The following is a 55085-nucleotide window of genomic DNA, read 5'->3' on the forward strand; positions in this document are numbered from 1 at the left end:
CAGCGACACCGCATGGCCAAGGATGGAGATATCGCCGGTCGGCGCGATCGACGGGAAGGGCGAGGCCTCGGCGCTGAAGAACTGCTTGACGGATTCCTTGATGCCGATGGCCAGCGCCATGGTCGCGATCGCCAGCGGCAGCACGCCGTGGCGCATCATCGGATCGACCAGCAGCAGCTTGAAGGCGAGACCGAGCAAGATCATCGAGAGCAGGATGCCGAGGATGATCGCGAGCCAGAACGGGGCGCCGGCATGCATCGCCGCCAGCATCAGGAACGCCGGCAGCATCACGAACTCGCCCTGGGCGAAATTGATGGTCTGCGAAGTCTGCCACAGCAGCGTGAAGCCGACCGCGACCAGCGCATAGATCGCGCCGGTGGCAAGTCCCGCGACCAGAAGATCGAACAGACTGGACATTTTCCCCTCTCGCCGTTCTGCCTTCCCGTTCGTCACGTTTGCGGGCAGAGGCGTAGGCGGCCTACGGCCGCCGTTCTTAAGAACGCCGATGCGAAGCATCGGCTACGGTGAGGGCGAGCCTTCGCGAGGGCGGTAATAGTTGGACCCGCGGAAGCTCCCCCTCACCCGGAATTTGCTGCGCAAATTCCGGTCTCTCCCCGCAAGCGGAGAGAGACGAACCTCACTTCACTTTCGGCAGCACCTGCTTCACGACCTGCTTGCCTTCGACCACCTCGACCAGGAAGCTCTGACGGTCGATGTCTCCGGTGTCGCTGAAGGTGACGTCCATCAAAATGCCCGGCTCGTCGGCGGCCTTGATGGTCAGGCCATGCAGCGTGTCGGCAAACTTCTTCGAGTCGACCTTGCCCATCTTCTCGGTGGTGGCCTTGACCATGTAGACGGCGAGATAGCCCTTCAGGCCGTTATGATCAGGCACGTAATTGTACTTCTTGGAAAATTTCTCGCGGAACGCCTTGATCAGATCGACCGGGGCATCGGTGGTGAGGCCGACATGGCCGCGCGCGCCCTTGGCGGCATCGCCAGCGAGCTCGATCACCTTCTGGCCGATCAGCGTGGTCTCGCCCATCAGCGGTGCGGTGACGCCCTGCCGCTTCAGTTCTTTCAGGATGCGCGCGCTCTCTTCCTCATTGAGATAAACGAACACGGCATCGGGATTGGCAGCCTTGATCTTGCCGACGTCGGCGGCGAAATCGGCCTGGCCCGCTTCGGTGGAGAGATCGGCAACCACCTTGGAGCCGAGCCGGTCGAGCTCCTTGACGACGACGTCGCGGCCGCCGCGGCCGAAGTCGTTGTTGACCCAGACCACCGCAACCGTCTTCGCCTTCATCTCGTCGTGGATGTATTTGGCGACCTTCGGCATCGAGGATTGCTGGCCGAACGAGGTGCGGAACAGGAACTTGTTGCCCGCCTGCGTCAGCTCTGCGGCTTCGCCGCCCATGATCTGCGCGATACCGGCTTCGGCCGCGAGCGGCGCGGTGACCTTCACCGAGCCGGAATAGCCGGGACCGAGCAGCACATAGGGCTCGGCGTCGAGCGCCTTCTGCACCTGGGCGCGGGCGACGCCGGGGTTGGACTGCGAGTCGGCGTGGGTGACCTCCAGCTTGCGGCCGAGCACGCCGCCCTTGGCGTTGATCTCCTCGATCGCGAGGTCGATGCCGTTCTTCCAGTTGGTGCCGACGGTGGCGCCGCCGCCGGAGAGCTCGGCGACGTCGGCGAGCTTGATCGCCTGGCCAAGGGCGCTCGTTGCCGTCATGGCGGTGAGCAGCGCGCCCACCAATAGCGTTGATTTCATCGTCCTCTCCTCCCGTTTCAAATCTTGCAAGCGGCCTTGTGCCCGGCCGCTTCGTCTCAAGCTGCCTGATAGGCGGCGGTGCGCGCAGCCATCACGGCATCAAAAGCCTCTCCCATGATCTCGGTCGATGGAGCAAGGCCGGTGAACAGTTCAAAGGCGTCGGCGGCCTGATAGATCGCAAGCTCCCGCCCGGTCATGATCAGAGCGCCTTTCTGTCGCGCTGCGGCAAGCAGCGGCGTGATCAGCGGCGAATAGACGGCATCGGCGACCCACAGGTCTGCCCTGAGCAGCGCCGCCGGCACCGGGGTGTCTCGGTTCGGCAGCATGCCGACCGGCGTGCCATTGACGAGACCGGTTGCACCATCGAGTGCGTCCTCGACGTTTCCGGCCACCCTCGCGCGGCCCTGCCTGGCAAGCAGCGAGGCGAGTTTCTCGGCGCGCGCCGGCTCGCTGTCGAAGATGCGGATATCGGTCACCTCCAGGCCCGCCAGCGCAAACGCGATCGCCTTGCCGACGCCGCCTGCGCCGATCACGGCAACGGAGTTGGCTGATGGCGCCAGCAGCGGGGCCACCGCACGCGCAAAGCCTGTAGTGTCGGTGTTGTGGCCGGTCAGCTGGCCGTCCCTGACGACGACGGTGTTGACCGCGCCCATGGCGGCAGCGTCCGGCGCCAGCGCATCGAGCAGTGGGACCACCGCTTCCTTATAAGGATAGGTCACATTGACGCCGGCAAAGCCGAGCCGGCGCACGCCTTCGAGCATCATGCGGAGCCCGGCCGCATCGGCACCGGCCACTTCGATGAGCTGGTAGTGGCCGCGCAGGCCGAGCGCCTCGGCGGCGCGCTCATGCATGGCGGGGGACGCGGAATGCGCGATCGGCGCGCCGATCAGGCCGGTGAGAAGCTTCCTGCTGGCGGCGTGTTCGCGCTTCGACATGGTTCGCTATCGTCTCGTTGGGAGCGTCCGGGCCCGGCCATTAGCGGGGAAATCCGCGCAATTCCAGCCGCGACGATAGCCTTTCCCCTGCCTAACACAATTACCCTTTTATCCGGTAAACCTAACATAATGTTATTTCTTCCGCCCGCGTGCCGAAACGGCCTTGCCGTTGCCGCGGGACGGCTCGACCGCGCGCATCTCGGCGCGCAGGGCATCGATGAAATACTCGGCATGGAGCGACAGCGGCGCGCCGCGCTTCACCGCGATATAGGTGTCGAACCGCGTCGGCTCGGTGATCTTCAAGAGCTCGATTCCGGGATAGCCGCCATGGGCCACCGTGAACTGGTCGATGATGGCGATGCCGAGCCCCGCCTTGACCAGGGCGCAGACCGTGGTGCCGAAGCGCGCGCGGATGGTGATGTTGTAGTCGAGCCGGTTGCGCGCAAAGATCTCGGCCATGATCCGTCCGTAAGGGTCGTTCGGATCGATCCCGATCAGCGGATAGCGGGTGATCTCGGCGGCAGAGACCTGCTTGCGGCCGGCGAGCTCATGTCCCGGCGGCACGATGCAATAGAGCTCGCCCGAGGCGAGCGGCATGAGGTCGAGCCCTGAATGTTCCAGTCGGTAGCTCATCGCCACGCACTCGCCGCGGCCGAGCATCAGATAATCGATGGCTTCCTCGAGCTTGAGGATGTTGATGTCGATGCCGAGGTCCGGATAGCGGCGGCGGACGCGCTCGATCGCGCGCGGCACCATCACCTGCGAGATGCTCGGCACCGAGCCGATGCGCAGCTCCGACAATCCGCCGCGGCCGATCTTGGAGATGATCTCGGAGAGGTCGTCGACCTTCTTGTAGACGCCGTTGATCTGCTCGAAGATGTTCTCGGCTTCCGGCGTCGGGAAATAGCGCCCGTTCTGGCGCTGGAAGAAGCGGATGCCGAGCGAGCGCTCGGTGTATTTGACGAGGCGGCTGATCCCCGGTGCCGAGACGTTGAGCAGCTTCGCCGCGCCGCCGATGGTGCCCGTCACCATCACGGCACGTATCACTTCAACCTGGCGCAGCGTCATCATGTCCGGGCGTCCGAAGGATGATCGTGATCTCGATCATCTCACGAGAGCCGAGATGTCATCCAGCGGCAAGTGTCTGTCAACATGGGCGGAGGAGGCAAGTTGCTCTCGGGTCCTTAGGCTTCCCGCTCGGGAGGGGAGACGGCAACAGTCGGATCGTTTCGACGGAAATCAGCGCGTTCAAATGGAAGCGGGGCGCGTGAAGCTGCAACTGCGTTGGCTAACCCGCCGGGCCCTCGGGCAAGAGGCTGTTCGCCAGCTCGGCGCGCTCGCTTTGCAGCACCTCGCGCGCGAACTCGATGATCTTTTGCTTGTTTGCCGTTTGGCGGACGGCGAAAAACACGCGGTTCAATTCCAGGCCGAGCACGCTGTTGAGAGCGATGTCCTCGTCTTCCATCGTGGTTTTCCCGCTTCGTACGCTTCAGGTGTATCGTGACGTCATTTCTGCCACAAGTAGATTAAGTCTTCGGAGCGGATGAGCACCGGTAAACTACGGCCACGGCGACCTGAGGCAGCTCCCCAATGCGTGCTATACGGCGGGGTGAGAGTCAGGAAACGCACTGATGTCCGCCGTAGACTATGGTCGGGAGGCGCTCGACTTCATCGAAGGCTTGGAAGCCTATACCAAAGTTCCGGACGCCATGGACGCGCTTGCGACCGCGTTCAGCCGATACGGTTTCGAACATATCATCGTAACGGGCTTGCCGAATCCCGATCAGCGCTTTTCCCAGATGGTGCTCGCCAAGAAATGGCCGGCGGAGTGGTTCAACCTCTATGTCCAAAAGAGTTACGACCGTGTCGACCCCGTGATCCGCAAATGCCGGCAGACGGTGAATCCTTTCGAGTGGTCTGAGGCGCCGTATGATCCGGAGCTGGAGCCGGGTGCGGTGGAGGTGATGCGGCGCGCCGCCGATTTCCGCATGTCGCGCGGCTTCGTCGTGCCGATCCACGGCTTGACCGGCTATGAGGCCGGCGTCTCGCTCGGTGGCGTCCACCTCGATCTCAATGCGCGCAGCAAGCCGGCGCTGCACCTGATCGGGATGTACGGCTTCGATCACATTCGCCGTCTGCTCGATCCGGCGCCGCATCCGTCGATGCGCCTGACCCCGCGCGAGCGCGAGGTGATTGCCTGGGCGTCGCAAGGCAAGTCCGCCTGGGAGATCGGCGAGATCCTGCACATCACGCAACGCACTGCGGAAGAGCATCTTGCAACTGCCGCGCGCAAGCTCGGCGCCGTCAACCGGACGCATGCGGTCGCGATCGCGATCCGCCACAGAATCATCAATCCCTGAAATCCTCGCCTACTGGGAAATTTCCCAATAGTCGACTTTGCCTTTTTCGCTGAGGCTCCCTTCATTTCGAGCCAGGGGGAGTGCATGATTCATGTGATTTCTGCCGCCAATCGGCACCTCAACGAGGACGTTCTCGAACAGTATTTTCGGGTCCGTCACGAGATTTTTGTCGAGGAGCGGAAATGGGAGTCGCTACGCAAGCCCGACGGCCGCGAGATCGATAGCTACGACAATGACGATGCGGTCTACCTGCTGGCTCTCGAAAACCGCCGGGTGCTCGGCAGCTTCCGCCTGTATCCCACCGCCAGACCGACAATGATGAGCGAAGTCTTCCCGCATCTCGCGGCCGTGCGCGGATGCCCGTCGGACCCGCTGGTCTGGGAGTGGTCGCGCTTCTTCGTGTCACGGGAGCGCCGCGACGGCGCCTTCAATCTGCAATTGATGGCGGCTGCGCAGGAGTTCTGTCTCGATCAGGGCATCGAGCGTCTCTGTCTCGTCATGGAGACGTGGTGGTTGCCGCGCTTCAACGACATCGGATTCATCGTGACACCGCTGGGATTGCCGGCGCGGATGGAAAATTCCTGGACCATGGCTGCAACGATCGAGGTCAGTCAGGGGTCGCTCGATATCGTGCGCGACCGTATCGGAATGACGAGCATCGTCCAGCAGGACGGTCCGCGGATCGACTGTATTGCCCGTGCTAACCTCCGCGGCGTCGCTGCCGCGCAACGAAAGAGCGCTTGAGATGTCGAACATGATGCGGGACAGCCAGATCATGGCGCAGATCGAGGACGAGAATCTCGGTTACATGTCCGACATGGCGCTCGAGCTCGCGCAGATGGCGGACGATGCCGGACTGACGACGCTGGCCTATCTGTTCAGGATGGCAGCGCTGGAGGCCTCGACGGTGAATAGCGTGCTCGCTGAACCGGACGACCTTCCCCACCAGATGACGTCGCACTAGACGCATCTCTCGCTAAAGCTTCAACGACATTCCACCCTCCCTCGGCTTGCCTGGGGGAGGGTGACCGTTTGGGTGCGGCAGGTTGCCCCATACCGCGCGGCAATCTTCTTGCATTGCAAAGCAGGTGTCGGCCGCGTGGCGCCGGGATGCAACAAAGTGCATGTTTGGTGTCAAATCGCACTTGCCTCGGAACGATACTGCCATTACCCATTTTTCGGCCTTGAACAGGCAGGGGGAGCTCTTTCACTGATGGCGACCGTGTTCGAACATCGGCGTGACACTGCGTGCGCCTGAAAGAGTCTTGATGCTGCTCGTCGTCGAACAGTTCTTGAACGGATTGCAGTTCGGCCTGCTGCTGTTCCTGCTCGCCGCCGGCCTGACGCTGGTGTTCGGGATCATGGATCTCGTCAACCTCGCGCACGGCTCGCTCTACATGATGGGCGCCTATTTCGCCGCGACCTTCGCCGCGTGGACCGGCAGCTTCCTGCTCGGTGCGCTGATGGCGCTTGGCGCAACCCTCGTGCTCGGCATCGTGCTCGAGATGACTGCGCTGCGGCATCTCTACGGGCGAGACCATCTCGACCACGTGCTCGCGACCTTCGGCCTGATTCTGTTCTTCAACGAAGCCGTGCGGCTGATCTGGGGCCCGGCCGGCCTGGCGTTGCCGCTGCCGGCCTGGCTCACCGTGCCGGTCCCGATCCTGCCCGGCATTCATTATCCCGCCTATCGCCTCGCCATCATCGCGGTCGCGCTGCTGGTCGCGCTTTTGCTCTATCTCGGCGTGATGCGCACCCGCATCGGCATGCTGATCCGGGCCGGGGCCTCCAACCGCGAGATGATCGGCGCGCTCGGCATCAACATCAAGCTGCTCTACACGCTGGTTTTTGGCTTAGGTGCCGCGCTCGCAGGCCTTGCCGGTCTGATGCAGGCGCCGATCCTCACCGTGCAGATCGGCATGGGCGAGAACATCCTGATCCTCGCCTTCGTCATCATCGTGATCGGCGGCATTGGCTCGATCCGCGGCGCGTTCCTGGCCGCAATCTTCGTCGGCATGATCGACACGCTCGGCCGCGCTTTCCTGCCGAACCTGCTCCGGCAGGTGCTGAGCGGCGCCGCGGCCTCCACTGCCGCGCCCGCGCTGTCGTCCATGCTGATCTATCTCCTAATGGCGATCGTGCTGGTGGTGCGGCCGGAGGGGCTGTTTCCGGCCAATCGTCGATGAAGGCTTTCAGTGTGAGCAAAGCCGTGACGGCCCTGATGCTGGCGGGCCTCGTGCTGCTGCCGCTCTATTCGCACCTGACCGGCAACATCTTCATCCTGACGCTGTTCACCCGTATCATCATCTTGGCGCTGGCGGCGGCGAGCCTCAATCTCATCATGGGCTTCGGCGGCATGATGAGTTTTGGTCACGCTGCCTATCTCGGCATCGGCGGCTACGCAGTCGGGATGCTCGCGCAGGAGGGCGTCGGAAGCGGCTTCATCCAGTTTCCCGTCGCGCTTGCGGCCTCCGCGACTTACGCGCTGGTGATCGGCGCGCTCTCTTTGCGCACGCGCGGCGTCTATTTCATCATGATCACGCTGGCCTTCGCGCAGATGGCCTATTACGTCGCCTCGGGCCTGGCGCGCTACGGCGGCGACGACGGTCTCACCGTTTACAAGCGCAGCGACTTCTCCGGACTGATCAATCTCGGCGACCGCATGCAGTTCTATTATCTCTGCCTCGCCTGCCTGCTCGGTGTCATTTTCCTGATCTGGCGCATCGTCAATTCGCGCTTCGGCCTCGTCGTGCAGGGCCTGCGCTCCAACGAGCAGCGCATGCAGGCGATCGGCTTCGCCGCCAAGCGCTACCAGCTCGTCTGCTTCGTCATATCAGGCACCATGTGCGGCCTTGCCGGCGCGCTGCTCGCCAATAACACCGATTTCGTCAGTCCCGCCGTGATGTACTGGACCCGCTCCGGCGATCTCATGGTGATGGTGATCCTGGGGGGCATGGGCACGCTGTTCGGTCCGATCATGGGCGCGGTGGTGTTCCTGCTGCTGGAAGAGTTCTTGTCGCAGATCACCGAATATTGGGCGCTGATCATGGGCCCGCTCTTGCTGCTCATCGTCCTGTTCGGCCGCGGCGGCATCATGGGCGCGCTCGGGAGGGCTGGCCGTGGCTGAACCCCTGCTCCGCGTCGAAAAGCTGGTGCGCCGCTTCGGCGGCATCATCGCGACCGACAACGTCTCGCTCGAGGTCGCTAGCGGCGAGTTGCACGCCATTATCGGCCCGAACGGTGCCGGCAAGACCACGCTGATCAGCCAGCTCACGGGGCACCTCGAACCGCATTCCGGCAGCGTGTCGCTGGCGGGGCGGGACATCACCTATCTGCCGGCCTATCGCCGCTGCGCGCTGGGCCTCGCCCGTTCGTTCCAGATCACCTCGCTGCTGCTCGACTTCACCGCCGCCGATAATGTCGCCCTGGCAGCCCAAGCGCATGCCGGTACGTCGTTCCGCTTCTTCGCCAATGCGCGCAAGGAGAAGGGCCTGCGCGATGCCGCCCATGCAGCGCTCGATCGCGTCGGCCTGTTGCACCGCGCCGATGTCGTGGTGTCCAGGCTCAGCCATGGCGAGCGGCGCGAGCTCGAGCTCGCGGTTGCGCTCGCGAGCAAGCCGAAGCTCCTGCTGCTCGACGAGCCGATGGCAGGTCTCGGCGTCACCGAATCGCAGCGCATGGTGAAGTTGCTCCAGGAGCTGCGCAAAGAGGTCTCGATCGTGCTCGTCGAGCACGACATGCCGGCGGTGTTCGCGCTCGCCGACCGGATTTCGGTGCTGGTTTATGGCCGCGTCATCGCCTCCGGCGATCCGGCCGCGATCCGCCAGAACGAGGACGTCAAGCGCGCCTATCTCGGCGATCAGCATGTGGTGACGCATCATGGCTGACACGCTGCTGGACGTCGAGGGCATCGAGACCTGCTACGGCCTGTCCCAGGTGCTGTTCGGCCTGTCGCTGTCGATCAAACCGGGCGAGATGGTCTCGCTGATGGGCCGCAACGGCATGGGCAAGACCACCACCATCCGCTCCATCATGGGCCTGACGCCGGCGCGCGCAGGCAGCATCCGTTTCGCGGGCGTCGAGGTGCGGCAGCTTCCGTCATACCGGATCGCCCAGCTCGGCGTCGGCATCGTGCCGGAGGGACGTCAGATCTTCCCGAACCTCACCGTGCGCGAAAATCTCGTAGCCGCCGCCGCCGATCGTTTCGCTAGCCCCAATCCCTGGACGCTGGCCGCGATCTACGTGCTGTTTCCGCGCCTCGCCGAGCGTGCCTCCAACATGGGCAACCAGCTCTCCGGCGGAGAGCAGCAGATGCTCGCCATCGGGCGCGCACTGATGACCAACCCGAAGCTTCTGATTCTGGATGAAGCGACCGAAGGCCTCGCGCCGCTGATTCGCGAAGAGATCTGGAACTGCCTGTCGCTGCTCAAGAGCCGCGGACAGTCGATCCTGGTGGTCGACAAGAATGTCGATCACCTCGCCCGCATCTGCGACCGCCACTCCATCATCGAGCGCGGCAAGACGGTCTGGAGCGGCACCTCCGACGAGCTGATGGCCGCGCCGGACCTTCAGCATAAATATTTAGGAATCTGAGGCCCCTAAGGAGCGCGACGTCCGCCCCAACTTCGCCCTTGCGAGCGCAGCGAGCAATCCAGGATCCTCGGCGGCAGTCTGGATTGCTTCGCTTCGCTGGCAATGGCGGTCGTGAGAGCTTGCCCTCACCAATAAATCCCGTGGCGATGCAGTTCGCGGATCACGCGCGCTTCGACGGAGGGCTGGCGTCGCTTCGCCTTGCTGCTGCCGGTCGTGCTGCTCGCGGGCGTGGCAGTCGACTGCGCGGCCGTTGCGGCGGTTGCAGCAGGTGGCGGCGTGGGCGTCGTCGTTGTGGCCTGAACGGCCGCGGGCCCTGCCGGGGCCTGGGTCGACTGCGGCGCGGCCGTCGCGGCGGGCTGCTCGGCCTGGCTCGCATCGGTTGCGGCGAGGCTCAGGCTTCGCGGGCCAGCAGCAAAGGCTTCTGTTGCAACCAGCAACAGGGCCGCGATCAGAATCAGCTTGCGCATGTAAGTGCCCATTTGGCCAATGCGTGTTACCTATTCGGTCCGATAGGGAAGTTAACGCGCTAGCCGATGCGTCCCGATCTCAATCAGCGTGGTCCGGCAGGAGAGGTGATAGATCAGGCTGAATAATTGGTCCCACATGATCGAACTCCGTTGTTCATCACGGCTAATCTAGACCCGGCGTCTTTCCGCCGGTTTTCGAGGGATGGGGAAAATGGCTTCGTCGGATGGCAGTCAGATGTCGTCGGAACAGGTGGGACGAAGTCGCCTCACGGAGGCGTGAGCTCCTCGATTAAAACATCTCGAAATATTCGCGGTGCTCCCAGTCGGTTACCTCAGACAGGAAGCGATCGATCTCGGCGTTCTTGATGTGGGTGTAATAGTCGGCGAACTCAGGCCCAAGCTTTTCGCGGAAGAACGGATCGTCCTTCAGCGCAGCGACGGCGTCGCGCAGCGATTTCGGCAAGAGCGGCGCCTTGGTCTCGTAGGGTGTGTCCGCCGACGGGCCTGGATCGAGCTTGCGGTCGACACCGTCGAGGCCGGAGAGAATCTGTGAGGCCATGTAGAGATAGGGATTGGCGGCGGGCTCGCCGATGCGATTCTCCAGGCGCGTCGCAGCATCGCCGGGCGTGCCGAGCACGCGGATCATCACGCCGCGATTGTCGCGGCCCCAGATCGCGCGGTCCGGTGCCAGCGAATAGGAGCGGTAGCGCTTGTAACCGTTGATGGTCGGCGTGGTGAACACGGTGGAGGCGCGGGCGTGGTCGAGCAGGCCGGCGAGGTACGCCTGGCCGAACGCGCTGAGCGGCTCGCTGTCCTTTGCCGTTTCCTTGGCCATGAACAGGTTCTCGCCATTTCCGCGCGAGACGATCGATTGGTGCAAGTGCCAGCCGCTCGCGAACACGTTCGGCAGTTTCGGCCGGCACATGAAGGTGGCGTGATAGCCATGCCGGCGCGCGATCTGCTTTATGGCAGAGCGGAACAGCACCATGTTGTCGGCGGGCTCCAGCCCCTTCTTCGGCGCGAAGGTGAACTCACACTGGCTGGGGCCGAACTCGACCTCGACCGAGCGCAAGGGCAAGCCGAGCGCGACGATGTCACGCCGCAAAATCTCCAGCACCGGTTCCATCTGGTCGAAGCGCTGCTCGGTGAGATATTGATAGCCGTGGCTGAGCAGGCTGACCGAGGGCGGCGTGCCGGGCTGGCCGGCGTCCTCGGGCCGCATATGCGCGTCGTCGAGCTTGAAGACGTGGAATTCGACCTCGAGCCCGGCGACGAAATCATGGCCGCGGCTTGCGAGGTCATCGAGAACCTTGCGATACAGCGCCCGCGTTGCGAACGGCACGGCGCGGCCATCGTTGAAATAGAGATCGCACAGCACCCAGCCTGTGGCGGGCGCCCACGGCAGCACGCGAAAAGTGCTGGGATCGGCGACCATCAGCACGTCGGCTGCGCCCTCCATCTCCTTCATGCCGAAGCCGCCGCCGGAGGTGAACACCGGAAACACCGTGCGATGCGAGGTGTCCTTGGCAAGCATCGTCGTGGTGATGGAGCAGCCGCTCTCCAGCGAGGCGAGAGCTTCAGCGGCGATGATGGTCTTTCCCCGCAAGATGCCGTGCTGGTCCGGGAAGGCGAGGCGGATGATCTCGAGGTTCTTTTCCTCGACGATGCGGCGCATGCGCGCCGCCGCGTCCCTCTGCTCATCCGACCACAGCGCATGGCGCGCGACGAAAGTCACTTTGCTACTCCTGAAGCCGTAAGGCGCGAGGCCGCTGCAACATACCCCGTCATTGCGAGCGCAGCGAAGCAATCCAGGGTCTTTCCGGAGAGGCAGTCTGGATTGCTTCGCTGCGCTCGCAATGACGAAGGAGGGCCCTGCATTCCGCGCTACTCCGCCGCCGTCAGCCGGTGCACGTTGTCGGCGATGTCCTTCGGCACCGGCGCGGTCCATGGCGCGTCGCGGCGGCGCTTGACGTCGACCTCCATCCAGTAGGTCTCCCAGCCCCGCGTCGGACCAATGCCGTCCATGGTCGCCGGTCCCTGGATGCTGCGCGCGTTGGCCTCGTCCAGGAACAGCATCGGCTTCTCGCCGCCCGACACCTTCTCGATCTCCTGCCGCAGCAGGCGGCGATATTGCACGATCGCCTTGTCGCTCTGACCGAGATGCTCCTTGGTGCGGTCCTGGATCGCGCCCATCGATTCCACCGCCCACTGGTCGTGGACGTTGATGTCGGTGCCCATGCCGGTGTAGGTCGCGGTCTGCTGTTCGTGCGGATCGAAGCCGTAATCGTTGCTGCGGTTCTTGCGCGATTTGTAGTCGGGCAACTCATAGAGCTCGAGCCGCTGCTCGCGCATCTTCGCCTTGTCCACCGGGTTCGTGTAGCTGGTGAAGATCGCGTACCAATAGCAGTTCTCGTCATCGAGCGGCACGTGCCACTGCGTGATCGTCATCTCCGTGCTCATGGGGATGACGAAGCCGTGTGGGAAGAGCTGATTGGTGACGCGCACATGGGTGCGCTCCTCGTCGATCTCGCGCAGCGCGATCAGCCTGAGGCCGTATTCGGTATGCTCGACATTGATGATTGGACGGTCGTATTCGCGCAGGATCTTCGTCATCGGCAAGTCAGAGCCGGCGGAGGCACCGCGGAATTGCTTGCCGTAGGCGGTCGAGGTGTCCTCGTCCTCGAAGAAGCGGTGCAGATAGGAGGCGTGCGCGGGATCGATGCCGACCTCCAGCGCCTGGAGCCAGTTGCAGGCCATGTGGCCCTTGAAGGCGAACGTGTGCGTGCCGGGCGCAACAAAGCAGTCGAGCTCCGGGAAGGCCGGCGGCGCACCTTCGCCGAGATAAGCCCAGAGGATGCCGCTCTTCTCGACGACGGGATAAGAGCGCTGGCGAATGTTCTGACAGAGCTTGGAATCCTTCGGCTCGGCCGGCGTCTCGATGCACTGGCCGGTGGCGTCGAACAGCCAGCCATGGAAGGCGCAGCGCAGGCCGCTATGTTCGAGCCGACCAAAGGCGAGGTCGGCGCCGCGATGCGCGCAATGGCGGTCGATCAGGCCGTACCGTCCGGTCTCGTCGCGAAACAGCACCAGGCTCTCGCCGAGCAGTTTTACGGGACGGATCGGCCGCGCACCCTCTAGCTCGTCCACCAGCGCCGCCGGCTGCCAGTAACTCCGCATCAGTCTGCCGCAGGGGTCCTTGGGCCCGGTGCGGGTGATCAGGTCGTTCTGCTCCTGGCTCATCATGGCGCGTACATCCTTGTGCAGGGAGTTTGTTCGCCTATTGAACGAATGGGCGAATTATGACATGCCTTGGCGCGGCAGCAAGCACTATTTTGCAGGATCATCTGAAGCCATGCCCAAGGTAAAGCGGAGCGAGAGCGAGGAGCGCGCGACGGATTTCGTCGAGAGCCTTGATCGCGGTTTACGGCTGCTCCAGTGCTTCGGCACTACAGCCGGCCCGATGACGCTGAGCGATCTTGCCCGCGCCGCCGATCTGCCCCGCGCCACCGCGCGGCGCATGCTGTTCACGCTTCAGCGCGGCGGCTTCGCTTCCGGTGACGGAAAGCTGTTCTCGCTGACGCCTCATGTGCTGACGCTGGCAGCGTCCTATCTGCGCTCGAACCAGCTCGTCGTGGTCCTTCAGCCGGTCCTTGATCGCATCGCGACCGCCGCGCAGGAGATCTCGTCGCTCGCGGTGCTCGATGGCGATGACGTCGTATTCATCGCGCGCGGAAGCCCTGCGCGCGTTTTCTCCGGCGGTCTCGAGATCGGCTACCGCCTTCCGGCCTTCTGCACCTCTGTCGGTCGCGCAATGCTCGGCCAGTTCGATGACGCCGATCTTGCAGCGCGACTGAAGACCATGAAGCGCGAGGCGCTGACGCCGCAGACGGAGGTTGATTCAAAAGCGCTGCTAGCGCGCATCACTGCCGACCGCGCGCAGGGCTATTCACTGGTCGACCGCGAGGCGGAGCCGCATTTCCGCTCGATCTCGGTTCCCGTCCGGCGCTATGACGGCGTGATCGTCGCCGCCATCAACATGGGGGCTCACGTCGACCGCGTGCCGGCACAGGAGCTGCTCGACCGTTTCCTGCCGCTGTTGCGCGAGGGCGCGGAATTGGTGCGCTCGCAGCTTCTGTAGCTGCATTCCCGTCGCCTCGAAACCGGTGCTATAATGAGGGCAAGCACAAGAGAACAGGGAGGACGCCATGCACCATACCATGGTTCCCAGCGATCGCGTGGAGCACGTCGCCGTGTACGGACGCGACGGGACGAAGCTCGGCACGATCGAGCGACTGATGCTGGACAAGATGAGCGGAATGGTCGCCTATGCCGTGATCAAGACTGGCGGGCTGCTCGGCACCCGTCACCATTACCCTCTCCAGTGGAGCGCGCTGAAATACGATCCAAGCCGGCAGGCGTTCCAGACCGAGTTGACGCTGGACGAGCTCAGCAGCGGCCCATGCGAGTTCGACGACGATGCGTTCGACTGGGGCGACCGCTCGCGGTCCTACCCGCATCCGCATTACTGGTCGGTCTAGCCGCGTCGCAGCTCGTGTGGGCGGGCTAAAGGTCGGCAGCACCACGCCCGATCAATTCCGGTTGCGCATCCAGTCGGCGAGACCGGACAGCGCCTTGGCGAGGTCCTGCCGCGCGTTCGTGTCACTGACCGTCTCCTCCAGCGCGCCGCGCATGCAGGCCATCCATGCGTCGCGCTCGGCATCACCGATCGCAAAGCCGATGTGGCGCTGGCGCAGCCGCGGATGGCCTTTCTCGACGGAGTAGAGCCGCGGGCCGCCGGTCCATTCGGTCAGATAGCGCTTCAGCACGTCCCTGATCAGACCGAGGTCGGCCGCATGCATCGCGCGGATGACTTTCGCTTCCGGCAGCGTGTCCATGCGCTCGTAGAAGCGATCGACCAGCCGCTCGATCGTGGCACTGCCGCCGATCCGCTCGAACATGGAGATTGCGACGTCGCTATCGGTCATCGGTCTTCGCTTGCTGTTGGGCTGGGATATAGTGAAATTGGAGGGTGTAGATGCAGCGAGGAAGGGATTCTACAGCGCGAGGCTGCGCAGGCCGAAGCTGCGCGCTTCGTTCTGCAGCACCGGGCGGACCGCGTCGATCAGCCGTGCGGCCGCGGCATCGACGGACAGGCCCGCGGTGTCCACCACCGCGGTGGCGCGCGAATACAGCGGTTCGCGGCTGAGCAGGATGTTGCGCAGCTCGGCCATCGCCGAGCGATCGTCCGCCATCGGACGCAGATCGCCCTGGCGGCGGACGCGGGCCATGTGCTCCTCCGGCTCGGCCTTCAGCCAGATCGTATAGAACGACGACAGGATCTGGTCGAAGGTCAGGGGCTCGGAGACGATGCCGCCGCCGGTCGCCAGCACCATCAGCTCGTTGCGCGCGAGCAGCTGCTGCAGCGCCGCCTGCTCCATGCGGCGAAAGCCTTCCTGGCCGTACAGCGCAATGATCTCGGCGACCGAGAGCCCGTTCTGCTGCTCGACCTCCTTGTTGAGCTCGACAAAACTCCAGCCGATCTTCTTCGCCAGCATCCGACCAAGTGTGGATTTGCCGGCGCCGCGTAGGCCGATCAGCGCAATGCCGCAGAACGGCGCGCGCCGCGGTGCAGACGCGCTGCCGCCGGCGAGCAGATCCTTGGCCTGTGCAATCTGCGCCGGTGTCGCCTTGCGCAGGAGATCGCGGAACATCTGCCAGTCTGGCGTTGGATCGGCGCTAGGAAGCAGGTCTTCGAGATGTGCACCCATCGCGTCGGAGACGCGTCGGAGCAGCACGATCGAGACATTGCCCTTGCCGCTCTCGAGTTGCGCGATGTAGCGCTCCGAAATCCCTGATACTTTGGCGAGCACTTTGCGCGACATGCCGCGCAGCGCGCGCATGGTGCGCACGCGCTGGCCGAGCTGTTCGAGAAATCGGGATTCGGCGTCGGGACTTTCGATCATGAGTCTTCTTTAGCGGATGTCCTGCGGCGCATTTTAATGAAACATAATGCCTGCTGGCATTGACAGCAAGCCGCCACAGTGTCTTTCTATGAATTATAATTCTAAATTGGGGAGACGTCCGTAAGCGAGGGATCCTACAACGCGGTGACCTGGCTGCTCGACCGTAACGTCGAAGAGGGCAGGGGAGGCAAGCCTGTCTTCGACGACACCGTCTCGCGGCTCACCTATGGCGAACTGCAGCACCAGACGCGCCGCGCCGCCAACATGCTGCGCCGGCTCGGCATCCGTCGCGAGGAGCGCGTGGCGATGATCATGTTGGATACGGTCGACTTCCCGATCGTGTTCCTCGGCGCGATCCGCGCCGGCATCGTGCCGGTGCCGCTCAACACGCTGCTGACCGCGGACCAATACGCCTACATTCTCGCCGATTGCCGCGCCCGCGTGCTGTTCGTGTCTGAGGCGCTCTATCCCGTCATCAAGGACGTCGTCGGCCGCATGCCCAATCTCGAGCACGTTGTGGTCTCCGGCGACAAGCAGAATGGCCACAGGCAGCTCGCCGAGGAGCTCGCGGGCGAGAGCGACCAGTTCACCACGGCGGCGACGCATCCGGACGAGCCGGCGTTCTGGCTCTATTCGTCGGGCTCCACCGGCATGCCCAAGGGCGTGCGCCATCTGCATTCGAACTTGCAGGCGACCGCGGATACCTACGCCAAGCAGGTGCTCGGCATCCGCGAGAGCGACGTCTGCCTGTCCGCCGCAAAGCTGTTCTTCGCCTATGGCCTCGGCAATGCGCTGACCTTCCCGATGTCGGTCGGCGCCAGCGTGATCCTGAACAGCGAGCGGCCGACGCCGGCACGCATGTTCGACCTGATGAACCGCTACAATCCTTCGATCTTCTACGGCGTGCCGACGCTGTTCGCGGCCATGCTCAACGATGAGTCGATGAAGAACGAGCGCGGCGGCAAGGCGTTGCGCATCTGCACCTCGGCCGGCGAGGCGCTGCCGGAATCCGTTGGTCGTAGCTGGAAGGCGCGCTTCGGCGTCGACATTATTGACGGTGTCGGCTCGACCGAGTTGCTCCACATCTTCCTGTCGAACGCGCCCGGCGACATCAAGTACGGCTCCTCCGGCAAGCCGGTGCCGGGCTATGCAGTGCGGCTCGTCAACGAGGCCGGCGAGGACGTCGCCGATGGCGAGATCGGCGAGCTCCTGGTCGATGCGCCCTCCGCTGGCGAGGGTTACTGGAATCAACGCCATAAGAGCCGCCGCACTTTTGAAGGCCCGTGGACCCGCACCGGCGACAAATATGTCAGGGATGCCGACGGCCGCTATACCTTCTGCGGCCGTGCCGACGACATGTTCAAGGTCTCCGGCATCTGGGTCTCCCCCTTCGAGGTCGAGAGCGCACTGATCACACACCCCGCCGTGCTGGAAGCCGCTGTCGTGCCCGAGGCCGATCCGGAAGGGCTGTTGAAGCCAAAAGCCTTCGTCGTGCTGCGTCCGGGTGCGAAGACGACGGACTTGCAGGAGATGCTGAAGGAGCACGTCAAGCAGAAGATCGGCCCGTGGAAATATCCGCGCTGGATCGACGTGGTGGATTCGCTGCCGAAGACGGCGACCGGGAAGATTCAGCGGTTCAAGTTGCGGGAGGGGGCGAATTGAGCGGGCCTATGCGACGTGCGACTCGCGCGCGCGGCAAACTCCGCTGCGCTCCCTCCCCCCTTGTGGGGGGAGGGCGGGGGAGAGGGGTAGCCAAGCAATCGGTCATTGTCGTCGCGCAACGATGTTCTTCGTCACACCGGGAGTTCCCGTGTGGCACCCCTCTCCCTAGCCCTCCCCCACAAGGGGGAGGGAACGACCGAGCGAGCCGCGCGTGATTGCGTCCCACGCTCGATACGACGAGAGAGAAGAGTAACACCATGACCAACCTCACCCCCACCGGTTTCCTCAGCATCGATGGCGCCTGCCTCGAATACAAATGGCTCGCGCCGCAAGCTGCAGACGCGCCCAGCATCGTCATGCTGCATGAAGGCCTCGGCTCGCTCGCGCAGTGGGGCGACTTCCCGGACAAGCTTCAGCAAGCCACAGGCGCCGGCATCTTCGTCTATTCGCGCGCAGGCTACGGCCAGTCGAGCAAGGTCGCGCTGCCGCGGCCGCTCGATTACATGCAGCGCGAGGCGCTCGACGTGCTGCCGAAGCTGCTCGACATGATCGGCTTCAAGCGCGGCCTCCTGCTCGGCCATTCCGACGGCGCCTCGATCGCGACGATCTATGCCGGCGCGCATCAGGATCATCGCCTGAGCGGCCTCGTGCTGATCGCGCCGCATTTCATCGTCGAGGACGTCTCGGTGAAATCCATCGCCGCGATCAAGACGGCCTTCGAGACCACGGACCTTAGGGCCAAGCTCGCGCGCTGGCATCAGGACGTCGACAACGCGTTCTACGGCTGGAACGGCGCCTGGCTCGATCCAAAATTCCGCGACTGGGACATCTCGGAATACCTCGCCTATATCCGCGTTCCCGTCATGGTCCTGCAGGGCGTGGACGACCAATACGGCACTCTGCGTCAGGTCGAGATCGCGCAGGAGGAGTGCTACTGCCCGGTCGATCTGAAAATCATTTCAGGTGCGGGGCATTCCCCGCATCGAGAGGCGCCGGCGGCGACGCTCGAGGCGATCGCGCAATTCGCGAAAGCGGCCCTGCGCGACGATCGGGGCCTGCAAGGACGCGCCGCATGATGGCGGCGGCGTGACAGGTCCGAGACCGCGTAGGACCGCAGCGGGCTCGTAATATCAAGGCAGTCTTGGCCGGCATCGGCATGAAACAAAGTGCATGACGCGGCAGTTAATGGCTAGACGCATCCAAAAAGATGCATTATTGTGCATCTAACGCTACGGCGAAAATGCATAATCAAGCTTAGGGTGTGACCCATGGCCGGGGAAGATCGGCGCCTCGCAGGCGGCGCGACGTTCATCGATTTCCAGACAGACCCGTCCCGCTACCGGCATTGGAAGCTCGCGGTCGATGGCGACGTCGCGACGCTGATCATGGACGTCGACGAGAATGGCGGTCTGTTCGAAGGCTATCTTCTCAAGCTCAACTCCTACGATCTCGGTGTCGACATCGAGCTCGCGGATGCGATCCAGCGGCTGCGCTTCGAGCATCCCGAGGTGAAGGTCGTCGTGATGCGCTCGGCCAAAAACCGCGTGTTCTGCGCCGGCGCCAACATCCGCATGCTCGCCGGCTCCACCCACGCTCACAAGGTCAATTTCTGCAAGTTCACCAACGAGACCCGCAATGGCATGGAGGACTCCTCGGAGAATTCCGGCCAGCGCTTCATCACCGTGGTGAACGGCTCGGCGGCCGGCGGCGGCTATGAGCTCGCGCTTGCGACCGACTACATCATCCTCGCCGATGACGGTTCGTCTGCCGTTGCCTTGCCCGAAGTGCCTTTGCTCGCCGTGCTGCCCGGCACCGGCGGACTGACCCGCGTCGTCGACAAGCGAAAAGTGCGCCGCGACCACGCTGATTTCTTCTGCACCATCGAGGAGGGCGTGAAGGGCAAGCGCGCCGTGCAATGGCGCCTCGTCGATGAGATCGCGCCGAACTCAAAGCTGGAGGCGAAGATCGCCGAGCGTGCCAAGGAATTCGCGGCCGCCTCGAAGCGCAAGGGGAGCGGCAAGGGCGTCGCGCTGACGCCGCTCAAGCGCCTGATCGACGAGACCAGCATCCGCTACGGCTTCGTCACGGTCGACATCGATCGCACCGCGCGCATCGCTACCATCTCCATCAAGGCGCCGGAAGCGGCGCCGCCGGCCGACATTGACGGCATGATGGCGCAAGGGGCTTCGTTCTGGCCGCTCCAGGCCGCGCGCGAGCTCGACGACGCCATCCTGCATCTGCGCATCAACGAGCTCGAGATCGCCATGCTGGTGTTCAAGAGCCATGGTGACCGCGCTCATGTGCTTGCCAGCGACGCCTTCCTCGAAGCCAACAAGGCGCACTGGCTGGTCAATGAACTCAGGCACTACTGGAAGCGAGTCCTCAAGCGCATCGACGTCACCTCGCGCACGCTGGTGACGCTGGTCGAGCCCGGCTCCTGCTTCGCCGGCACGCTCGCCGAGCTCGTGTTCGCTGCCGACCGCTCCTACATGCTGATCGGCACGCGCCAGGGCGACAACCGCCCGCCGCCGTCGATCGAATTGTCCGCGATGAATTTCGGCCCGTATCCGATGAGCCATGGGCTGACGCGGCTTCAATCGCGCTTCCAGGCTGATCCGTCCGATGTCGAGCGCGCGGAGGCGACGCTTGGCACCGCGCTCGACGCCGAGCAGGCGGAAGAACTCGGCCTCGTCACCTTCGCGCTCGACGACATCGATTGGGACGACGAGGTCCGCGTGTTCCTCGAGGAGCGCGCCAGTTTCTCGCCCGACAGCCTCACCGGCATGGAAGCGAGCCTGCGCTTTGTCGGTCCCGAGACGATGGAATCAAAAATTTTCGCGCGCCTCACCGCGTGGCAGAACTGGATCTTCCAGCGCCCCAACGCTGTCGGCGAGGAAGGCGCGCTGCGCCGCTACGGCAGCGGTCAGAAGCCGAAATTCGATATGACGCGGGTGTGACAACTTTCGTGTCCCGGGCGCGCTGCGGCACGAAGTGACGCTGCGCAGAACCGGGACCCCGCTGGACCAGACAATGGGTCCCGGCTCTGCAGCGCACCGCTTCGCGTTGCGCAGCGTCCGGGAAACGAGACAGACCAAGGAGCACGGCCATGAACATGAATATCATGAACGTCGACTACTCGACCAAGATCCCGAACAACGTCAATCTCGCCGAAGACCGCCAGGTGCTCAAAGCGCTGGAAGGCTGGCATCCCGGCTACATGGACTGGTGGAACGACATGGGGCCAGAAGGCTTCCAGGAATCGCTGGTGTACTTGCGCACCGCTTATTCGGTCGATCCGCGAGGCTGGGCCAAGTTCGACTATGTCCGCATGCCCGAATATCGCTGGGGCATTTTGCTTGCGCCGCAAGAAGAGAACCGCGTCGTGCCCTTCGGCGAGCATTACGGCGAGCCGGCCTGGCAGGAAGTCCCGGGCGAGCATCGCGCCATGCTGCGCCGCCTGATCGTGATCCAGGGCGACACCGAGCCCGCCTCGGTCGAGCAGCAGCGCCATCTCGGCAAGACCGCGCCGTCGCTCTATGACATGCGCAATCTGTTCCAGGTCAATGTCGAGGAAGGCCGTCACCTCTGGGCGATGGTGTATCTGCTCCAGAAATATTTTGGCCGCGACGGCCGCGAAGAAGCCGATGATTTGCTGCGCCGCCGCTCGGGCGATGCCGATGCGCCGCGCATGCTGGGCGCCTTCAACGAGGCGACACCGGACTGGCTGTCCTTCTTCATGTTCACCTATTTCACCGACCGTGATGGCAAGATGCAGCTGCATTCGCTGGCGCAGTCGGGCTTCGATCCGCTGTCGCGCACCTGCCGCTTCATGCTCACGGAAGAGGCGCATCACATGTTCGTCGGCGAGACCGGCATCACCCGCGTCGTGCAGCGCACCTGCGATGCCATGCGCGAAGCCGCTATCACCGACCCCACCGACATCGCAAGAGTCCGCGCACTAGGGGTGATCGACCTGCCGACCATCCAGAAGAAGCTGAATCTGCACTACACGCTGTCGCTCGACCTGTTCGGCTCGGAAGTGTCGACCAATGCGGCCAATGCCTTCAACGCCGGCATCAAGGGCCGCTACCACGAGACCCAGATCGAGGACGATCACCAGCTCAAGAACGCCACCTATCCGGTGCTCAAGTTCATCAACGGCGAGATCAAGCTGGTCGATGAGCCGGCGCTGACCGCGCTCAACATGCGCCTGCGCGACGATTACAGCCAAGACTGCGTCAAGGGCATGCTACGCTGGAACAAGGTGATCTCGACCGCAGGCTACGACTACAAGCTGACGCTGCCAAATGTCGCCTTTCATCGCCACATCGGCGAGTTCAAGGATATCCATGCTACGCCCGACGGCATCCTGATCGACGAGGCGACCTGGGCCAAGCGCAAGGACGAATGGCTGCCGTCGGCAAGCGACGGCGACTTCATCACCTCCTTGATGCAGCCCGTCACCGAAACCGGCAAGTTCGCCTCCTGGATTGCGCCGCCAAAGGTCGGCATCGACAACAAGCCCGGCGATTTCGAGTATGTGAAGATCGAGTCGTAAGCGTCGGGCCTGAGGCTCGCGCAACACAAACGGTGTCATCACCCGCGAAAGCGGGTGATCCAGCATTCCAGAGGTAGTCCTGGCTTTGCCGAGAAGCCGCGGCGTACTGGATGCCCCGCCTTCGCTGGGCATGACGGCGCGCGTGAGGCGAAAGCATCGAACCCCCGCAACCCCTCAGCTATCCCATCCGCTCCCCTTGATCCCCGGATTCGCATAGACGATGCCGCCGTCGACGGCGATGGTCGCGCCCACGACGTAATCCCCCGCGCGCGAGGCGAGATAGATCGCGGCGCCCGCCATGTCCTCGTCAGTGCCGATGCGCCCCGCGGGCACCCGCGTTGCGACCTCGTCGCCATGGTCGCGCGCGGCGCGGTTCATGTCGGACTGGAACGGCCCCGGCGCGATCGCCGTGACCACGACGTGGTCGGAGATCAGCTTCACCGCCATGCGCCGGGTCAGATGGATCAGTGCGGCCTTGCTCGCGGCATAGGAATAGGTCTCCATCGGATTGACGAAGATGCCGTCGATCGAGGCGATGTTGATCACCTTCGCCGGCCGTTCGGCGGAGGCTGCCGCGCGCAAGGGGCCGGCCAGCGCCTTGGTCAGGAAGAACGGCGCCTTGACGTTGAGGTCCATCACTTTGTCCCAGCCGCTCTCCGGAAACTCGTCGAAATCCGCACCCCAGGCCGCGCCCGCATTGTTGACGAGGATGTCGAGCTTCGGCTCCAGCTTGATGATCTCGGAGGCCAGCCTGTCGCAGCCTTCGACCGTCGAGATGTCAATCGGCAGCGCGATGCATTCGCCGCCATATCGCGCGGAGAGCTCCTTGGCGGTCTGCTCGCACGGCCCTGCCTTGCGCGCGGTGATGTAGACCTTCGCAGCACCTGCACTGAGAAAGCCCGCCGCGATCATCTTGCCGATGCCGCGCGAGCCACCGGTCACGAGCGCAACGCGGCTTTTGAGCGAAAACAGATCGTTGAACATGGTGCCTCCGTTCGGTTGTCACGCGTTGTGGGCGCGGCCGGGAGGGGAGTCAATCTTGTCGTCTCGGAGCGCCTGGGCGCATTGATCCACTCGGTGTCGTCCCGGCTAGGGCCCATGGGCCGCCGTCCGGACGACCGATGCGGTTGATGCTAAGCCGCCGCAATCCTGCGAAAGCCGTTCCACATCGCGGTCGCGGCGCCCGAGGTCAGCACCGGCAGAATTCGTGTGTCCTGGTAGTTGCCGTTGAGCGAAACGCGCGGCAGCGCGGTCATATGGCCGGCGTTTTCGGCGAACAGCATGCCGGGCCGCGTGGTCACCGCCGTCTTGAACCCGGCTGCCGCAGCGAGCGCGAATTCACGCGCGCCCGCCGCTTCACGGTCGCCATAGGGATAGGCGAAGTGCTGCACGGGACGGCCGAGGGCCTGCTCGATCCGCGCGCGGCTCGCCGCCATCTCGTGCGCGGCGATCCCCTCCGCCTGTTTAGCGAGATTGCAATGGCTGATGCTGTGTGCGCCGATCGTGACCAGGGGATCGGCGGCCAATGTCTTCACCTCGTCCCACGACAGGCAGAGGCTGCGGCACAGCGCTTCCATGTCGACGCCGTAATTCGTGCAGAGGCCTTCGATCTCGCGCTTGAGATCGTGTTCGCCCGGTAGCGCGCGCAGCCAGTCGTGCAAACGGTCGAATGCCGCCTGCTTGGCGGCGGGCGTCGTCGCATCGAGCCGCAGCGTGGAATGGCCGATTTTCACGTCGATCTGCTCGGCCTTGGCGATCACCGCTTCCAGCGCCGTCCACCACAGACGTCCGGTGCCCTCGGCGAAATCGCTCGCGACATAGACCGCGAGAGGCGCGTCAAATTCGCGCAGCACCGGCAGCGCATGATCGAGATTGTCGCGATAGCCGTCGTCGAGGGTGAAGGCGGCGAAGCGGCGATCGAACCGGCCATGCACCAGCCGCTCATGCAGCTGGTCCATGCCGATGATGTCGATGTCGCGCGCGCGCAGATGGCACAGCGTGGCGCGCAGGAATTCGGGCGTGACCTCGAGATGACGGTTCGGCTGGAATGCGGCCTCGCGGGCCGGCCGCACATGGTGCAGCATGAAAATGGCACCGACGCCCGACAAAAGCGGGCGCAACAGATGGTGCGCCCCGCTGAAATAGAGTGCTTCCAGCCCGGCGCGGATGACGTTGTTACGCAGTTGCTTCATGGCCGGCTGGCGGACTCTGGCATTCCGCCTTCAACTTACGGGAGAACCCTTGAACAAAAAGTTATTCCAATTGTCGACGCCGGGCCTCCAGAAGGGCACCATTTCCGGTTTGACAGCCTGCCAAGGGTTTGTTTTGTCTCCGGTTCCAGAGTTCGGGTCGTCGAATGCAGAAGCTTTTCAGGTGGGCCAGCAAATGGTGGCCAGGGCTGATCCCCCTTGTCGTCATGTGGGGATTTGCGGCCTGGAATAACACGTTGCCGGTCGAGGCGGACCTGTCGGCCCGCAGCGCGGCGGCGCTCAAGGATACCGTTCTGGACAAGACCCGGATCGCGGTCGACGGCCGCGACGTCAGCCTGGCGGCGGATGCGTTCTCCGAGGAAGGACGCCGCGATGCCGTGACGGCGGTCGAAGCCGTCCCCGGTGTGCGGCTGGTCGACGACCGGACCCGCCTTGTTCCCGAGGCCAAACCCTTCGTCTGGAATGCCGAACGTGACGTGGTGCGGGTGACCCTGTCGGGCTCCGCGCCGCTGCCCTCGATGCGGGCGCGTCTGACCGAGGCGGCGCGCAAGGAAGTCGCCGGCGTCGAGGTGACCGATCAGATGGGCTTGGCGCGCGGTGCGCCGCCACGGTTCGAGGCCGCCGCGACATTGCTGCTCGATCAGATTGGCAAGCTCAAGGACGGCAAGATCACGATAACCGACACCAAGGTCAATCTGTCGGGCATGGCGCGCGAACTCGGTGGTCGCGAGGCGATTGCGGCCGCACTGAAAAACCTGCCGGAGGGTTTTTCGATCGCCGCCAACGACGTCAAGGCGCCGCCCTACATCTTCCAGGCCTACAAGGATCCGGTGGCCGCGACGCTGACGCTGACAGGCTATGTCCCGGACAGCAATGTGCACGCGGCGATCGCAACCAGCGCCTCGCGAAAGTTCTTCAACGAGAAGGTCGTGGACAATCTCAAGGCCAGCATCGGGGCGCCCGGCTCGTTCAACACCGCCATTGTCGCAGCGCTCGGCGCGCTGTCGCGGCTGTCCACCGGCACGCTCGTGGTCACGGATCGCGAGGTGAAGCTGTCGGGCGATGCACTCTATGAAGGTGCCGCCAGTGACATCCGCGCAGGGCCGGGCAAGGACTTCCCGAAGAACTGGCAATACAAGCCGGAGATTACGGTGAAGCCTGCGGCAGGCCCCGTCGACGGCACCGTGTGCCAGCAATTGTTCTCGGATCTCCTGGCCAAGGGCAAGATCCGCTTCACGGCGAAGCGCGCCGATATCGATCCGGATTCCGCCGGCATTCTCGACCATCTGATCGAGACGGCGTTGCGCTGTCCCACCGCCAATATCGAGGTCGCCGGGCATACCGACGCCGACGGCGAGGATTCCTTCAACCTGGCTCTCTCGGAGAAGCGCGCGCAGGCGGTGATCGATTATCTGGTCAAGGCCGGCCTGCCCGCCAGCCGCTTCACTGCGGTCGGCCACGGCAGCACGCAGCCCCTCGCCGGCAACGACACCGACGACGGCAAGGCGCAGAACCGCCGCATCGAATTTCTGGTGAGGTGATGATGCCCTATCTGGCTTCGTTCCATATGGGTTGGCTGGTCGGCTCGCTGCTGCTGGGCTTTTGCATGGGCTGGATCTCCGTGGTCCAGCGTGGCAACGGCACCTCGAAGGTGACCGCGCGGTGGCTCGCCGCGCTTGCCGCCGCCATGGTCGCGGCGTCGTTTGCGCACGTGGTCCCCGGCCGCTTCGGCTATTGGCTCGACCTTGGCCTGATCATGTTCGCGTGTTATCTCGTGGGTTGCACCATCGGTGCCTGGCTGCGCGACCGGGTAGTCTCGCGAAGCACGCCGCCAGCAGTGTGAAGCCTGAAGCTCTGACTGATCGGCGGAGCTTGCCTCTTTCATTACGATAACACATTGATCAAACAAGTATATTGCCGAAACGGGAGGTCTGGTTGACAATAATACGTACGTGCGTATTATCGCTTAATGCCAAAGCCCTCGCTCAAAGACGCCATCCTCGACGCCGGCCTCAAAGTCATGTTCCGGACCGGCTATCACGGTACCAGCGTACGTGACGTCACCGCTGCGGCGGGCGCCCCGCAGGGGTCCTTCACCAATCATTTTCGTTCCAAGGAGGCGTTCGCCTCCGAGGTGCTCGACCGCTACTTCGCCATCACCAGGGGATTGGTCGCGGAAGCCCTCGACGACACCTCGCTGACGCCGCGGGCTCGGCTCAGGCGCTATCTCGACATCATCACCGGTCGGCTCGAGGCCGACGGCTATGGTCGCGGCTGCCTGATCGGGGACCTCAGTCTCGAAGCGGCCGGCAGCAGCGAGATGCTGCGCACCCGTCTTGCCGAAATTTTTGCCGAGTGGCGCATGCCCTTCGCGGCCTGCATCGCCGGGGCACAGACGCGCGGCGAAATCGCGTCCGATTTCGAGGCCGAGGAGCTTGCCGACTTCCTGCTTGCGTCCTGGCAGGGGGCGATCCTGCGCATGAAGGTCGACCGCAATCCGGACGCGCTCGAACGTTTCAAGACTATCGCATTTCAAACTGTGTTCAGGGAGCCAACATGAGCAAGCCAGTCAACATGGAAATGCGCACCGCGTCCGTGCTTGGGAGCACGATGGCTTACCGCGCGACAGGAGGGCGCGATCAGCCGGTCGCGTTGTTCTTGCACGGCAATCCCACCTCCTCGCACATCTGGCGCAACATCCTGCCGCTGGTGGCGCCGGTCGCGCATTGCATCGCGCCCGACCTCATCGGCTTCGGCGAGTCCGGCAAGCCCGACATCGCCTACCGCTTCGTTGATCACGCCGGCTACCTTGATGCGTTGATTGAACAGCTCGGCTTGTCCTCGGCTTATCTCGTTGCCCAGGATTGGGGCACTGCGCTCGCATTTCATCTCGCCGCGCGCCGTCCGACCTTCGTGCGCGGCCTCGCCTTCATGGAGTTCATCCGACCGATGCCGAGCTGGCAGGATTTTCACCAGACCGACGCGGCGCGCCAGACCTTCCGCAAGTTCAGGACGCAGGGCGAGGGCGAGGCGATGGTTCTGGAGGCGAATGCCTTCGTTGAGCGCGTGCTGCCCGGCGGCATCATGCGCACGCTGAGCGAGGAGGAGATGGCGCCCTATCGCGCGCCGTTTCCGACGCGGGAGAGCCGCCGTCCCGTCCTCGCCTTCCCCCGTGAGCTGCCGATCGCAGGCGAGCCAGCCGATGTCTACGCAGCGCTGCAATCGGCGCATGCATCGCTCGCCGAAGCGTCATATCCAAAGCTGCTGTTTGCAGGCGAGCCGGGTGCGCTCGTCGCTCCGGAATTTGCCAGACGTTCGCTGCCTCGCTCAAGCACTGCGCGCTTGTCCGTCTCGGGCCGGGCCTGCACTATCTTCAGGAGGATCACGCGGAAGCGATTGGCCGCTCCGTCGCCGGCTGGATCGCCGGCATCGAAGCGGTGCGTCCGCAACTCGCGGCCTGAAGGAGGACGAGATGTCTGCCGTGACCATCATTTGTTGCCGCCCGTGCGGATACGAGAAGCGCGCCAGAGACGTGGCTGCGGCGCTCCGCCGGCAACTGGCGCTGGAGTCGGACCTCGTCCCCGGCAAGGGCAAGATCTTCCAGATCAGGCTCGGCGACCGGATCGTCGCCAGCCGCAGCAAGGGGCACTTTCCCGGCGCCGATGATATCGTCGCGGCCGCGCGGCACTGACGCGGGGAGGGCTTTGCCAATGTCGATTGCCTGGACCGACGATCTCGCCGCCGTGGATTGGCACGAGCTTTCCGAGCTCTATCGCATCGCGCCGCTCGGCCACAAGACGCCGACCGATCTTGCGCTCGTGTTCGGCAACAGCATGTTTCGCACCTTTGCTTGTGACGAGGGGCGGCTGATCGGTGCCGGGCGCGTGCTGGCCGACGGTCGCGACTGCGCCTATCTCTGCGATGTTGCCGTGCACCCTGATCGTCAGGGACAGGGCCTTGGCCGCGAGATCATCGAGCGCTTGCTTGTGCGATGCCGGACCCACCGGAAAATCATCCTCTACGCGGTCCCCGGCAAAGAGGGTTTTTACGAACGTCTGGGTTTCCGGCGGATGACCACGGCCATGGCGATTTTCGAGGATCAGGCCGGTGCCCATCGCCGCGGCTATGTAACCGCGCCTTGAGTCCATTCTGCGCCCAGCACCCTTCCGGCGCATTCGAATCCGTGAACAATGTCCGGGTCGGCCCCTCTTTCAACAGGCCGGCGTGCCCCATAGATTGACGTCGGCTTAAGCCGTGACGGAACATTGTGCGGTTGAAATCATCAAAACTTCATGTCGTCTGCGCAGGATTGCCAAGGAGATTCGCATTAAGCCTTGCCGCCGAAGGCGCCAAACCTTGCATCAGGAGCCCCCAACCTGCCTAAAACATTGAAGGCACGTGTTTTTGTTCGAATTGGCGAATTCCACTTCGTCCGAAAACGCGCTAGTGGAGGGGCAGGGGGCATGCGCGATGCCGGAGCCGGTTCGTCGAGTGCCCGTGCGTCGTCCGCCTGTCCGCCGGCCACCCTGGCCGCTGAAGCGTTGTTCGAGGTCTAGATGCTGGAAGCCATCCGCAGAGCGACGACGTTTCTGCGCCAGAAGCAAGTCCTGCATAAGCTTGGAGTTGTGATCAGCGTCGCGGTCATCGGCATCGCTTGCTATGTGCTTTACCACATGCTGCGAGGCATCGATCGCAACGAGGTCATCGAGGCAATCAAAAGTACCGAGCCGAGCCAGATTGCGATGGCTGCGCTGTTCGTGGCTGCGGGCTATTTCACCCTGACCTTCTACGACCTGTTCGCCACGCGTGCGATCGGGCACGCCCATGTGCCCTACCGGATCAACGCGCTTGCCGCCTTCACCAGCTATTCGATCGGCCACAATGTCGGCGCCAGCGTCTTCACTGGCGGTGCGGTGCGCTACCGCATCTATTCGGCCTATGGGCTGAACGCGATCGACGTCGCCAAGATCTGCTTCCTCGCCGGCCTGACCTTCTGGCTCGGCAATGCCGCCGTGCTCGGCCTCGGCATCTCCTACCATCCGGAGGCCGCCGCCGCGATCGACCAACTGCCGGCCTGGCTGAACCGGACGCTGGCGCTGATGATCATCGTGGGGCTGGTCGCTTATGTGGTATGGGTCTGGACCCAGCCGCGGGTGGTCGGCCGGGGGCCTTGGACCGTAGTGCTGCCGGGCGGCCCGCTGACGCTGCTCCAGATCGCGATCGGCATTGTCGATCTCGGTTTCTGCGCGCTCGCGATGTACGTGCTGGTCCCGGACGAGCCCAATCTCGGCTTCGTCGTGGTCGCAGTGATCTTCGTCTCGGCGACACTGCTCGGCTTTGCCAGCCATTCACCCGGAGGTCTTGGCGTGTTCGACGCCGCCATGCTGGTCGGCCTCTGGCAGATGGACCGGGAGGAGCTTCTGGGTGGAATGCTCCTGTTCCGCGTCCTCTATTATCTGTCCCCCTTCGTCATATCTGTAATCTTGCTGACGTTTCGGGAAGTTATAATCGGCGCACGTTCGAAGCGCTTGCAGCAGGCGGCGCTCAAGCTCGATCCCGGTCCGGCGCGTGAGGCCGCCTATGTGAGAGAGCGCAGCGACAGCGGCGCCTGACCGACGCAGGCCTTTTAGGAGAAGCCCTCCCCGATGGCGATCGACGCCCCATCTTCTCCCTCCAGCCAGCCCTGGTCCGACCGGCTGCGACACTCGACCATCGTGCTGATCGCCGCGGCGCTGGCGCTGTCCGTCGTGGTTTCGCTCGGCGAATTGTCGGTGCTGCACGCTGCCACCGTATTCCTCTGCATTGCAGCCGCGGCGCTGATTCCCTGGCGCCTGCACGATCCCGCCGCCTCGCGCGACGACGTCAGGCGCATCAATCCGGTCGAGAGCGCGGCGGTGGCCGCGGTCGTTGCCGGCATGCCGGATCCTGCGGTGCTGCTCGACCGCGCCGGCCGCGTCATCCACCTCAATGCCGCCGCCGCCCAGCTCGCGCCGGCGCTGCGCAGGAACGAGCTTGCCCAGTTCGCGTTGCGCTCGCCGGAGATTATCACGGCCTTGCGCGAGGCGATCGCGACCACCGAGCCGCGGCGCGCGACCTATCTCGATCATGTTCCGGTCGATCGCTGGATGGAGCTCATGATCACGCCGGTGCCGGTGCCGACCACCTTCGGCGGCGCCGACAAGTGCATGCTGATGACCTTCCACGACCAGACGCCGCTGCGGCGGGTCGAGGAGATGCGGGCCGATTTCGTCGCCAATGCCAGCCACGAGCTGCGCACTCCGCTCGCCGCACTGTCGGGCTTCATCGACACACTCCAGGGCCAGGCCAAGGACGATCCAAAAGCGCGCGAGCGCTTCCTCGGCATCATGCACAACCAGGCCACCCGCATGGCGCGCCTGATCGACGATTTGCTGTCGCTGTCGCGGGTCGAATTGTCGGCCCATGTCCGCCCCGACACCCTGGTCGATCTCTTGCCGATCATCCGCCAGGTCGCGGACGGGCTCGAACCGCTGGCGCGGGAGCGCCAGGTCGATGTCGAGACCCATCTGCCGGAAGCCGCCGTGATGATCGCGGGCGACCGCGAGGAGCTGCTCCGCCTGTTCGAGAACCTGATCGAGAACGCGCTCAAATACGGCGCATCGGGCGGACGCGTCATTGTGTCGCTGACCTCAAGCGCGGTCACTGATGGGGCTCAGGAAATCCGCGTCATGGTCCGGGATTTCGGCCCCGGCATCGCACCGGAGCACCTGCCCCGGCTGACGGAGCGCTTCTACCGGGTCGACGTCGGCGACAGCCGCGCGCAGGGCGGAACCGGGCTCGGATTATCGCTGGTGAAACATATTCTTAACCGTCATCGCGGCCGGCTTCTGATCGAAAGCGTCCCCCGGCAGGGCGCCACTTTTACCGCCTGTTTTCCCCAGACGAGGACTTCGGCTGCGACCTGAAAATCAAGCGATTCCAATTGCTTGAGGGTGTCATCCAGCTGTCACGAAACCTTCGTAAAAGCACAGCCGACCGCTCCTAAAGGGGCGGCGCGGGGAGCGCGATCGGGCGCGGACGGCGCTTCGCTCCCCCTGTATGGAGACCAGCATGAATTTCCTCAAAACGATCGTCGCTGCCGGCTTGGTCGCCGCCTCGGCGACGGCGGCCTTTGCTGCCGATATCACGGGTGCCGGTGCGACGTTCCCGTTCCCGATCTATTCAAAGTGGGCTGATGCCTACAAGAAGGAGACCGGCAACGGTCTGAATTACCAGTCGATCGGCTCGGGCGGCGGTATCAAGCAGATCCTGGCTAAGACCGTGACCTTCGGCGCCAGCGACGCGCCGCTCAAGGCCGAGCAGCTCGAGAAGGACGGTCTCGTGCAGTGGCCGATGGTGATGGGCGCCATCGTCCCCGTCGTCAACCTCGAGGGCGTGAAGCCCGGCGAGCTGGTGTTCGACGGCGAGACGCTGGCCAACATCTATCTCGGCAAGATCACCAAATGGGACGACGCCGCGATCAAGAAGCTCAATCCGAACGTGAAGCTGCCGGCGGAGGCGATCACCGTGGTCCGCCGTTCCGACGGTTCGGGCACCACCTTCAACTTCACCAACTATCTCTCCAAGGCCAGCGCGGACTGGAAGAGCAAGGTCGGCGAAGGCACCGCGGTGGAGTGGCCGGTCGGCGTCGGCGCCAAGGGCAACGAAGGCGTGTCGGGCAACATCAGCCAGACTAAGAACTCGATCGGCTATGTCGAGTACGCCTATGCCAAGCAGAACAAGCTGACCTACACCGGTCTCGTCAACAAGGCCGGCAAGCCGGTGCAGCCGACCGTCGAGGCCTTCCAGGCCGCCGCCTCCAACGCCGACTGGGCCAAGGCTCCCGGCTATTACGTCATCCTGACCGACCAGCCGGGCGAGAAGTCCTGGCCGATCACGGCGGCGACCTTCATCCTGATGCACAAGTCTGCGACCGACAAGGCCGCCTCCCAGGAAGCCATCAAGTTCTTCCGCTGGGCGTTCAAGAACGGTGGCAAGGCGGCTGAAGAACTCGACTACATCCCGATGCCGGACAGCGTCGTCCAGCTGATCGAGAAGACCTGGGCCGCCGAGATCAAGAGCTGAGGCGAACGGCTCTCATGTCCCGGACGCGCAGCAGCGTGAAATGCTGCTGCGCTGCGCCGGGACAACAACCGGGCCCCGATCAGCGTCGTGCTGTGTCGGGGGCGCGGGACCGGCAACAAGCGTCTATAAATCTGGGTACAGGGGATCGGCGTGGCAGAGATGGCCGTTCAGAGCGACGTAATCGACGACGCCGGACCGTATGACCGCGCCAAGGCCTTGAGCGCGTTCAAGCTCGGCGACGTCACCTTCTACTGGATCACGCGACTTTCCGCGATCTCGGTGCTGCTGATCCTCGGTGGCATCATCATTTCGCTGATCGTTGGCGCCTTCCCCGCGATGAAGGAATACGGCCTCTCGTTCCTATGGACGCAGCGCTGGGCGCCGTCGGCCGATCCGCCCGTGCTCGGCGCGCTCGGGCCGATGTACGGCACGCTCGTCACCTCCTTCATCGCGATGCTGATCGCCATTCCGGTCGGTCTCGGTATTGCGATCTTCCTCACCGAGCTCTGCCCGCAATGGCTGCGCCGCCCGATCGGCATGGCGATCGAGCTGCTCGCCGGCATTCCCTCGATCATCTACGGCATGTGGGGCTTCTTCGTGCTGGGCCCGTTCCTGGCCAACACCTTCCAGCCGTTCATGATCAGGGTCTTCGACGGCGTCCCCGTGCTGGGGGCGATCTTCGCAGGTCCGCCGTCCTATCTCAGCCTGTTCAATGCCGCGCTGATCCTCGCCATCATGGTGCTGCCCTTCATCACCTCGATCTCGGTCGACGTGTTCAAGACGGTGCCGCCGGTGCTGAAGGAAGCCGCCTACGGCGTCGGCTGCACCACCTGGGAAGTCGTCCGCAGCGTGGTGATCCCCTACACCCGCGTCGGCATCATCGGCGGCGTCATGCTGGCGCTCGGTCGCGCGCTCGGCGAGACGATGGCGGTGACCTTCATCATCGGCAACTCGTTCCGCATCTCCTCGTCGATCTTCGCTCCGGGCACCACGATCTCGGCGGCGATCGCCTCCGAATTCGCCGAGAGTGACGGCCTGCACCAGTCCGGCCTGATCCTGCTCGGCCTGCTCCTGTTCGTGCTGACGTTCTTCGTGCTCGCGGCCGCGCGGCTGATGCTGATGCGGCTGGAAACCAAGGCCGGAAAGTGACGCCATGAACCCGATCTATTCGCGCCGTCGCCGCTGGGACATCGTCATCCGCGGTCTCTGCATCGCAGCCGCCGCCTTCGGCGTCACTTGGCTCGCGCTGATTCTGATCACGCTGCTTTACAATGGCCTGGCCGGGCTCAACTACCAGGTCTTCACCGAGAACACGCCCCCGCCCGGATCGAACGAGGGCGGCCTGCTCAACGCCATCGTCGGCTCGCTGATCATGACCGTGATCGGCGTCGGCATCGGCGCGCCGCTCGGCCTGTTCGCCGGCACCTATCTCGCCGAGTACGGCCGCAACGACAAGCTGACCTCGGTGATCCGCTTCATCAACGACATCCTGCTCTCGGCGCCTTCGATCATCATCGGCCTGTTCATCTACGGCGCGGTGGTGGTGCCGATGCGCGGCTTCTCGGCGATCGCCGGCGCGCTGGCGCTCGCCGTGATCGTGATCCCGGTCGTGGTGCGCACCACCGAAGACATGTTGCTGCTGGTGCCGAACCCGCTGCGTGAGGCTGCCAGCGCGCTCGGCCTGCCGCGCTCGCTGGTGATCAAACGGATCGCCTATCGTGCCGCGCGCTCCGGCCTGATCACCGGCGTGCTGCTGGCGACTGCGCGCGTCGCCGGCGAGACCGCGCCGCTGCTGTTCACGGCGCTGTCGAACCAGTTCTTCAGCCTCGGCCTCGACAAGACGATGGCCAACCTGCCTGTCACCATCAACAACTTCGTGCAGAGCCCCTACGCCTATTGGAAGCAGCTCGCCTGGAGTGGGGCGCTGCTCATCACCCTGACCGTGCTTGCCCTGAACATTGGCGCGCGCATCCTTGGCGCCGAGAGGACTGCAAAATGAGTGAAATGTCTGTTTCCGTAAGTGCGCCGACCGTTCATCCCGGCTCACAGCCGCTACCCGAGGCGCCTGCCAAGGTCACCGCGCGCAACCTCAATTTCTACTACGGTGAGCACCACGCGCTGAAGAACATCAATCTGGCCCTCGGCACCAACCGCGTCACGGCCTTCATCGGCCCGTCGGGCTGCGGCAAGTCGACCCTGCTGCGCATCTTCAACCGGATGTACGATCTCTATCCGGGCCAGCGCGCCACCGGCCAGCTGTTGCTCGACCAGACCAATATCCTCGATCCCAAGCTGGACCTCAACCTGCTGCGCGCCCGGGTCGGCATGGTGTTCCAGAAACCGACGCCGTTCCCGATGACGATCTACGAGAACATCGCCTTCGGCATCCGCCTCTACGAGAAGATCTCGAAGTCCGAGATGGACGACCGCGTCGAGAAGGCGCTGCGCGGCGGCGCGCTGTGGAACGAGGTCAAGGATAAGCTCAACGCGTCCGGCTTGTCGCTCTCCGGCGGCCAGCAGCAGCGCCTCTGCATCGCCCGCACGGTCGCGGTGCGGCCCGAAGTGATCTTGTTCGATGAGCCCTGCTCGGCGCTCGACCCGATCTCGACCGCCAAGGTCGAGGAGCTGATCCAGGAATTGTCCGAGAACTACACGATCGCGATCGTCACCCACAACATGCAGCAGGCGGCGCGCGTCTCTGATAAAACCGCCTTCATGTATCTCGGCGAGCTGATCGAGTTCGACGACACCAGCAAGATCTTCACGTCGCCGAGCGACCGGCGTACGCAGGATTACATCACCGGCCGGTTCGGCTGAGGAGACGGGACATGGGTACTGAACATACCGCAAAGGCCTTCGATACCGACCTCCAGGAGCTCACTCGCCTCGTCGCCGAGATGGGCGGCATCGCCGAGCGCATGATCGTCGATTCCGTCGACGCGCTGATCCGCCGCGACGTCGCGCTCGGCCAGCGCGTCGTCACCACCGATGCCGAGCTCGACGCGCTTCAGAAGCGCATCGAGGAGCGCGCCGTGCTCACCATCGCCCGCCGCCAGCCGATGGCGGTGGATTTACGCGAGATCGTCGGCGCCATGCGCGTTGCCACCGATCTCGAGCGCATCGGCGACCTCGCCAAGAACATGGGCAAGCGCGTTGCGGCGCTGGAGACGGACTTCCATCCGCTGAAACTGTTCCGCGGCCTGGAGCACATGACCGACCTCGTGCAGCAGCAGGTCAAGTCGGTGCTGGATGCCTATGCCGCGCACGATTTGCCGGCGGCGATGGCGGTGTGGAAGGGCGACGAGGAAGTGGACGCCATCTGCACCTCTCTGTTCCGCGAGCTCCTCACCTATATGATGGAGGATCCGCGCAACATCTCGTTCTGCATCCATCTGATGTTTTGCGCCAAGAACATCGAGCGCATCGGTGATCACGCCACCAACATCGCCGAGACCGTGTTCTACATGATCGAGGGGCAGGCGATCACCGACAAGCGGCCGAAGGGCGACATGACGACCTTCGCCACGACGGTACCGAATACCTAGGGAGCGACGACAACATGGGCGCACGCATTATGGTGGTTGAGGACGAGGAAGCTCTCACCGAGCTTCTCCGTTACAACCTCGAAGGCGACGGCTATGACGTGGAGACGGTAATGCGCGGCGACGACGCCGACACCCGCCTCAAGGAACACATCCCCGATCTGATCGTGCTCGACTGGATGCTGCCGGGACTGTCCGGCATCGAGTTGTGTCGGCGGCTGCGCACCCGTCCCGAGACCAAGCAGCTCCCGATCATCATGCTGACCGCGCGCGGCGAGGAAAGCGAGCGGGTGCGGGGTCTTGCGACCGGCGCCGATGACTACATCGTCAAGCCGTTCTCGGTGCCGGAGCTGCTCGCGCGCGTGAAGGGCCTTCTGCGGCGCGCAAGCCCCGAGCGGCTCGCCACCGTGCTCGCCTATGGCGACATCGAGCTCGATCGCGACAAGCGCCGCGTCGCGCGCTCGGGCCGGCCGATCGATCTCGGCCCGACCGAATATCGCCTGCTGGAGTTCTTCCTGGAGCATCCCGGCCGCGTGTTCTCGCGCGAGCAGCTGCTCGACAGCGTCTGGGGCCGCGACATCTACATCGACGAGCGCACCGTCGACGTCCATATCGGCCGCCTGCGCAAGCTGCTCAATCTCGGCCGCGAGCAGGACCCGATCCGCACCGTCCGCGGCGCGGGTTATGCGCTGGATGATCGGTTTGCAAAGGCGGAGCAGACGTAGGCCCAACTGCGTCACCAAGCTCGGTCGTCGTCCCGGACAAGCGTAGCTCCCGGCAACGCGCAGCGTTGTCCGGAGCGAAGCGCCGATCCGGACGCATAGCCACAGGACGTGGTTGTTGCGCGAAAAGGTAACTCCGAGTCCCCGTAACCACGGCTTGCGGTGGCTATCGGTCCCGGTCCGGCGCTTCGCTTGTCCGGGACGACGTCGGGTTTGTTGCGCCGTCACCGCGTGACGGCTGCCGGTTCGATCTCAGGAAATAATCACCGCGTGCTCGGCTTCGGTGCCGCCCGCCGGCGATCCGCTGCCGGCTGATAGGCGACGCGCGAGTGCTGGGCGCAGTAGGGCAGGCCTGACAGCGCCTTGCCGCCACAGAAGAAGAAGTCCGGGCTGGAGGGATCGCCGACCGGCCAGTGGCACGTCGCCTCGTTCAATTCCAGCAGCGACAGCCGCTGACTCATCGGCACCACGTTGTCGTAGGTGACCGGTTCGGCCTCCACCTCGACCTCGAAGGCCTGCGCCAGCGCGGTGTTGCCGCGCGAGATCGGCCGGGTCACCCGCATCATATGCTGCGCGGGCCGCGCCTTGCGCGGCCGCGGCGCTGCCGATGAAGGGCTCTTGGCGCGGCCCGACAGGCCGAGCCTGTGCACTTTGCCGATCACGGCATTGCGGGTCACATTGCCGAGCTCGGCCGCGATCTGGCTGGCCGAAAGTCCGGCCTCCCAGAGCTTTTTCAGCTGCTCGACGCGATCGTCGGACCAGGTCAAAACCGTCATTGCACCCTTTCCCTCGTTGCGCGCCGCCATCCTGGGGCCTCACAGCGAATGCTTAAGCCTTGAAAAACCCGTGCCGTCAGAATCCCTTAAGGCTCGCCGGGCGCGTGACTGACGCCCGAACGTTTACGCCGGTACATGAGGACTCTTGGGATCAGAACCGCTGCACGAGATGTCGTATCTGACAGTCCAAACGCTACAATATGGCGTGACTCCCGCGCAAGAGTCCGCCGACTCGCTTCCACATGTTCCGTGGTGAAAACCCCGCAAGATCGGCACCGCAAGACTACGGATTTCGCGTTTCGCGAGGCTTTCCGGGCGGCATTGACACCCGTCTTGCCAGGCATAAGATGGTGACGCGTGCCGCCCTTAAAAGGCGGCACGTTTCGTTTTCCGGACCGGTCAATGGTGCGCTGCGCAAGGCATGCCAGGCAGGTCTCAACGTCCAAATGCAACATCCAAGTGATGGTCATGACCAACAGCGCCGCGCCGCATCTGCTTCCCGTTTTCGCCAGGGCGGACCTTGGCTTCGAGCGCGGCGAAGGCTGCTGGCTGATCGCGACCAATGGCGATCGCTATCTCGATTTCACCTCGGGCGTCGCCGTGAACGCGCTCGGCCACGCCCATCCTGCGTTGGTCAAGGCATTGCAGGAGCAGGCGACCAAGCTCTGGCACATGTCGAACCTGTTCCAGAGTCCCGATGGCGAACGGCTTGCAACGCGTTTGTGCAACGAAAGTTTCGCGGACTTCGTGTTCTTCTGCAATTCCGGCGCCGAAGCGTTGGAATGCGTGATCAAGGTCGTGCGGCGCTATCATGCGGCCAAAGGCCATCCCGATCGCTATCGCATGATCACCTTCGAAGGCGCCTTCCACGGCCGCACGCTGGCGACGTTGGCGGCGACGGGCTCGGCAAAATATCTTGAAGGTTTCGGCCCGCCCATGGATGGCTTCGACCAGGTCCCGCATGGCGATATCGAGGCCGTGAAGAAGGCGATCGGTCCGCAGACCGCCGGCATCCTGATCGAGCCGATCCAGGGCGAGGGCGGTGTGCGTTCGTCAACACCCGCCTTCCTCAAGGCGCTGCGTCAGCTCTGTGACGAGAAGGGCCTGTTGCTCGCGTTCGACGAGGTGCAGACCGGCATGGGCCGCACCGGCGATCTGTTCGCGCATCGCCGTCTCGGCGTCACCCCCGACGTGATGTCGCTGGCGAAAGCGCTCGGTGGCGGCTTCCCGATCGGCGCTTGTCTTGCCACCGCGGAAGCGGCCTCCGGCATGACGCCCGGCTCGCACGGCTCGACCTTCGGCGGCAATCCGCTCGCGATTTCCGCTGCGAACGCCGTGCTCGACGTCATGCTCGAGCCCGGCTTTTTCGATCACGTGCAGAGGATGTCGCTGCTGCTCAAGCAGAAGCTCGCCTCGGTGATCGATCGCTATCCTGATGTCGTCAGCGAAGTCCGTGGTGAGGGGCTCCTGATCGGCATCAAGGCGGTCGTGCCTTCGGGTGATCTCGTTACCGCCCTGCGCAACGAAAAGCTGCTCACCGTCGGCGCCGGCGACAATGTGGTGCGCTTCCTACCGCCTCTGATCGTCACCGAAGCCGAGATCGAGGACAGCGTCGGGCGGCTCGAGCGCGCCTGCGCGGCGATCTCGTGCAGTCAGACCAAGCGGGCGGCAAGCTGATGAGCAATTCGCCAAAGCACTTCCTCGACATCAACGAGCTCCCGCTGTCGGAGCTCAAGCGCATGCTCGCCGCATCCTCCGCCATGAAGGCGAAGCAGAAGGCGCATCAGCCGGTCAGGCCGCTCGAAGGCAAGACGCTGGCGATGATCTTCGAGCGCCCCTCGACGCGGACGCGGGTGTCGTTCGACGTCGCCATGCGCCAGCTCGGCGGCGAGCCCATCATGCTCACCGGCGCCGAAATGCAGCTCGGCCGGGGCGAGACCATCGCCGACACCGCGCGCGTGCTGTCGCGCTATGTCGACGCCATCATGATCCGCATCCTCAATCACGAGGCGCTGCTGGAGCTTGCGGCCCATGCGACCGTGCCCGTCATCAACGGCCTGACGCGCCGTTCGCACCCTTGCCAGGTGATGGCCGACCTCATGACCTATGAGGAGCATCGCGGCCCGATCGAGGGCAAGACGGTGGCCTGGACAGGCGACGACAACAACGTGCTGGCGTCCTGGGCCCACGCCGCCGAGCGCTTCAAGTTCCAGCTCAACGTCGCAACGCCGCCGGAGCTCGCGCCGAAAAAGGCGATGCGCGATTGGATCAAGATGACCAATGCGCCGATCGTGCTCGGCACCGATCCGGAAGCCGCCGTGAGGGGCGCCGACTGCGTCGTCACCGACACCTGGGTGTCGATGGGCGACAAGGAAGGCGAGCACCGCCACAACGTGCTCAAGCCCTACCAGGTCAATGCCAAGCTGATGTCGCTGGCCAAGCCCGACGCGCTGTTCATGCACTGCCTGCCTGCCCATCGCGGCGAGGAGGTCACGGATGAAGTGATCGACGGCCCGCAATCGGTCGTGTTCGACGAGGCCGAAAACCGCCTGCACGCGCAGAAGGGCATTCTGGCCTGGTGCTTTGACGCGGTGAAGTAGCGCAGCCTGGTGAAGGCGAAGTGGGTTTGGTTCGTCGTCCTGGCGAGAAGCCGGGACGACGCCGAACCAGCAGTATCGTGTGTGATCATAACTGCCTCGGGAACACTCCCTCGCGCCCCCTTCCATTTCCCACCTCCGACCCCAGATACACGGCCATGGTTTCCCAATCCCCTGACATGAAAACCGGGCCAGAAGGCCCGGTTCGCGCGCCATCACCGGTTCCGATCGATGACGCCGTGCTGCCCTACGAGGTCGACGCACTCGACGTGCGCGGCCGCTTGGTGCGGCTCGGTCCGGCGCTCGACGACATTCTCACCAAGCACGATTATCCCGCTCCCGTCGGCAAGCTGCTCGGCGAGGCCATCGTGCTGACGACGTTGCTCGGCTCGGCGCTGAAATTCGAGGGCCGCTTCATCCTCCAGGCCCAAACCGACGGTCCGGTGTCGTTCCTTGTCGTCGACTACATGGCGCCGGATCGCCTGCGCGCCTATGCGCGTTTCGATGCCGCGCGTCTCGGTAACGCCAAAGATTCCGGCACGCTGCTCGGCCGCGGTCATCTCGCCATGACCATCGACCAGGGCCCCGACATGAGCCGTTACCAGGGTCTGGTCGCGCTCGACGGTGGCAGCCTGGAAGAGGCCGCTCACGAATATTTCCTCCGCTCCGAGCAGATCCCGACGCGCGTGCGTCTTGCGGTCGGCGAGGAGTGGCGCAGTAGCGACGGCGGCAAGCATCGCTGGCGCGCCGGTGGCATGTTGATGCAGTTTCTGCCCAAGGCGCCGGAGCGCGCGCGGCAGGCGGACCTGCATCCCGGGGATGCGCCCGAAGGCAGCGAGGTGCACAGCGTCGCCGAAGACGACGCCTGGGTCGAGGCGCGCTCGCTGATCGAGACCGTCGAGGACGTCGAGCTGATCGATCCCGAGCTCTCCGGCGAGCGGCTGCTGTTTCGCCTCTTCCACGAGCGCGGCGTGCGCGTGTTCAATTCGCAGGTTCTGGAAGCGCGGTGCTCCTGCTCGCGCGATGCGGTTGCCTCGATGCTCAAGAGCTTCTCGCCCGACGATCGCGCCGCGATGGTCAAGGACGACAAGGTCGTCGTCACCTGCGAGTTCTGCTCGTCGGTCTACCAGTTCACGCCGCACGAGGCGGGCGTGGAGGACGCCTAGGCATCGCGCATAGCTAGGCTAGGAATGACGAGGCTGGGGAGGCTGCTCGCACATACTCGCTGTCATCGCCCGGCCGTGATCGGGCGATCCAATACTCCGAGACGACAGTGATTGAGCCAAACACTGATTGAACCGATAGGCCGCGGCTTGCTGGATTCTCCGCCTTCGCGGGGAATGACATCGGAGGCTAGTTCAACACCCGCTTGTTGTCCGGACTGTCCAGCGAGAACGTCGGCACGTCGATCTCGAAGCGCTCGCCGCTTTCGCTGACCATCTGGTAGCGGCCGGTCATGAAGCCGGAGGCGGTCGTGAGCGGCACGCCGGAGGTGTATTCGAAGCGCTCGCCGGGGGCCAGGATCGGCTGCTCACCGACGACGCCCTCGCCCTTCACCTCCTGCTGGCGGCCGGAGGCGTCGGTGATGATCCAGTGCCGCGTCTTCAGCTGCACGGTCTCGTCACCGGAATTGGTGATGACGATGGTGTAGGACCAGAAATAGCGGGAGCGGTCGGCCGACGACTGCTCCGGAACAAAGTTCGGCTCGACGGTCACTTCGATCTGGCGGGTCACGGCGCGGTACATGATGGCCCATCATAGCGAAATCCGCCCGGGGAACCAAACGCCGGAGACGGCTTTGGCGACATCGTCCCGCCAGAATTCGCGGGGAAGGGACTCCCAAGGGGGAGACAACCTTATGTGATCCGGCCGCTTTGCGAGACGACGGCCGGACCGGTAAACTCCATTGAACGTCGCGATTTGCGGAAGGGTTTTTGGCCCCGATGACCATTGCCGACCAAGTGACGGGATCGACGATCGCGGGAACCGCCGGTGCCAAACCCGCAGGGACCAAGCCGCGCGCCGCCGCGCCAGCCATTACGCTGCCGGCGATCGGCGAGCGCGAGCTCCGGCTCGATCTGTTCCGCGGCCTGGCGCTGTGGCTGATCTTCATCGACCATCTGCCAACCAGCCTGCTGACCTGGTTCACCATTCGCAATTACGGCTTCAGCGACGCCACCGAGATCTTCATCTTCATCTCCGGCTATACCGCCGCCTTCGTCTACGGCCGGGCAATGCTGGAGAGCGGCGCCGTCATCGCCACCGCGCGCATCCTGCGCCGCGTCTGGCAGATTTACGTCGCCCACGTCTTCCTGTTCACGATCTTCCTCGCCGAAATCTCCTATGTGGCGACCAGCTTCGAGAACCCGCTCTACACCGAAGAGATGGGCATCATGGATTTCCTCAAGCAGCCCGACGTCACCATCGTGCAGGCGCTGCTGCTGCGCTTCCGGCCCGTCAACATGGACGTGCTGCCGCTCTACATCGTGCTGATGCTGGCGCTGCCGTTGATCCTGTGGTCGATGAAGTGGAAGCCCGACGTCACGCTCGGCCTCTCGGTCGTGCTCTACGCCGTGACGTGGGAATACGACCTCTACTTCTCGGCCTATCCGAACGGCTTCTGGGCGTTCAATCCGCTGGCCTGGCAATTGCTTTTCGTCTTCGGTGCATGGTGTGCGCTCGGAGGCGCGCGGCGCATGTCGCGCATTCTGGCATCACCCGTGACGATGTGGATCTCGATCGCCTATCTCGCCGCGGCGTTCTACGTGACGCTGACCTGGTACGTGCCGCAGCTCGGCCACTTCATGCCGAAGCGGATCGAGCAGTGGATGTATCCGATCGACAAGACCGATCTCGACGTGCTGCGCTTCACACATTTCCTGGCGCTGGCCGCGCTCACCGTGCGCTTCCTGCCGCGGACCTGGCCGGGCCTGAAATCGCCCTGGCTGCGGCCGCTGATCCTATGCGGGCAGCATTCGCTCGAGATCTTCTGTCTCGGCGTCTTCCTGGCTTTCGCCGGCCATTTCATCCTGGCCGAAGTTTCCGGCGGGGCAGCCATGCATGCGTTGATTAGTCTCTCCGGAATCCTGATCATGTGGGGGGTGGCGTGGGTGATTTCGTGGTACAAGCGCGTGGCTGACAAGAGCGGTGCGAAAACCAAAAACGCCGTCGGCAACGCCGATCTGGCGGGAGGGGGCTGATGAAGGCGAAGGTTCTCCTGAGCCTGATCCTGCTATGCGGTGGCCTCGCCGCGGCCACGGCGCGCGCGGGCGATGCTGCGCCTGCTGCCTCGGCCGCGCCCCCGGCCTGCGAATTGCCGTCCTATCTGCTTACCAGCGAAAGCCAGCTTCCCAAAGTCGCCGATGCCATCAAGTCCGGCAAGCCGCTCGAGATTCTGGTCATCGGAAGCCGCTCGACCACGATTCCATCCTCGGAGAGCAGCTCATATCCGGCGCGCATGGAGACGATCCTCAAGGAGAAGCTGCCCGCGTCCGAAGTGGTGCACGTCTCCGTAGAAATACAGAGCAAGAAAACGGCAGGGGAGACCGCGTCCACTTTCATTAAGCTGATGGAAGCAAAAATGCCTACTTTGGTCATCTGGCAGACCGGGACCGTGGATGCTATCCGATCCATCGATCCCGACGATTTTCGCGGCGCGGTAACCGAAGGGGTTACCGCGTTGCAAAAGGCAGGGGCTGACGTCGTCTTGATGAATTTGCAGTACAGTCCGCGTACCGAAACCATGATCTCGGCGCAGCCTTTTCTCGATAATATGCGTGTGGTGGCGCAGGAGCACGACGTCCCACTGTTCGACCGTTTCGCGATCATGCGACAGTGGAATGATCAGGGCCAGTTCGACTTGTTCAACCCGTCCCGCGGGCCTGAACTGGCGAAACAGGTCCATGATTGCCTTGGCCGGGCGTTGGCACAGTTCGTGATTGATGCTGCCCATCTGGAGCCGGCCCAGCAGCAAAATTGAGGTCTAGCGTTAATGAGTTCTCTCCGCCCTTTTTGCCTGACGTCATGGCTGGCGCCCGCGGCGGCGGCGCTGCTGCTGCTGATGCCCGCTTCGCAGCCGCGCGCGCAGACGCAAGCCGCTCAGGCGACGCCCGCGCAGCCGGCTGATTCCGCTACCGCACCGCCCTCCCAGACCACCGTCGCCGCGACGTCCCCCGAGCAGCGCGGCGTCACGGCGCGCGCCATCGACAAGGTGAAGGAAGTCGCAAAGTCCGCCGGCGACATCTTCAGCCGCGTGCCCTGCCTGCCGCCGAAGGGCGGCTCGAAGGCGATGGGCTCGCTGCCGCGTGTCGCAAGCAAGCTCGTCGCCGGCCAGCCCGTCGTCATCGTCGCGTTCGGCTCGTCGTCCACCGCAGGATTCGGTGCGAGCTCGCCGGAGTTCAATTATCCGAACCGTCTCGCCGCACAGCTGCGCCGGCACTATCCGACCGCTGACATCACCGTCATCAATGCCGGCGTCGGTGGCGAGGATGCGCCCGAGATGATGAAGCGCCTCCAGACGCAGGTCATCGACGTGCATCCGGATCTCGTGATCTGGCAGGTCGGCACCAACGCCGTGCTGCGCAATCTCGATCCCGCCGATACCGCAAAACTGGTCGAGGACGGCATCAGCCGCATCCAGGCCGCCGGTGGCGCCGACATCGTGCTGGTCGATCCGCAATATTCGCCGGCGGTCAACCAGCGCGCCGAGAGCGCCGGCAAGATGGTGAAGCTGCTCGGCAAGGTCGCCGAGCTCCGTCACGTTGGCATCTTCCCGCGCTTCGAGGTGATGCGCGACTGGCACGAGAAGCAGGCGATCCCGGTCGAGAGTTTCGTTATCGCCGACGGCCTGCACATGAACGATTGGGGCTACGCATGCTTCGCCCAACTCCTCGCCGATGACATCATCCGCTCCGTCGGCCAGATCAAGCTCGGTGTGAACGTGCCCGCGGATGTGCGCACGTATCGGCCGATGTAGGTTGCTTCACCCTCCCCTGGGAGGGGGAGGGTCGATCGCGCACAGGCGAGCGGGGTGGGTGATCTCTCCGCTCGGGCGTTGGATGCGGAAAGACCGTCACCCCACCCCGTCTCACATTTCGTTGCGCTCCATGTGAGCCGACCCTCCCCCTCCAGGGGAGGGTAAGAAGATCACGCCTTCTCCAGCGCCGCGGTCAGATCCTCGATCAGATCTTCCGCATGCTCGAGCCCGGCGGAGAAGCGGATGAAGCCTTCGCTGATGCCGAGCGCGGCGCGGTCTTCGGGCTTCAGACGCTGATGCGTCGTAGTGGCCGGATGCGTGACGAGGCTCTTGGCGTCGCCGAGATTGTTGGAGATCTTCGCCAGCTTCAACTCATTGAGCACGCGAAACGCCGCCTGCTTGCCGCCCTTCAACTCGAAGCCGACCAGCGTCGAGCCGCCACGCATCTGCTTCTTCACCAGCGCGGCCTGAGGATGATCGGCGCGGCCGGGATAGACCAGCCGCGAGATCTTGGGATGGCTCGCCAGCACCTCGGCAATGCGCGCTGCGGTGTCGGTCTGCGCGCGCACGCGCACGCCCAGCGTTTCCAGGCCCTTGAGCAGGACCCAGGCGTTGAACGGCGAGATCGACGGGCCGGTCTGGCGCATGAAATTGTGGATGTGCTCGGCGATGAAGGCTTCCGAGGACAGGATGATGCCGCCGAGACACCGCCCCTGGCCGTCGATATGCTTGGTCGCGGAATAGACCACGACGTCGGCCCCGAGCGCGAGCGGGCTCTGCCAGATCGGGGTTGCGAACACGTTGTCGACCACCAGTCGCGCGCCGCCCTTGTGCGCGATCTCGGCGATCGAGGGAATGTCGAGCACATCTAACGTCGGATTGGTCGGGCTCTCCAGGAAGAACGTCTTGGTGTTCGGCTTGAGAGCGCGCTGCCATTGGTCGAGGTCGAGGCCGTCGACCAGCGTGGTCTCGATGCCGTAGCGCGGCAGCAGATCCTGCACCACATAGAGGCACGAGCCGAACAGCGCGCGCGACGCCACCACATGATCGCCCGCCTTCAGGGGCGCCAGGATCGCAGTCGTCACCGCGGCCATGCCGGTGGCCGCCGAGCGAGCGGCTTCGGCGCCTTCGAGCTCGATCATGCGGCGCTCGAACATCGCGATGGTCGGATTGGAATAGCGCGAATAGATGAAGCCGGGGTCCTCGCCCTTGAACCGCGCCTCGCACTCCTCGGCGCTGTTGTAGACGTACCCTTGCGTCAGGAACAGCGCCTCCGACGTCTCGCCATATTGCGAGCGCAGGGTGCCGGAATGGACCAGGCGGGTTTCGGGACGGTAAGTGGCAGGCGACTTCGACATAGGACCTCCGACATGACCATTCGAGCAAAAATGGTCACAAAAAAACCGGCCTGGATATCTCCATGGGCCGGGATCACAGAGGTCCCCGGCCTGTTTAGCGACTTATTTAACGTGGCTGCAAGCCGGCCGGCTCAAATCACCACGGGATAAGTGATGCTCATATTCCGCAATGCCCTTTCCGTCAAGGCGTCCATCGGATAGCCGTAAAAGGCTAGTATTTCCCGTATCTCGGGATGCGTTTGCCCCTTGCTGAGGACCCCCGGTTGACGTTCACGGTCGCTGCCGACGCCAATGGTATCCTGCCTGACCGCATGATTGCGGCGATGGCAGAGGCGGGGCTGATCCTGCCCGCCTACGACTTCGTCGAAAGCCAGATCCAGCCGGCGAGCCTCGATCTGCGCCTCGGCGACATCGCCTATCGCGTCCGCGCCAGCTTCCTGCCCGGTCCCGGCGCCACCGTCGCCGAGCGCATCGACGAATTGAAGCTGCACGAGTTCAGCCTTGCCGACGGCGCGGTGCTCGAGACCAACTGCGTCTACATCGTGCCGCTGCTGGAGAGCCTCGCGCTGCCGCCGGAGATCGTCGCGGCCGCGAATCCCAAGAGCTCGACCGGCCGGCTCGACGTCTTCACCCGCGTGATCGCCGACGGGACCCGCCGCTTCGACATGATCGGCGCCGGTTATCACGGCCCGCTCTATGCCGAGATCAGCCCGAAGACGTTTCCGGTGCTGGTGCGCGAGGGCTCGCGCCTGTCCCAGGTACGCTTCCGCACCGGTGACGCCATCCTCAATGCCGACGAGCTCGATGGCTTGCATGCGACCGAGCGCCTCGTCGACATCGACGATGCCGATCTGTCCGGCGGCGTCGCTGTCTCGGTTGACCTCTCCGGCGAGAAGGCCAACGGCTTCGTCGGTTACCGCGCCAAGCGCCACACCGGCGTCGTCGACGTCGACCGCCGCTCCGGCTATGCGGTGGAAGATTTTTGGGAGCCGATGTCGGCCCGTCCCGACGGCAGCCTGATCCTCGATCCCGGCGAGTTCTACATCCTGGCCTCGAAAGAGGCCGTGCAGGTCCCGCCCGATTACGCCGCGGAGATGGTGCCGTTCGATCCCTTGGTCGGCGAATTCCGCGTGCATTATGCCGGTTTCTTCGATCCCGGCTTCGGCTATGCCGGTGCCGGCGGGCAAGGCGCGCGCGCCGTGCTGGAGGTGCGCTCGCGCGAGGTGCCCTTCATCCTCGAGCATGGCCAGATCGTCGGCCGCCTCGTCTACGAGAAGATGCTGGCGCGTCCCGATGCGATGTACGGCCAGCGCATCGGCTCGAACTACCAGGCGCAGGGGCTGAAGCTGAGCAAGCATTTCCGGGTCTAGCGCTAGCCCCACGCTCCGCTGTCATGCCCGGCTTGGCCGGGGCATCCAGTACTCTGCGGCGATAGTTCGTTGCAAGAAACTTCCGCAGCGGAGTACTGGATCGCCCGATCAAGTCGGGCGATGACACCGAGTATGTGTCAGGATGCGAGCCGAAGTCCGGGCTACATGCGAGGTGGTGTCATGACCAATCCATCCCAACTCGACGCGAGAATCATCGACGACGTCGCGGACGCGCTGATCTATTCGGATCGCTCCGGCACGATCATGCGCTGGAATCGGGCATCGGCCGCCTTGTTCGGTTTCTCCGCCGGGGAGGCGCTCGGCCAGAACCTCGATCTGATCATTCCCGAGCATCTGCGCGCCGCGCACTGGAAAGGCTTCGAGGCTGCGCTGGCCAGCGGCACGATGAAGCTCGCGGGCAAGCCGACGCTGACACGCGCGCTGCACAAGAGCGGGCGCAAGCTCTACATTGAGATGACCTTCGCGCTGGTACGGGATGCCGGCGGAGCCGTGCTCGGATCGGTCGCGATGGCGCGCGACGTGACGGAGCGCATCGAGCGCGAACGCGCGGCCAAGGCTGCGCAAAATTCGTGATGCGGAATTGACGGGCCGTCGTGCAGGGCGGTCTGCATGCGTGCCATGTTGCCTGTCACCGGGTGCAGTGACACATTCGATCAAAACAACGATCGGGAGCGAACATGACCGCCGCATCAGACACAGCGCAGCAAGCCCAACGGAAACGCTGGCGCGCGGTCGCCGATCTCTATCACGCCTACTTCACCGGCCTGATCCTCACCGTGGTCACGCGGCGCGGCACGGCGGATGCCGCTGAATTTGTCTTCCGCGTGTTCCGCCGCCAGCAGCAGGAGCGCTTCCTGCCGGGGCTGGAAAAGCTCGGCCTCCGTCATCTGCCGCCGGCGGTGGCTGCCGCGCAATATCACTATCTCTCGAACTGGATCGGCGGCGTGCATGTCGAATACATGTATGAGAGCGACACCAAGGCCTGGATCCGCTATCCGCCGCCGCGTTGGATCTGGAAGGGCACCGCGATCTGCGGCGTGCCGGGCGAAGTCAGCTGCGCGATGCTGCGTGGCTGGCACGCCAACAACGGCGTAGCCCTCGGCGATCTCCGCCTCGGCTTCGTCTGCACCAAGCAGAGCGTCGACGGCCAGGATGGGCTCGAAGGCTATTATCATCAATACGATCATCCGCTCGATCTTGACCAGCGCCTGGTGTTCGCGCGGCATCTGGAGGCCCCTACGTTCGATGCGAAGACCGCGCCGGCTTTGCCGGTGGCGAGCTGGCCGAAACCGCGGCTCGAAAAAGCCTATCGCAACTACGCAATGGAATATGTCCGCACCGCCGCGCCCGTGATGGTGCAGCTGTTCGGCCCCGAGGACGCCGGCTATCTCCTGCATCTCACCGGCAAGCTGATCGGCATGCAATATTTCGACGAGGTCGCGGCGGCGTTGGCGATGAGCCGCGGCGGTGCGGGCGAATTCGCATCGTTCCTGAGCGCGCTGTTTGCCGCGCAGGACGATGCGGCCGAGACCTCGCAATCCGAAGGCGCCTTTGCAATCCATCAGCAGAGCTGGAGGCTGATGGACGATGTCGCCGACTATCACCAAACCTGCGCCAAGGTGCTGGAAGGATTGTTCGAAGGCCTCGCTGCAGGATGCGGAAGAAACATAGGCGTGCGCATGCACACCGCGAAGGGCGGCCGCCCGCCGCTGGTCTGGACGATTGAATAGCGACGGTGACAAGCCGCCGCCGCAGGGCACGCCTGCACCTGACGCAGGAGGAATCGGCGCCCGCCATGCTAACAAGCCCTGCCGCGCCCTGCGCGCGAATAGATTGATTGGCACACCTGTTTATTGCCGCGCCGCAAATGGCGCTCGTGTCCGGGAGAAGACATGTCCGACATCGCCGAAATCCCGGTCGATGAACAGGAGCGCCCGCTGCCGCCGCCTCCGCGGCCGGTCAGGAGCGCGCTGACCGACGGTCCGATCCTGCGCACGCTGCTTGGGCTCGCTTGGCCGAACGTGATCGGGTTGTCGGCCGGCATGTGCGTGGTGATCGCCGAGACCTCCTATGTCGGCCGGCTCGGCGTCGAGGCGCTGGCCGCGATGGCGCTGGTGTTTCCGACCGTGATTCTGACCATGACGATGTCGGGCGGCGCCATGGGCGGCGCGGTGGCCTCCGCCATCGCGCGTGCGCTCGGCGCCGGGGATCGCGAGCGCGCCGGAACGCTCGCCGTGCACGCGATTCTGATCGGCATCAGCTTCGGTCTCGTCTTCATGCTGGGAATGCTGATCTTCGGGCCGCGCCTGCTGGAATTGCTCGGCGGCCGCGGCAATGTGCTGACCCACGCCATCGCCTACACGCAGGTGTTTTTCGGCGGCGCGGTGCTGCCCTGGCTGCTCAACACCCTGGCGGGCGTCCTGCGCGGTACCGGCAACATGAAGCTGCCGTCGCTGTTGATCCTCAACTCGGCGGTCTGGCAGATCGTGCTGGGGGGCACGCTGGGCCTTGGGCTCGGGCCGGTGCCGCAGCTCGGCATGCGCGGCGTCGCGGCCGGCGCGCTGATCGCCTATTGCATGAACATCGGCGCGATGGGCTGGTATCTGTTCTCCGGCCGCGCCCGAATCGTCCTGAAGCTGCGCGGCCTGCGCATCCAATGGGCGATGTTTTTCGACATCCTGAAGGTCGGCGCCATCGCCTGCTTCTCGCCGCTGCAATCGGTGCTGACGATCTCGATCTTCACTCACATACTGGCGCAGTTCGGCACCGCGATTCTCGCCGGCTACGGTATCGGCGCGCGGCTGGAATTCCTGCTGACCTCGATCGCATTCTCGTTCGGCATCGCCTGTGTGCCGATGGTCGGGATGGCGATCGGGGCGGGCCGCATCGCGCGCGCCCGGCGCATCGCCTGGATCGCCAGTGCTGCGGCCTTCGTGGCGGTCGGCGCGCCGGCATGCCTCGTTGCGATCTTCCCCGATCTCTGGGTCAACATCTTCACCGACAGCGTGGCCGTGCGCGCGGCGAGCCATCAATATCTCTCGACGGTCGGACCGTTCTACGCCTTCTTCGGCCTTGCAACGACGATGTATTTCTCCTCGCAGGGCGCCGCCAAGGTGATCGGGCCGGTGCTGGCGCAGACCGCGCGATTGATCTACATCGCCGCTTGTGGCTGGTGGCTGTCGGCCCACGGCGCTACAGCGCAGAGCTTCTTCTGGCTCGCCGCAAGCTCGATGGTCGTGCTCGGCCTGCTGTCGTGCTCCAGCGTGGTGCTGACCCGCTGGGGACCGCGCAAGATGAAACCTGCGATCAGGCCAGCTCTGTCAGCTGCTGCCGACTAGCGATGCCTGTGGCGGCGATGGCCGCCGCCGGCATTGGCGAGCCGCATCAATTGCGGGATCATCGCCATCATGTCTCCGCCTCCGGCGCCGCCGAGCATGCCCATGACGTCGCGGCCGCCCATGCCGCCGAGCCCGGCCGGCATATAGCCGCCGCTCATCGGCGTGTAGCCGCCGTAGTTCGGCGCACCGAAGCCGCCGCCGAGATTGCCGCCGGACAGGCCGCCGCCCATCATGCCGCCGAGCCCGCCGCCGTTCTCCATCATGCGACTCATCATCGGGCCCATGGTCTGCATCAGCATGGCGAAGCGGCGCTTGCCCATCTTCGCCTTCATCATCTCCAGCATTGGCGCCATCTGGGCCATCATGTCCTCGCCATCGGCACCACCACCAAAACCCGCAAGCTGCGCCTTCGCCGGCGTGCTCGCGACGGAAAACAATAGCAGCACGGCGGCCGCCTGGCAGATCACCTTGTCCGCACCTCTCATGGCATGCTCCTCGCGTGCGTGGCTCCGCCGGGAAAGCGGAGCCAACCGGACGCACGTCGCATGGTTACGGCTGGCGAGGGCGGATCGCTGTGAGAAAGGTCACGCCGCGGCGGGCGGAAAAGCCCTGTGCAACGCGATCACGGCTTCGCTGGTCTGTCCCTGAACATAGGATGCAAGCTCGTTCGGCAACATGTCGATGGTCCAGACCAGGCGGCACCGCGTCTCGTCCTCGGCGATCACCTGCACGCAGGCGCTGTAGTGCTTCAGCCGCTCGTTGTTGATCGCATAGACCAGCCGTCGTCGCGCGTCGTCGCAATCGACCAGCACCTCGCGTGCCACCGAACCGTTGGCAAAGGTGACGATGCGCGCATCGCCGTCGAGGTTGCAGGCGGTGACGAAGCCCGGCACCAGCCGCTGATGCAGCGCGCCGAAGTCGCGCACCGCGTCCCAGACGTCGCGCGCGGAGGCGGGAAGGGGAATGTCATTGTGGATGGAGGCCATGGGGATTCCTATAATGTGGAGAGGCGGGCGATAGGGCCGTCATCTCAGGTGTCATCGCCCGACTTGATCGGGCGATCCAGTATTCCAGAGATCGACGTGATAGGATCGAGAAGCCGCGGCGTACGGGATGCCCGGTCCCGGCTTCGCCAAGGCTACGCCGGGGCCTCAAGGGTGCTCGGCCGCCGAAGCTTTAGCGAAGGCGGCAAGCCGGGGCATGACGGCTTGTAGCGAGGCGCGAGCACGCTCACGCACAAACCGCCTCGACATTGTTGCCATCAGGGTCGATCAAAAACGCCGCATAATAGGTCGGGCTGTAATCCTTGCGCGGCCCGGCGCCGCCATTGTCGCGACCGCCGTTCTTCAGGCCTTCGCTGTGGAACGCCTTGACCGCGTCGTGACCCTTGGCGCGAAACGCGATATGCGCGCCGTCGGCCCTGCGTCCCTTGTTGAGGTGCAGCCACAGCGCCGGCTCGCCCGTCGGCCCGAAGCCGGCATAGCCGTCGCCGCTCGAGCACAGGACATAGCCGAGCGGCGCCAGCACTGCTGTGTAGAAGCGCGTGGCGGCATCGAGGTCGGCAACGCGCAATCCGATGTGGTCGTACATGATCGTCTCCATTGCAGAAGCGCGCCGCTTGATGGCGCGCGCCGGAGACGAACCTAGTCAGTTGAGGGCAAGCTGCTCTTGGAGAATCTTGCTCTCCGCCCGTGCTAGCTAGATCGGGTAGCGCCATTTCAAGGCGCGGCGCAGCAGCAGGATTATTATGAACAGAACAACCACGATCAACCAATAGGCCCATGGAATCGTCCCCTCGTGCCCAAGATGAGCCATGTAAAGGGAGAGGCCGAGCAACGTCATGGTGAGCGCCGCGGTTGACCAGTACAGCGGTGATCGCGCCATACCGGTTGCGGCATATTCGTCCGCCTTCTCATGCGCACGCCTCATGCGGTAGTAGGCGAAGGCGCCGATGCCGATGATCAGGATCCATTCCACGTTGCGTCTCGCGGCACGCTTCGGTCGGACTTTATCGCGGTGCACGGGAGGCGATCTATTCCGCCGCGTCTGGTCAAGGAAGGCTTAGCGCTGAGCCCCATCAGTTCACAGCCAGTCTTTCGTCGAGAATCTTGCGCTGTCCCTTCGAGGCCTGCCGGAACTTGGTCGGCGAGACGCCCGCGGCGCGATGGAAGGTGCGGACGAAGTTGGAGAGATCGCCAAAGCCGACGTCATAGGCGATGTCGGTGACCGCGGTATCGTCCTCGGTGAGCAGCCGCGCGGCGTGTCGCAGGCGCGAGCGCACCAGATATTGATGCGGGGTGACACCGAGCACGGCCGAGAACAGCCGCAGGAAATGGAACGGGCTGAGGCCGGCCTGCTTTGCTGCCTGCTCGAGGTCGAGCTCGGCATGCGAATTGTCGTCGATCCACAGCGCGGCTTCCACCGCGCGGCGGCGGTCGCGCGCAGTGGGCCGCGCCGGCTTGCGCGCCTTGCCCGAGACGACCTCAATGAAGCGGCCGGCCAGGATTTGGCCAACCTCGTCGAGGCCGAGATCGCTGTTGCCATCTGCCGCCGTCTGGGCCAGCTCGCCCAGCACCATCAGTTCGGGCAGCGGCGACGTCGCGCCGACCTGCCAGACCTCGCGGCGTCCCCCGAGCGCGTCGACCAGATCTTCACTGAGGAAAAAGGACAGGCAGACGTCGCCGCACACGTGCTCATGCGTGCAGGTGTATTCCTCGCCGGGGGCGCCGACCAGCATCGAGCCCGCCACCAGTTCGAAGAAGCCGGCGCGGCAATGGCAGCCGAAGCTGCCGGAGCGGACGTAGGCGATGGAATGGCCGGTGCGGCATTCCGCAAATGGCGTGTCCTCCGGTCCCGCATCGCAGCGAAATTCGGAGACCGTCAGCGATGGCGTCGTCAGCAGCGTGGTCGCTTCCATGCCGCCTATCTAGGTAGGCGCGCGTGGCGGGGCAACCGGCAGCAGCACCTCGAACAGCGTCTTGCTGGCGATGGGATGGGCGCCCTCGAGCGCCAGCAGCCGTCGCTTGGAGATCACGCCGGCGTAGGGCGAGAGTCGGTCGGTGTAATTGCCGGCCTCCAGCACCCGGTGGCAGGGGACGATCAGCATGTAGGGATTTTTTGCGATCGCCTGCGCCACCGAATGCGCGGCACCGGAGGCGCCAAGCGCCTTCGCAACCTCGTGATAAGTGCGCGTGTCCCCGCGCGGAATGGTGCAGGCGTATTCGTAGACGCGCCGGTTGAAGGCGGGCACGCCGCCGGCGTCCAGGCTGACGTCGGAAAAATCGGGGTCGCTGCCCTGCAGCAGGCCCACGATGCCCTCGATTGCAAGCTCGGCGTTTTTGGACGGCCGTTGCTCACGCGCCTCGGGATGGACCGCAAAAATCCGGCGGCGGGTGTCGATCTCCCGCGCCTCCGGCAATTGCACCGCGACCACGCCGGTGCTGCTCCAGACGATGCCGCAGCGCCCTATGGCCGTGTCGAAGATCGCGTAACCACGCCCCACGATGCACACGCCCCACTCAGTGCACGTCTCCCCAGACACGAAATCATAACACCGCCACAATCCGGCGCACCTGGAATCTTGCCAAACCGTTAAGAAGCGTCAGGTTGCCTGCGCCAAAGCGCTTGGCTCGCGGCGCCGTCTCGGCTAATCAGGGGGTGCGCGAAGCACGCGTGCGCGGGCGTAGTTCAATGGTAGAACGGCAGCTTCCCAATCTTTTGTGAAGCTTCTCCATCGTTCCACATAGCGCCCGTAAATCCCTTGTTTT

General features: G+C 64.3%; 57 protein-coding genes, 1 pseudogene and 1 riboswitch (1 of these 59 cut by a window edge). Of the genes and pseudogenes, 37 read left to right on the forward strand and 21 right to left on the reverse strand.

Translation table 11 applies throughout. The features are described from left to right. The 5 genes from IVA91_RS10810 to IVA91_RS10830 all read right to left on the reverse strand — a co-directional run. A protein-coding gene (locus IVA91_RS10810; RefSeq protein ID WP_247450611.1) for a branched-chain amino acid ABC transporter permease crosses the window boundary here: on the reverse strand, positions 1 to 417 show its 5' portion. Its footprint begins 459 nt before the window's first position; 417 of the gene's 876 nt are visible here — the first part of the coding sequence; it begins with the start codon at positions 415 to 417; its stop codon lies off the left edge, out of view. 220 nt (positions 418 to 637) lie between these two features. Continuing rightward, on the reverse strand, positions 638 to 1768 hold the full coding sequence (locus IVA91_RS10815; RefSeq protein WP_247281864.1) for an ABC transporter substrate-binding protein: 1131 nt from the start codon (positions 1766 to 1768) through the stop codon (positions 638 to 640). A gap of 56 nt (positions 1769 to 1824) precedes the next feature. Beyond that, on the reverse strand, positions 1825 to 2703 hold the full coding sequence (locus tag IVA91_RS10820; RefSeq protein WP_247281863.1) for a shikimate dehydrogenase: 879 nt from the start codon (positions 2701 to 2703) through the stop codon (positions 1825 to 1827). Positions 2704 to 2835: 132 nt separating this feature from the next. Continuing rightward, positions 2836 to 3774, reverse strand: a complete 939-nt coding sequence (locus tag IVA91_RS10825) for a LysR family transcriptional regulator (protein ID WP_247281862.1) — start codon at positions 3772 to 3774, stop codon at positions 2836 to 2838. A gap of 217 nt (positions 3775 to 3991) precedes the next feature. Beyond that, a complete protein-coding gene (locus IVA91_RS10830; RefSeq protein ID WP_247281861.1) occupies positions 3992 to 4168 on the reverse strand; it encodes a hypothetical protein in 177 nt (58 codons plus the stop codon). Between the two features lie 166 nt (positions 4169 to 4334). Here IVA91_RS10830 and IVA91_RS10835 point away from each other — a divergent pair, with 166 nt between their 5' ends. From IVA91_RS10835 to IVA91_RS10865, 7 genes are all read left to right on the forward strand, one after another. After that, positions 4335 to 5063 (forward strand): LuxR family transcriptional regulator, encoded by a 729-nt coding sequence (locus tag IVA91_RS10835; protein ID WP_247281860.1) that lies wholly within the window; start codon positions 4335 to 4337, stop codon positions 5061 to 5063. 84 nt (positions 5064 to 5147) lie between these two features. Further along, positions 5148 to 5807 carry an acyl-homoserine-lactone synthase gene (locus IVA91_RS10840; RefSeq protein WP_247281859.1) on the forward strand — a complete coding sequence of 220 codons (660 nt, stop codon included), beginning with the start codon at positions 5148 to 5150 and terminating at the stop codon, positions 5805 to 5807. 1 nt (position 5808) lies between these two features. After that, positions 5809 to 6027 carry a hypothetical protein gene (locus IVA91_RS10845; RefSeq protein WP_247281858.1) on the forward strand — a complete coding sequence of 73 codons (219 nt, stop codon included), beginning with the start codon at positions 5809 to 5811 and terminating at the stop codon, positions 6025 to 6027. A gap of 304 nt (positions 6028 to 6331) precedes the next feature. Next, on the forward strand, positions 6332 to 7249 hold the full coding sequence (locus tag IVA91_RS10850) for a branched-chain amino acid ABC transporter permease (protein WP_247281857.1): 918 nt from the start codon (positions 6332 to 6334) through the stop codon (positions 7247 to 7249). After that, complete coding sequence (locus IVA91_RS10855; protein WP_247281856.1) at positions 7246 to 8190, forward strand: branched-chain amino acid ABC transporter permease; 945 nt, start codon at positions 7246 to 7248, stop codon at positions 8188 to 8190. Before IVA91_RS10850 ends, IVA91_RS10855 begins: the two co-directional genes overlap by 4 nt. Beyond that, positions 8183 to 8950, forward strand: a complete 768-nt coding sequence (locus IVA91_RS10860; protein WP_247281855.1) for an ABC transporter ATP-binding protein — start codon at positions 8183 to 8185, stop codon at positions 8948 to 8950. Before IVA91_RS10855 ends, IVA91_RS10860 begins: the two co-directional genes overlap by 8 nt. After that, positions 8943 to 9656 carry an ABC transporter ATP-binding protein gene (locus IVA91_RS10865; RefSeq protein WP_247281854.1) on the forward strand — a complete coding sequence of 238 codons (714 nt, stop codon included), beginning with the start codon at positions 8943 to 8945 and terminating at the stop codon, positions 9654 to 9656. The genes IVA91_RS10860 and IVA91_RS10865 overlap by 8 nt, the downstream gene beginning before the upstream one ends. A gap of 125 nt (positions 9657 to 9781) precedes the next feature. Here the strand turns inward: IVA91_RS10865 and IVA91_RS10870 are convergent, their stop codons facing one another. From IVA91_RS10870 to IVA91_RS10880, 3 genes are all read right to left on the reverse strand, one after another. After that, the gene (locus IVA91_RS10870) at positions 9782 to 10123 is read right to left on the reverse strand and encodes a hypothetical protein (protein ID WP_247281853.1); all 342 of its coding nucleotides are present in this window, start codon (positions 10121 to 10123) and stop codon (positions 9782 to 9784) included. Between the two features lie 289 nt (positions 10124 to 10412). Next, complete coding sequence (locus IVA91_RS10875; protein WP_247281852.1) at positions 10413 to 11858, reverse strand: glutamine synthetase family protein; 1446 nt, start codon at positions 11856 to 11858, stop codon at positions 10413 to 10415. Positions 11859 to 12007: 149 nt separating this feature from the next. After that, positions 12008 to 13366, reverse strand: coding sequence for an aromatic ring-hydroxylating dioxygenase subunit alpha (locus IVA91_RS10880; protein WP_247281851.1), 1359 nt, complete (start codon positions 13364 to 13366; stop codon positions 12008 to 12010). A 109-nt stretch (positions 13367 to 13475) separates the two neighbouring features. On the opposite strand from IVA91_RS10880, the gene IVA91_RS10885 reads away from it, so the two are divergent. Next, the gene (locus tag IVA91_RS10885) at positions 13476 to 14261 is read left to right on the forward strand and encodes an IclR family transcriptional regulator C-terminal domain-containing protein (RefSeq protein WP_247281850.1); all 786 of its coding nucleotides are present in this window, start codon (positions 13476 to 13478) and stop codon (positions 14259 to 14261) included. 67 nt (positions 14262 to 14328) lie between these two features. Next, positions 14329 to 14661, forward strand: coding sequence for a PRC-barrel domain-containing protein (locus IVA91_RS10890; RefSeq protein ID WP_247281849.1), 333 nt, complete (start codon positions 14329 to 14331; stop codon positions 14659 to 14661). A gap of 51 nt (positions 14662 to 14712) precedes the next feature. On the opposite strand, the gene IVA91_RS10895 is transcribed toward IVA91_RS10890, so the two are convergent. Then, positions 14713 to 15108: a group II truncated hemoglobin gene (locus IVA91_RS10895; protein WP_247281848.1), complete on the reverse strand. Its 396-nt coding sequence runs from the start codon at positions 15106 to 15108 to the stop codon at positions 14713 to 14715. A gap of 69 nt (positions 15109 to 15177) precedes the next feature. Further along, complete coding sequence (locus tag IVA91_RS10900; protein WP_247418663.1) at positions 15178 to 16086, reverse strand: helix-turn-helix transcriptional regulator; 909 nt, start codon at positions 16084 to 16086, stop codon at positions 15178 to 15180. 144 nt (positions 16087 to 16230) lie between these two features. Between IVA91_RS10900 and IVA91_RS10905 the strand changes: the two genes are divergently transcribed. The 4 genes from IVA91_RS10905 to boxB all read left to right on the forward strand — a co-directional run bounded on the left by IVA91_RS10905 (position 16231) and on the right by boxB (position 22306). Continuing rightward, a complete protein-coding gene (locus IVA91_RS10905; protein WP_247458730.1) occupies positions 16231 to 17748 on the forward strand; it encodes a benzoate-CoA ligase family protein in 1518 nt (505 codons plus the stop codon). Positions 17749 to 18005: 257 nt separating this feature from the next. Further along, positions 18006 to 18824: an alpha/beta hydrolase gene (locus IVA91_RS10910; RefSeq protein ID WP_247281845.1), complete on the forward strand. Its 819-nt coding sequence runs from the start codon at positions 18006 to 18008 to the stop codon at positions 18822 to 18824. 192 nt (positions 18825 to 19016) lie between these two features. Further along, positions 19017 to 20705 (forward strand): 2,3-epoxybenzoyl-CoA dihydrolase, encoded by a 1689-nt coding sequence (gene boxC, locus IVA91_RS10915; protein ID WP_247281844.1) that lies wholly within the window; start codon positions 19017 to 19019, stop codon positions 20703 to 20705. 149 nt (positions 20706 to 20854) lie between these two features. Next, positions 20855 to 22306, forward strand: coding sequence for a benzoyl-CoA 2,3-epoxidase subunit BoxB (gene boxB, locus IVA91_RS10920; RefSeq protein WP_247281843.1), 1452 nt, complete (start codon positions 20855 to 20857; stop codon positions 22304 to 22306). A 174-nt stretch (positions 22307 to 22480) separates the two neighbouring features. On the opposite strand, the gene IVA91_RS10925 is transcribed toward boxB, so the two are convergent. Together IVA91_RS10925 and IVA91_RS10930 are read right to left on the reverse strand one after the other, a co-directional pair. Continuing rightward, complete coding sequence (locus IVA91_RS10925) at positions 22481 to 23290, reverse strand: SDR family oxidoreductase (protein ID WP_247281842.1); 810 nt, start codon at positions 23288 to 23290, stop codon at positions 22481 to 22483. Positions 23291 to 23439: 149 nt separating this feature from the next. Further along, entirely contained in the window at positions 23440 to 24498 is a 1059-nt protein-coding gene (locus IVA91_RS10930) for a polysaccharide deacetylase family protein (protein ID WP_247281841.1), read from the reverse strand. 164 nt (positions 24499 to 24662) lie between these two features. Between IVA91_RS10930 and IVA91_RS10935 the strand changes: the two genes are divergently transcribed. From IVA91_RS10935 to phoB, 14 genes and pseudogenes are all read left to right on the forward strand, one after another. After that, positions 24663 to 26057, forward strand: a complete 1395-nt coding sequence (locus tag IVA91_RS10935) for an OmpA family protein (RefSeq protein WP_247281840.1) — start codon at positions 24663 to 24665, stop codon at positions 26055 to 26057. Between the two features lie 2 nt (positions 26058 to 26059). Then, entirely contained in the window at positions 26060 to 26359 is a 300-nt protein-coding gene (locus tag IVA91_RS10940; protein WP_247282049.1) for a hypothetical protein, read from the forward strand. A 126-nt stretch (positions 26360 to 26485) separates the two neighbouring features. Then, positions 26486 to 27076, forward strand: a complete 591-nt coding sequence (locus IVA91_RS10945; RefSeq protein WP_247281839.1) for a TetR/AcrR family transcriptional regulator — start codon at positions 26486 to 26488, stop codon at positions 27074 to 27076. Further along, positions 27073 to 27977 (forward strand): annotated as a pseudogene (locus IVA91_RS10950) (haloalkane dehalogenase). Before IVA91_RS10945 ends, IVA91_RS10950 begins: the two are co-directional and overlap by 4 nt. Before the next feature lie 11 nt (positions 27978 to 27988). Further along, positions 27989 to 28207: an Rdx family protein gene (locus IVA91_RS10955; protein WP_247281837.1), complete on the forward strand. Its 219-nt coding sequence runs from the start codon at positions 27989 to 27991 to the stop codon at positions 28205 to 28207. A 19-nt stretch (positions 28208 to 28226) separates the two neighbouring features. Beyond that, entirely contained in the window at positions 28227 to 28658 is a 432-nt protein-coding gene (locus tag IVA91_RS10960) for a GNAT family N-acetyltransferase (RefSeq protein WP_247281836.1), read from the forward strand. A 414-nt stretch (positions 28659 to 29072) separates the two neighbouring features. Further along, entirely contained in the window at positions 29073 to 30128 is a 1056-nt protein-coding gene (locus IVA91_RS10965) for a lysylphosphatidylglycerol synthase domain-containing protein (RefSeq protein WP_247281835.1), read from the forward strand. 33 nt (positions 30129 to 30161) lie between these two features. Beyond that, positions 30162 to 31460 carry an ATP-binding protein gene (locus IVA91_RS10970; protein ID WP_247281834.1) on the forward strand — a complete coding sequence of 433 codons (1299 nt, stop codon included), beginning with the start codon at positions 30162 to 30164 and terminating at the stop codon, positions 31458 to 31460. Between the two features lie 145 nt (positions 31461 to 31605). Next, entirely contained in the window at positions 31606 to 32619 is a 1014-nt protein-coding gene (gene pstS, locus IVA91_RS10975; protein ID WP_247281833.1) for a phosphate ABC transporter substrate-binding protein PstS, read from the forward strand. 159 nt (positions 32620 to 32778) lie between these two features. Then, a complete protein-coding gene (gene pstC, locus IVA91_RS10980) occupies positions 32779 to 33768 on the forward strand; it encodes a phosphate ABC transporter permease subunit PstC (RefSeq protein WP_247282048.1) in 990 nt (329 codons plus the stop codon). Positions 33769 to 33772: 4 nt separating this feature from the next. Beyond that, complete coding sequence (gene pstA / locus IVA91_RS10985) at positions 33773 to 34618, forward strand: phosphate ABC transporter permease PstA (protein WP_247281832.1); 846 nt, start codon at positions 33773 to 33775, stop codon at positions 34616 to 34618. Continuing rightward, positions 34615 to 35436 carry a phosphate ABC transporter ATP-binding protein PstB gene (pstB, locus tag IVA91_RS10990; protein WP_008541003.1) on the forward strand — a complete coding sequence of 274 codons (822 nt, stop codon included), beginning with the start codon at positions 34615 to 34617 and terminating at the stop codon, positions 35434 to 35436. The genes pstA and pstB overlap by 4 nt, the downstream gene beginning before the upstream one ends. A gap of 11 nt (positions 35437 to 35447) precedes the next feature. Continuing rightward, the gene (gene phoU, locus IVA91_RS10995; protein ID WP_091884957.1) at positions 35448 to 36164 is read left to right on the forward strand and encodes a phosphate signaling complex protein PhoU; all 717 of its coding nucleotides are present in this window, start codon (positions 35448 to 35450) and stop codon (positions 36162 to 36164) included. A gap of 14 nt (positions 36165 to 36178) precedes the next feature. Then, positions 36179 to 36886, forward strand: a complete 708-nt coding sequence (gene phoB / locus IVA91_RS11000; protein ID WP_008143479.1) for a phosphate regulon transcriptional regulator PhoB — start codon at positions 36179 to 36181, stop codon at positions 36884 to 36886. Positions 36887 to 37146: 260 nt separating this feature from the next. Here the strand turns inward: phoB and IVA91_RS11005 are convergent, their stop codons facing one another. Then, positions 37147 to 37659 carry a GcrA family cell cycle regulator gene (locus IVA91_RS11005; protein ID WP_247281831.1) on the reverse strand — a complete coding sequence of 171 codons (513 nt, stop codon included), beginning with the start codon at positions 37657 to 37659 and terminating at the stop codon, positions 37147 to 37149. Positions 37660 to 38127: 468 nt separating this feature from the next. Here IVA91_RS11005 and IVA91_RS11010 point away from each other — a divergent pair, with 468 nt between their 5' ends. The 3 genes from IVA91_RS11010 to IVA91_RS11020 all read left to right on the forward strand — a co-directional run bounded on the left by IVA91_RS11010 (position 38128) and on the right by IVA91_RS11020 (position 41422). Continuing rightward, positions 38128 to 39336, forward strand: coding sequence for an aspartate aminotransferase family protein (locus IVA91_RS11010; protein WP_247281830.1), 1209 nt, complete (start codon positions 38128 to 38130; stop codon positions 39334 to 39336). Beyond that, positions 39336 to 40259: an ornithine carbamoyltransferase gene (gene argF, locus IVA91_RS11015; protein WP_247281829.1), complete on the forward strand. Its 924-nt coding sequence runs from the start codon at positions 39336 to 39338 to the stop codon at positions 40257 to 40259. The genes IVA91_RS11010 and argF overlap by 1 nt, the downstream gene beginning before the upstream one ends. A 155-nt stretch (positions 40260 to 40414) precedes the next feature. Continuing rightward, entirely contained in the window at positions 40415 to 41422 is a 1008-nt protein-coding gene (locus IVA91_RS11020; RefSeq protein ID WP_247281828.1) for an Hsp33 family molecular chaperone, read from the forward strand. A gap of 187 nt (positions 41423 to 41609) precedes the next feature. Here the strand turns inward: IVA91_RS11020 and apaG are convergent, their stop codons facing one another. Continuing rightward, positions 41610 to 42002 carry a Co2+/Mg2+ efflux protein ApaG gene (gene apaG / locus IVA91_RS11025; protein ID WP_176945497.1) on the reverse strand — a complete coding sequence of 131 codons (393 nt, stop codon included), beginning with the start codon at positions 42000 to 42002 and terminating at the stop codon, positions 41610 to 41612. Between the two features lie 197 nt (positions 42003 to 42199). Here apaG and IVA91_RS11030 point away from each other — a divergent pair, with 197 nt between their 5' ends. From IVA91_RS11030 to IVA91_RS11040, 3 genes are read left to right on the forward strand one after another with little or no spacing between them, the layout of a single operon-like run. Next, the gene (locus IVA91_RS11030; RefSeq protein WP_247281827.1) at positions 42200 to 43456 is read left to right on the forward strand and encodes an OpgC domain-containing protein; all 1257 of its coding nucleotides are present in this window, start codon (positions 42200 to 42202) and stop codon (positions 43454 to 43456) included. After that, a complete protein-coding gene (locus IVA91_RS11035) occupies positions 43456 to 44235 on the forward strand; it encodes an SGNH/GDSL hydrolase family protein (protein ID WP_247281826.1) in 780 nt (259 codons plus the stop codon). The genes IVA91_RS11030 and IVA91_RS11035 overlap by 1 nt, the downstream gene beginning before the upstream one ends. Positions 44236 to 44247: 12 nt before the next feature. Continuing rightward, positions 44248 to 45231, forward strand: coding sequence for an SGNH/GDSL hydrolase family protein (locus tag IVA91_RS11040; protein WP_247458741.1), 984 nt, complete (start codon positions 44248 to 44250; stop codon positions 45229 to 45231). Between the two features lie 170 nt (positions 45232 to 45401). Here IVA91_RS11040 and IVA91_RS11045 read toward each other — a convergent pair whose 3' ends face one another. Further along, the gene (locus tag IVA91_RS11045) at positions 45402 to 46589 is read right to left on the reverse strand and encodes an O-succinylhomoserine sulfhydrylase (protein WP_247281824.1); all 1188 of its coding nucleotides are present in this window, start codon (positions 46587 to 46589) and stop codon (positions 45402 to 45404) included. Positions 46590 to 46662: 73 nt separating this feature from the next. Continuing rightward, a riboswitch (SAM riboswitch) is annotated at positions 46663 to 46742 on the reverse strand. 110 nt (positions 46743 to 46852) lie between these two features. Here IVA91_RS11045 and IVA91_RS11050 point away from each other — a divergent pair. The 4 genes from IVA91_RS11050 to IVA91_RS11065 all read left to right on the forward strand — a co-directional run bounded on the left by IVA91_RS11050 (position 46853) and on the right by IVA91_RS11065 (position 51318). Beyond that, a complete protein-coding gene (locus IVA91_RS11050) occupies positions 46853 to 47959 on the forward strand; it encodes a 2'-deoxycytidine 5'-triphosphate deaminase (RefSeq protein WP_247281823.1) in 1107 nt (368 codons plus the stop codon). A gap of 180 nt (positions 47960 to 48139) precedes the next feature. Then, positions 48140 to 48553, forward strand: a complete 414-nt coding sequence (locus IVA91_RS11055) for a PAS domain S-box protein (protein ID WP_247281822.1) — start codon at positions 48140 to 48142, stop codon at positions 48551 to 48553. Positions 48554 to 48657: 104 nt separating this feature from the next. After that, positions 48658 to 49710: a hypothetical protein gene (locus IVA91_RS11060; RefSeq protein ID WP_247281821.1), complete on the forward strand. Its 1053-nt coding sequence runs from the start codon at positions 48658 to 48660 to the stop codon at positions 49708 to 49710. A 162-nt stretch (positions 49711 to 49872) separates the two neighbouring features. Then, entirely contained in the window at positions 49873 to 51318 is a 1446-nt protein-coding gene (locus tag IVA91_RS11065) for an MATE family efflux transporter (RefSeq protein WP_247281820.1), read from the forward strand. Here the strand turns inward: IVA91_RS11065 and IVA91_RS11070 are convergent. The 6 genes from IVA91_RS11070 to IVA91_RS11095 form a co-directional block, all read right to left on the reverse strand. Beyond that, positions 51315 to 51803, reverse strand: coding sequence for a hypothetical protein (locus IVA91_RS11070; RefSeq protein ID WP_247450598.1), 489 nt, complete (start codon positions 51801 to 51803; stop codon positions 51315 to 51317). The genes IVA91_RS11065 and IVA91_RS11070 overlap by 4 nt on opposite strands. A 99-nt stretch (positions 51804 to 51902) precedes the next feature. Beyond that, positions 51903 to 52304 (reverse strand): SRPBCC family protein, encoded by a 402-nt coding sequence (locus tag IVA91_RS11075; protein WP_247281818.1) that lies wholly within the window; start codon positions 52302 to 52304, stop codon positions 51903 to 51905. Between the two features lie 244 nt (positions 52305 to 52548). Then, the gene (locus IVA91_RS11080; protein WP_247281817.1) at positions 52549 to 52908 is read right to left on the reverse strand and encodes a VOC family protein; all 360 of its coding nucleotides are present in this window, start codon (positions 52906 to 52908) and stop codon (positions 52549 to 52551) included. Between the two features lie 108 nt (positions 52909 to 53016). Beyond that, entirely contained in the window at positions 53017 to 53295 is a 279-nt protein-coding gene (locus tag IVA91_RS11085; RefSeq protein WP_247281816.1) for a hypothetical protein, read from the reverse strand. Between the two features lie 100 nt (positions 53296 to 53395). Next, on the reverse strand, positions 53396 to 54235 hold the full coding sequence (locus tag IVA91_RS11090; protein WP_247281815.1) for an AraC family transcriptional regulator: 840 nt from the start codon (positions 54233 to 54235) through the stop codon (positions 53396 to 53398). 9 nt (positions 54236 to 54244) lie between these two features. Further along, positions 54245 to 54823, reverse strand: a complete 579-nt coding sequence (locus IVA91_RS11095; protein ID WP_247450657.1) for a methylated-DNA--[protein]-cysteine S-methyltransferase — start codon at positions 54821 to 54823, stop codon at positions 54245 to 54247. Positions 54824 to 55085: the final 262 nt, after the last annotated feature.

It is taken from the genome of Bradyrhizobium sp. 153 (assembly GCF_023073835.1).
In the GTDB taxonomy this organism is placed as follows: domain Bacteria; phylum Pseudomonadota; class Alphaproteobacteria; order Rhizobiales; family Xanthobacteraceae; genus Bradyrhizobium.

Excerpts from the sequence above, each read along its gene's own strand:
- IVA91_RS10960 (WP_247281836.1), top strand. The coding sequence starts at position 28,227 with ATGTCGATTGCCTGGACCGACGATCTCGCCGCCGTGGATTGGCACGAG.
- IVA91_RS10815 (WP_247281864.1), bottom strand. The coding sequence starts at position 1,768 with ATGAAATCAACGCTATTGGTGGGCGCGCTGCTCACCGCCATGACGGCA.
- IVA91_RS11020 (WP_247281828.1), top strand. The coding sequence starts at position 40,415 with ATGGTTTCCCAATCCCCTGACATGAAAACCGGGCCAGAAGGCCCGGTT.
- IVA91_RS10830 (WP_247281861.1), bottom strand. The coding sequence starts at position 4,168 with ATGGAAGACGAGGACATCGCTCTCAACAGCGTGCTCGGCCTGGAATTG.
- IVA91_RS11080 (WP_247281817.1), bottom strand. The coding sequence starts at position 52,908 with ATGTACGACCACATCGGATTGCGCGTTGCCGACCTCGATGCCGCCACG.
- IVA91_RS10865 (WP_247281854.1), top strand. The coding sequence starts at position 8,943 with ATGGCTGACACGCTGCTGGACGTCGAGGGCATCGAGACCTGCTACGGC.
- boxB (WP_247281843.1), top strand. The coding sequence starts at position 20,855 with ATGAACATGAATATCATGAACGTCGACTACTCGACCAAGATCCCGAAC.
- IVA91_RS10885 (WP_247281850.1), top strand. The coding sequence starts at position 13,476 with ATGCCCAAGGTAAAGCGGAGCGAGAGCGAGGAGCGCGCGACGGATTTC.
- IVA91_RS10930 (WP_247281841.1), bottom strand. The coding sequence starts at position 24,498 with ATGAAGCAACTGCGTAACAACGTCATCCGCGCCGGGCTGGAAGCACTC.
- IVA91_RS11075 (WP_247281818.1), bottom strand. The coding sequence starts at position 52,304 with ATGGCCTCCATCCACAATGACATTCCCCTTCCCGCCTCCGCGCGCGAC.
- IVA91_RS11040 (WP_247458741.1), top strand. The coding sequence starts at position 44,248 with ATGAGTTCTCTCCGCCCTTTTTGCCTGACGTCATGGCTGGCGCCCGCG.
- IVA91_RS11010 (WP_247281830.1), top strand. The coding sequence starts at position 38,128 with ATGACCAACAGCGCCGCGCCGCATCTGCTTCCCGTTTTCGCCAGGGCG.
- IVA91_RS11035 (WP_247281826.1), top strand. The coding sequence starts at position 43,456 with ATGAAGGCGAAGGTTCTCCTGAGCCTGATCCTGCTATGCGGTGGCCTC.
- pstB (WP_008541003.1), top strand. The coding sequence starts at position 34,615 with ATGAGTGAAATGTCTGTTTCCGTAAGTGCGCCGACCGTTCATCCCGGC.
- IVA91_RS11090 (WP_247281815.1), bottom strand. The coding sequence starts at position 54,235 with ATGGAAGCGACCACGCTGCTGACGACGCCATCGCTGACGGTCTCCGAA.
- IVA91_RS10955 (WP_247281837.1), top strand. The coding sequence starts at position 27,989 with ATGTCTGCCGTGACCATCATTTGTTGCCGCCCGTGCGGATACGAGAAG.
- IVA91_RS10965 (WP_247281835.1), top strand. The coding sequence starts at position 29,073 with ATGCTGGAAGCCATCCGCAGAGCGACGACGTTTCTGCGCCAGAAGCAA.
- IVA91_RS10850 (WP_247281857.1), top strand. The coding sequence starts at position 6,332 with ATGCTGCTCGTCGTCGAACAGTTCTTGAACGGATTGCAGTTCGGCCTG.
- IVA91_RS10940 (WP_247282049.1), top strand. The coding sequence starts at position 26,060 with ATGCCCTATCTGGCTTCGTTCCATATGGGTTGGCTGGTCGGCTCGCTG.
- boxC (WP_247281844.1), top strand. The coding sequence starts at position 19,017 with ATGGCCGGGGAAGATCGGCGCCTCGCAGGCGGCGCGACGTTCATCGAT.
- phoB (WP_008143479.1), top strand. The coding sequence starts at position 36,179 with ATGGGCGCACGCATTATGGTGGTTGAGGACGAGGAAGCTCTCACCGAG.
- IVA91_RS10945 (WP_247281839.1), top strand. The coding sequence starts at position 26,486 with ATGCCAAAGCCCTCGCTCAAAGACGCCATCCTCGACGCCGGCCTCAAA.
- IVA91_RS10840 (WP_247281859.1), top strand. The coding sequence starts at position 5,148 with ATGATTCATGTGATTTCTGCCGCCAATCGGCACCTCAACGAGGACGTT.
- IVA91_RS11065 (WP_247281820.1), top strand. The coding sequence starts at position 49,873 with ATGTCCGACATCGCCGAAATCCCGGTCGATGAACAGGAGCGCCCGCTG.
- IVA91_RS10880 (WP_247281851.1), bottom strand. The coding sequence starts at position 13,366 with ATGATGAGCCAGGAGCAGAACGACCTGATCACCCGCACCGGGCCCAAG.
- IVA91_RS10935 (WP_247281840.1), top strand. The coding sequence starts at position 24,663 with ATGCAGAAGCTTTTCAGGTGGGCCAGCAAATGGTGGCCAGGGCTGATC.
- IVA91_RS10900 (WP_247418663.1), bottom strand. The coding sequence starts at position 16,086 with ATGATCGAAAGTCCCGACGCCGAATCCCGATTTCTCGAACAGCTCGGC.
- apaG (WP_176945497.1), bottom strand. The coding sequence starts at position 42,002 with ATGTACCGCGCCGTGACCCGCCAGATCGAAGTGACCGTCGAGCCGAAC.
- IVA91_RS10845 (WP_247281858.1), top strand. The coding sequence starts at position 5,809 with ATGTCGAACATGATGCGGGACAGCCAGATCATGGCGCAGATCGAGGAC.
- IVA91_RS11060 (WP_247281821.1), top strand. The coding sequence starts at position 48,658 with ATGACCGCCGCATCAGACACAGCGCAGCAAGCCCAACGGAAACGCTGG.
- IVA91_RS10820 (WP_247281863.1), bottom strand. The coding sequence starts at position 2,703 with ATGTCGAAGCGCGAACACGCCGCCAGCAGGAAGCTTCTCACCGGCCTG.
- pstS (WP_247281833.1), top strand. The coding sequence starts at position 31,606 with ATGAATTTCCTCAAAACGATCGTCGCTGCCGGCTTGGTCGCCGCCTCG.
- IVA91_RS10835 (WP_247281860.1), top strand. The coding sequence starts at position 4,335 with ATGTCCGCCGTAGACTATGGTCGGGAGGCGCTCGACTTCATCGAAGGC.
- phoU (WP_091884957.1), top strand. The coding sequence starts at position 35,448 with ATGGGTACTGAACATACCGCAAAGGCCTTCGATACCGACCTCCAGGAG.
- argF (WP_247281829.1), top strand. The coding sequence starts at position 39,336 with ATGAGCAATTCGCCAAAGCACTTCCTCGACATCAACGAGCTCCCGCTG.
- IVA91_RS10890 (WP_247281849.1), top strand. The coding sequence starts at position 14,329 with ATGCACCATACCATGGTTCCCAGCGATCGCGTGGAGCACGTCGCCGTG.
- IVA91_RS11070 (WP_247450598.1), bottom strand. The coding sequence starts at position 51,803 with ATGAGAGGTGCGGACAAGGTGATCTGCCAGGCGGCCGCCGTGCTGCTA.
- IVA91_RS10825 (WP_247281862.1), bottom strand. The coding sequence starts at position 3,774 with ATGATGACGCTGCGCCAGGTTGAAGTGATACGTGCCGTGATGGTGACG.
- IVA91_RS10870 (WP_247281853.1), bottom strand. The coding sequence starts at position 10,123 with ATGCGCAAGCTGATTCTGATCGCGGCCCTGTTGCTGGTTGCAACAGAA.
- IVA91_RS11005 (WP_247281831.1), bottom strand. The coding sequence starts at position 37,659 with ATGACGGTTTTGACCTGGTCCGACGATCGCGTCGAGCAGCTGAAAAAG.
- IVA91_RS10895 (WP_247281848.1), bottom strand. The coding sequence starts at position 15,108 with ATGACCGATAGCGACGTCGCAATCTCCATGTTCGAGCGGATCGGCGGC.
- IVA91_RS10970 (WP_247281834.1), top strand. The coding sequence starts at position 30,162 with ATGGCGATCGACGCCCCATCTTCTCCCTCCAGCCAGCCCTGGTCCGAC.
- IVA91_RS10910 (WP_247281845.1), top strand. The coding sequence starts at position 18,006 with ATGACCAACCTCACCCCCACCGGTTTCCTCAGCATCGATGGCGCCTGC.
- IVA91_RS10855 (WP_247281856.1), top strand. The coding sequence starts at position 7,246 with ATGAAGGCTTTCAGTGTGAGCAAAGCCGTGACGGCCCTGATGCTGGCG.
- IVA91_RS10925 (WP_247281842.1), bottom strand. The coding sequence starts at position 23,290 with ATGTTCAACGATCTGTTTTCGCTCAAAAGCCGCGTTGCGCTCGTGACC.
- pstC (WP_247282048.1), top strand. The coding sequence starts at position 32,779 with ATGGCCGTTCAGAGCGACGTAATCGACGACGCCGGACCGTATGACCGC.
- pstA (WP_247281832.1), top strand. The coding sequence starts at position 33,773 with ATGAACCCGATCTATTCGCGCCGTCGCCGCTGGGACATCGTCATCCGC.
- IVA91_RS11055 (WP_247281822.1), top strand. The coding sequence starts at position 48,140 with ATGACCAATCCATCCCAACTCGACGCGAGAATCATCGACGACGTCGCG.
- IVA91_RS11030 (WP_247281827.1), top strand. The coding sequence starts at position 42,200 with ATGACCATTGCCGACCAAGTGACGGGATCGACGATCGCGGGAACCGCC.
- IVA91_RS11045 (WP_247281824.1), bottom strand. The coding sequence starts at position 46,589 with ATGTCGAAGTCGCCTGCCACTTACCGTCCCGAAACCCGCCTGGTCCAT.